This is a genomic window from Mesorhizobium sp. M0664 (assembly GCF_040320565.1).
Lineage (GTDB): Bacteria > Pseudomonadota > Alphaproteobacteria > Rhizobiales > Rhizobiaceae > Mesorhizobium.
Map to the genome: position 1 here is coordinate 1 of NZ_JAMYPW010000040.1, position 56,016 is coordinate 56,016.

Annotated in this window: 57 protein-coding genes (1 of these 57 only partly in view); 28 read left to right on the forward strand and 29 right to left on the reverse strand. The window is 63.0% G+C overall.

Features of this window, described 5'->3' with window-relative positions:
• The 5 genes from NKI39_RS26075 to NKI39_RS26095 form a co-directional block, all read right to left on the reverse strand.
• A partial coding sequence (locus NKI39_RS26075) for a phosphotransferase (RefSeq protein WP_352835424.1) occupies nt 1–609 on the reverse strand: 609 nt, incomplete at its 3' end.
• Between the two features lie 119 nt (nt 610–728).
• Nucleotides 729–1,178, reverse strand: a complete 450-nt coding sequence (locus NKI39_RS26080; RefSeq protein WP_023719810.1) for a DNA polymerase III subunit chi — start codon at nt 1,176–1,178, stop codon at nt 729–731.
• Nucleotides 1,179–1,216: 38 nt separating this feature from the next.
• On the reverse strand, nt 1,217–2,713 hold the full coding sequence (locus NKI39_RS26085; RefSeq protein ID WP_352471102.1) for a leucyl aminopeptidase: 1,497 nt from the start codon (nt 2,711–2,713) through the stop codon (nt 1,217–1,219).
• Nucleotides 2,714–2,754: 41 nt separating this feature from the next.
• Entirely contained in the window at nt 2,755–3,138 is a 384-nt protein-coding gene (locus NKI39_RS26090) for a VOC family protein (protein ID WP_352471101.1), read from the reverse strand.
• Nucleotides 3,139–3,211: 73 nt separating this feature from the next.
• Entirely contained in the window at nt 3,212–4,378 is a 1,167-nt protein-coding gene (locus NKI39_RS26095; protein ID WP_352471100.1) for a flavin-containing monooxygenase, read from the reverse strand.
• Between the two features lie 354 nt (nt 4,379–4,732).
• Between NKI39_RS26095 and lptF the strand changes: the two genes are divergently transcribed.
• The 7 genes from lptF to NKI39_RS26130 all read left to right on the forward strand — a co-directional run bounded on the left by lptF (nt 4,733) and on the right by NKI39_RS26130 (nt 12,759).
• Nucleotides 4,733–5,935, forward strand: a complete 1,203-nt coding sequence (gene lptF, locus NKI39_RS26100; RefSeq protein WP_352471099.1) for an LPS export ABC transporter permease LptF — start codon at nt 4,733–4,735, stop codon at nt 5,933–5,935.
• Nucleotides 5,932–7,017 (forward strand): LPS export ABC transporter permease LptG, encoded by a 1,086-nt coding sequence (gene lptG, locus NKI39_RS26105; protein WP_023677695.1) that lies wholly within the window; start codon nt 5,932–5,934, stop codon nt 7,015–7,017. Before lptF ends, lptG begins: the two co-directional genes overlap by 4 nt.
• Nucleotides 7,017–9,434, forward strand: a complete 2,418-nt coding sequence (locus tag NKI39_RS26110; RefSeq protein WP_352835427.1) for an LPS-assembly protein LptD — start codon at nt 7,017–7,019, stop codon at nt 9,432–9,434. Before lptG ends, NKI39_RS26110 begins: the two co-directional genes overlap by 1 nt.
• Nucleotides 9,435–9,551: 117 nt before the next feature.
• The gene (locus NKI39_RS26115) at nt 9,552–10,478 is read left to right on the forward strand and encodes a peptidylprolyl isomerase (protein WP_352835430.1); all 927 of its coding nucleotides are present in this window, start codon (nt 9,552–9,554) and stop codon (nt 10,476–10,478) included.
• Between the two features lie 12 nt (nt 10,479–10,490).
• A complete protein-coding gene (gene pdxA, locus NKI39_RS26120) occupies nt 10,491–11,510 on the forward strand; it encodes a 4-hydroxythreonine-4-phosphate dehydrogenase PdxA (protein WP_352835432.1) in 1,020 nt (339 codons plus the stop codon).
• 67 nt (nt 11,511–11,577) lie between these two features.
• Entirely contained in the window at nt 11,578–12,417 is an 840-nt protein-coding gene (gene rsmA, locus NKI39_RS26125) for a 16S rRNA (adenine(1518)-N(6)/adenine(1519)-N(6))-dimethyltransferase RsmA (RefSeq protein ID WP_352567435.1), read from the forward strand.
• A gap of 75 nt (nt 12,418–12,492) precedes the next feature.
• Nucleotides 12,493–12,759: a DUF1330 domain-containing protein gene (locus NKI39_RS26130; protein ID WP_502898611.1), complete on the forward strand. Its 267-nt coding sequence runs from the start codon at nt 12,493–12,495 to the stop codon at nt 12,757–12,759.
• 26 nt (nt 12,760–12,785) lie between these two features.
• On the opposite strand, the gene gmk is transcribed toward NKI39_RS26130, so the two are convergent.
• The 9 genes from gmk to fabD form a co-directional block, all read right to left on the reverse strand.
• Nucleotides 12,786–13,442 (reverse strand): guanylate kinase, encoded by a 657-nt coding sequence (gene gmk / locus NKI39_RS26135; protein WP_023677701.1) that lies wholly within the window; start codon nt 13,440–13,442, stop codon nt 12,786–12,788.
• A 33-nt stretch (nt 13,443–13,475) separates the two neighbouring features.
• On the reverse strand, nt 13,476–14,366 hold the full coding sequence (locus tag NKI39_RS26140) for a YicC/YloC family endoribonuclease (RefSeq protein WP_352835434.1): 891 nt from the start codon (nt 14,364–14,366) through the stop codon (nt 13,476–13,478).
• 138 nt (nt 14,367–14,504) lie between these two features.
• A complete protein-coding gene (gene mltG, locus NKI39_RS26145) occupies nt 14,505–15,731 on the reverse strand; it encodes an endolytic transglycosylase MltG (RefSeq protein WP_352471094.1) in 1,227 nt (408 codons plus the stop codon).
• A 93-nt stretch (nt 15,732–15,824) separates the two neighbouring features.
• Entirely contained in the window at nt 15,825–17,087 is a 1,263-nt protein-coding gene (gene fabF / locus NKI39_RS26150; protein ID WP_352454402.1) for a beta-ketoacyl-ACP synthase II, read from the reverse strand.
• A 34-nt stretch (nt 17,088–17,121) separates the two neighbouring features.
• A complete protein-coding gene (locus tag NKI39_RS26155) occupies nt 17,122–17,358 on the reverse strand; it encodes an acyl carrier protein (protein ID WP_006203723.1) in 237 nt (78 codons plus the stop codon).
• Between the two features lie 187 nt (nt 17,359–17,545).
• Nucleotides 17,546–18,283, reverse strand: coding sequence for a 3-oxoacyl-[acyl-carrier-protein] reductase (fabG, locus tag NKI39_RS26160; protein WP_352471093.1), 738 nt, complete (start codon nt 18,281–18,283; stop codon nt 17,546–17,548).
• A gap of 54 nt (nt 18,284–18,337) precedes the next feature.
• The gene (locus tag NKI39_RS26165; protein WP_352471092.1) at nt 18,338–18,604 is read right to left on the reverse strand and encodes a type II toxin-antitoxin system RelE family toxin; all 267 of its coding nucleotides are present in this window, start codon (nt 18,602–18,604) and stop codon (nt 18,338–18,340) included.
• Complete coding sequence (relB, locus tag NKI39_RS26170; protein WP_352467166.1) at nt 18,588–18,809, reverse strand: type II toxin-antitoxin system RelB family antitoxin; 222 nt, start codon at nt 18,807–18,809, stop codon at nt 18,588–18,590. The genes NKI39_RS26165 and relB overlap by 17 nt, the downstream gene beginning before the upstream one ends.
• A 52-nt stretch (nt 18,810–18,861) precedes the next feature.
• A complete protein-coding gene (fabD, locus tag NKI39_RS26175; protein WP_352471091.1) occupies nt 18,862–19,839 on the reverse strand; it encodes an ACP S-malonyltransferase in 978 nt (325 codons plus the stop codon).
• A 247-nt stretch (nt 19,840–20,086) separates the two neighbouring features.
• On the opposite strand from fabD, the gene NKI39_RS26180 reads away from it, so the two are divergent.
• Nucleotides 20,087–22,012, forward strand: a complete 1,926-nt coding sequence (locus tag NKI39_RS26180; RefSeq protein ID WP_352471090.1) for an LTA synthase family protein — start codon at nt 20,087–20,089, stop codon at nt 22,010–22,012.
• Nucleotides 22,013–22,043: 31 nt separating this feature from the next.
• Here the strand turns inward: NKI39_RS26180 and NKI39_RS26185 are convergent, their stop codons facing one another.
• Nucleotides 22,044–23,588 (reverse strand): pilus assembly protein TadG-related protein, encoded by a 1,545-nt coding sequence (locus NKI39_RS26185; protein ID WP_352835437.1) that lies wholly within the window; start codon nt 23,586–23,588, stop codon nt 22,044–22,046.
• Nucleotides 23,589–24,041: 453 nt separating this feature from the next.
• On the opposite strand from NKI39_RS26185, the gene rpsF reads away from it, so the two are divergent.
• From rpsF to NKI39_RS26255, 14 genes are all read left to right on the forward strand, one after another.
• The gene (rpsF, locus tag NKI39_RS26190) at nt 24,042–24,542 is read left to right on the forward strand and encodes a 30S ribosomal protein S6 (protein WP_292663863.1); all 501 of its coding nucleotides are present in this window, start codon (nt 24,042–24,044) and stop codon (nt 24,540–24,542) included.
• The gene (rpsR, locus tag NKI39_RS26195) at nt 24,542–24,790 is read left to right on the forward strand and encodes a 30S ribosomal protein S18 (protein WP_006203718.1); all 249 of its coding nucleotides are present in this window, start codon (nt 24,542–24,544) and stop codon (nt 24,788–24,790) included. The genes rpsF and rpsR overlap by 1 nt, the downstream gene beginning before the upstream one ends.
• A gap of 272 nt (nt 24,791–25,062) precedes the next feature.
• On the forward strand, nt 25,063–25,647 hold the full coding sequence (gene rplI, locus NKI39_RS26200) for a 50S ribosomal protein L9 (protein WP_254820243.1): 585 nt from the start codon (nt 25,063–25,065) through the stop codon (nt 25,645–25,647).
• A 153-nt stretch (nt 25,648–25,800) separates the two neighbouring features.
• Nucleotides 25,801–27,090, forward strand: coding sequence for a cyclopropane fatty acid synthase (locus NKI39_RS26205; RefSeq protein WP_352471088.1), 1,290 nt, complete (start codon nt 25,801–25,803; stop codon nt 27,088–27,090).
• An 82-nt stretch (nt 27,091–27,172) separates the two neighbouring features.
• Nucleotides 27,173–27,496, forward strand: coding sequence for a YnfA family protein (locus NKI39_RS26210; protein ID WP_352467171.1), 324 nt, complete (start codon nt 27,173–27,175; stop codon nt 27,494–27,496).
• Between the two features lie 3 nt (nt 27,497–27,499).
• On the forward strand, nt 27,500–28,468 hold the full coding sequence (locus NKI39_RS26215) for a small ribosomal subunit Rsm22 family protein (protein ID WP_352835440.1): 969 nt from the start codon (nt 27,500–27,502) through the stop codon (nt 28,466–28,468).
• A 206-nt stretch (nt 28,469–28,674) separates the two neighbouring features.
• Entirely contained in the window at nt 28,675–30,165 is a 1,491-nt protein-coding gene (locus tag NKI39_RS26220; RefSeq protein ID WP_023677714.1) for a replicative DNA helicase, read from the forward strand.
• Nucleotides 30,166–30,186: 21 nt separating this feature from the next.
• Nucleotides 30,187–30,792 carry a hypothetical protein gene (locus NKI39_RS26225; RefSeq protein ID WP_352835443.1) on the forward strand — a complete coding sequence of 202 codons (606 nt, stop codon included), beginning with the start codon at nt 30,187–30,189 and terminating at the stop codon, nt 30,790–30,792.
• Nucleotides 30,792–32,210 (forward strand): DNA repair protein RadA, encoded by a 1,419-nt coding sequence (radA, locus tag NKI39_RS26230; protein ID WP_352453216.1) that lies wholly within the window; start codon nt 30,792–30,794, stop codon nt 32,208–32,210. The genes NKI39_RS26225 and radA overlap by 1 nt, the downstream gene beginning before the upstream one ends.
• Before the next feature lie 47 nt (nt 32,211–32,257).
• Nucleotides 32,258–32,929 carry a CvpA family protein gene (locus NKI39_RS26235; RefSeq protein ID WP_023677716.1) on the forward strand — a complete coding sequence of 224 codons (672 nt, stop codon included), beginning with the start codon at nt 32,258–32,260 and terminating at the stop codon, nt 32,927–32,929.
• A gap of 125 nt (nt 32,930–33,054) precedes the next feature.
• Nucleotides 33,055–34,524, forward strand: coding sequence for an amidophosphoribosyltransferase (gene purF / locus NKI39_RS26240; protein ID WP_023677717.1), 1,470 nt, complete (start codon nt 33,055–33,057; stop codon nt 34,522–34,524).
• A 74-nt stretch (nt 34,525–34,598) separates the two neighbouring features.
• Complete coding sequence (locus tag NKI39_RS26245) at nt 34,599–35,339, forward strand: SDR family NAD(P)-dependent oxidoreductase (protein ID WP_254820236.1); 741 nt, start codon at nt 34,599–34,601, stop codon at nt 35,337–35,339.
• A gap of 89 nt (nt 35,340–35,428) precedes the next feature.
• Entirely contained in the window at nt 35,429–36,049 is a 621-nt protein-coding gene (locus tag NKI39_RS26250; protein WP_502898613.1) for a hypothetical protein, read from the forward strand.
• 130 nt (nt 36,050–36,179) lie between these two features.
• Complete coding sequence (locus tag NKI39_RS26255; RefSeq protein ID WP_254820234.1) at nt 36,180–36,401, forward strand: hypothetical protein; 222 nt, start codon at nt 36,180–36,182, stop codon at nt 36,399–36,401.
• Between the two features lie 34 nt (nt 36,402–36,435).
• On the opposite strand, the gene NKI39_RS26260 is transcribed toward NKI39_RS26255, so the two are convergent.
• Nucleotides 36,436–36,942, reverse strand: coding sequence for an OsmC family protein (locus NKI39_RS26260; RefSeq protein ID WP_352835447.1), 507 nt, complete (start codon nt 36,940–36,942; stop codon nt 36,436–36,438).
• Nucleotides 36,943–37,264: 322 nt separating this feature from the next.
• Here NKI39_RS26260 and NKI39_RS26265 point away from each other — a divergent pair, with 322 nt between their 5' ends.
• A complete protein-coding gene (locus NKI39_RS26265) occupies nt 37,265–38,173 on the forward strand; it encodes a DMT family transporter (RefSeq protein ID WP_502898612.1) in 909 nt (302 codons plus the stop codon).
• A 196-nt stretch (nt 38,174–38,369) separates the two neighbouring features.
• On the opposite strand, the gene NKI39_RS26270 is transcribed toward NKI39_RS26265, so the two are convergent.
• The gene (locus NKI39_RS26270) at nt 38,370–39,224 is read right to left on the reverse strand and encodes a LysR substrate-binding domain-containing protein (protein ID WP_352835450.1); all 855 of its coding nucleotides are present in this window, start codon (nt 39,222–39,224) and stop codon (nt 38,370–38,372) included.
• A gap of 112 nt (nt 39,225–39,336) precedes the next feature.
• Between NKI39_RS26270 and NKI39_RS26275 the strand changes: the two genes are divergently transcribed.
• Nucleotides 39,337–39,744 (forward strand): tautomerase family protein, encoded by a 408-nt coding sequence (locus NKI39_RS26275; RefSeq protein ID WP_023677725.1) that lies wholly within the window; start codon nt 39,337–39,339, stop codon nt 39,742–39,744.
• A 157-nt stretch (nt 39,745–39,901) separates the two neighbouring features.
• Nucleotides 39,902–42,124 carry an AMP-binding protein gene (locus NKI39_RS26280; RefSeq protein ID WP_352835452.1) on the forward strand — a complete coding sequence of 741 codons (2,223 nt, stop codon included), beginning with the start codon at nt 39,902–39,904 and terminating at the stop codon, nt 42,122–42,124.
• A 121-nt stretch (nt 42,125–42,245) separates the two neighbouring features.
• Here NKI39_RS26280 and NKI39_RS26285 read toward each other — a convergent pair whose 3' ends face one another.
• The 3 genes from NKI39_RS26285 to NKI39_RS26295 form a co-directional block, all read right to left on the reverse strand.
• Nucleotides 42,246–42,509, reverse strand: a complete 264-nt coding sequence (locus tag NKI39_RS26285) for a hypothetical protein (protein WP_352835454.1) — start codon at nt 42,507–42,509, stop codon at nt 42,246–42,248.
• Nucleotides 42,510–42,733: 224 nt separating this feature from the next.
• Entirely contained in the window at nt 42,734–43,549 is an 816-nt protein-coding gene (locus NKI39_RS26290; protein WP_023677728.1) for a CDP-alcohol phosphatidyltransferase family protein, read from the reverse strand.
• Nucleotides 43,550–43,552: 3 nt separating this feature from the next.
• Nucleotides 43,553–44,251 carry a phosphatidylserine decarboxylase gene (locus NKI39_RS26295; protein ID WP_023677729.1) on the reverse strand — a complete coding sequence of 233 codons (699 nt, stop codon included), beginning with the start codon at nt 44,249–44,251 and terminating at the stop codon, nt 43,553–43,555.
• Between the two features lie 265 nt (nt 44,252–44,516).
• Between NKI39_RS26295 and NKI39_RS26300 the strand changes: the two genes are divergently transcribed.
• Complete coding sequence (locus NKI39_RS26300) at nt 44,517–45,383, forward strand: SMP-30/gluconolactonase/LRE family protein (protein WP_352835457.1); 867 nt, start codon at nt 44,517–44,519, stop codon at nt 45,381–45,383.
• A 5-nt stretch (nt 45,384–45,388) separates the two neighbouring features.
• Here the strand turns inward: NKI39_RS26300 and NKI39_RS26305 are convergent, their stop codons facing one another.
• From NKI39_RS26305 to NKI39_RS26320, 4 genes are all read right to left on the reverse strand, one after another.
• Entirely contained in the window at nt 45,389–45,736 is a 348-nt protein-coding gene (locus tag NKI39_RS26305; RefSeq protein WP_352835460.1) for an antibiotic biosynthesis monooxygenase, read from the reverse strand.
• A gap of 89 nt (nt 45,737–45,825) precedes the next feature.
• Nucleotides 45,826–47,712, reverse strand: a complete 1,887-nt coding sequence (locus NKI39_RS26310) for an ABCB family ABC transporter ATP-binding protein/permease (protein WP_352501837.1) — start codon at nt 47,710–47,712, stop codon at nt 45,826–45,828.
• A 19-nt stretch (nt 47,713–47,731) separates the two neighbouring features.
• On the reverse strand, nt 47,732–48,106 hold the full coding sequence (locus NKI39_RS26315) for an ArsR/SmtB family transcription factor (RefSeq protein ID WP_352471075.1): 375 nt from the start codon (nt 48,104–48,106) through the stop codon (nt 47,732–47,734).
• A 59-nt stretch (nt 48,107–48,165) separates the two neighbouring features.
• Nucleotides 48,166–49,671 carry a LysM peptidoglycan-binding domain-containing protein gene (locus tag NKI39_RS26320; RefSeq protein WP_352835463.1) on the reverse strand — a complete coding sequence of 502 codons (1,506 nt, stop codon included), beginning with the start codon at nt 49,669–49,671 and terminating at the stop codon, nt 48,166–48,168.
• Between the two features lie 114 nt (nt 49,672–49,785).
• Between NKI39_RS26320 and NKI39_RS26325 the strand changes: the two genes are divergently transcribed.
• The gene (locus NKI39_RS26325; protein WP_352501912.1) at nt 49,786–50,397 is read left to right on the forward strand and encodes an LOG family protein; all 612 of its coding nucleotides are present in this window, start codon (nt 49,786–49,788) and stop codon (nt 50,395–50,397) included.
• Between the two features lie 94 nt (nt 50,398–50,491).
• On the opposite strand, the gene NKI39_RS26330 is transcribed toward NKI39_RS26325, so the two are convergent.
• On the reverse strand, nt 50,492–51,397 hold the full coding sequence (locus NKI39_RS26330) for a LysR substrate-binding domain-containing protein (RefSeq protein WP_352743309.1): 906 nt from the start codon (nt 51,395–51,397) through the stop codon (nt 50,492–50,494).
• 100 nt (nt 51,398–51,497) lie between these two features.
• Between NKI39_RS26330 and NKI39_RS26335 the strand changes: the two genes are divergently transcribed.
• Nucleotides 51,498–51,788 (forward strand): muconolactone Delta-isomerase family protein, encoded by a 291-nt coding sequence (locus NKI39_RS26335; RefSeq protein WP_352835466.1) that lies wholly within the window; start codon nt 51,498–51,500, stop codon nt 51,786–51,788.
• Between the two features lie 56 nt (nt 51,789–51,844).
• Here the strand turns inward: NKI39_RS26335 and rarD are convergent, their stop codons facing one another.
• The 4 genes from rarD to pip all read right to left on the reverse strand — a co-directional run.
• On the reverse strand, nt 51,845–52,777 hold the full coding sequence (rarD, locus tag NKI39_RS26340) for an EamA family transporter RarD (protein WP_352835469.1): 933 nt from the start codon (nt 52,775–52,777) through the stop codon (nt 51,845–51,847).
• 150 nt (nt 52,778–52,927) lie between these two features.
• Nucleotides 52,928–53,467 (reverse strand): hypothetical protein, encoded by a 540-nt coding sequence (locus NKI39_RS26345; protein ID WP_352501831.1) that lies wholly within the window; start codon nt 53,465–53,467, stop codon nt 52,928–52,930.
• A 3-nt stretch (nt 53,468–53,470) separates the two neighbouring features.
• On the reverse strand, nt 53,471–55,093 hold the full coding sequence (cimA, locus tag NKI39_RS26350) for a citramalate synthase (protein ID WP_352684574.1): 1,623 nt from the start codon (nt 55,091–55,093) through the stop codon (nt 53,471–53,473).
• On the reverse strand, nt 55,090–56,016 hold the 3' portion of the coding sequence (gene pip / locus NKI39_RS26355) for a prolyl aminopeptidase (RefSeq protein ID WP_352684572.1). Its footprint extends 30 nt past the window's final position; 927 of the gene's 957 nt are visible here — the last part of the coding sequence; the start codon falls outside the window, past its right edge; the stop codon is at nt 55,090–55,092. The genes cimA and pip overlap by 4 nt, the downstream gene beginning before the upstream one ends.

A 56,016-nucleotide genomic window follows, 5' to 3' on the forward strand; every position in this document is an offset into this window, starting at 1 on the left:
CCCACTGCCTCCTCCACGAGGCCCCGCGCCGCCGCCCCCCGGCCCCCCCCCCCCGGCCCCTCCCACGCGCTCCCCCGGGCCCCGCGCCCACACGGCCTCGGCGGCGGCCTTGTCGATGCGGCCGCCGAGCGCCGAGAGCGCGGCTCGGGTCTCGGCGTCGTAGACCGAAAGCCGGCCACCGCGGTGGAAATTATGCTGCCCTGCCGGTGGCCCGTCGGCAGCGTCGATCCGGTAGAGCGCAACCAGAAAGCCGGCCAGCGAACGGGCGAACTCAGTAAGATCGGCAATCAGTCCACCAGCCGCCGGTCTGCCGCCAAGCCAGCGATAGACGGACCAAGGCCATGGATAGCCTTCCCCGGGCGCGCCTTTGGCCAGCGGCACGGGTATCGGCAGAGGTAGGTGAGGCGCCAAGCGGGGCAGCCAGCGATGCTCCTTCTCGACCTGGGCGACATAGGCGGCAGCGCTCGGCAGCCGCACCGACATGCTGTCGCCCAGCCGGAACGTGCGGTTGTCCCAGCCGCCAGGCTCGACCGTCTCTACCGGCAGGTCCGCCCATTTGGGGAACTGCGCGGCAATCAGCCGGCGAACAAGTGCGGCATCTATCGGCATGCCTGGCGTTCGTTCATCGGGCGGCATCGGGCTTGCTCCGGTCTTCTGAATAGCCGGCGGTCCATCTTTTTGTCGTCGCACTCTTGCGGCGCCGGTGATTCCACTTGGCTGCAAATTCTCTAAGCCTTGCGCTCCCAGCGCCGGTCGGGCGTTTGCTGCCAGTAGGTCACGGTGTGGCCGGCCTCCTTCATTGTCTTCCAGTGCGTGCGTGCCGCCTCTAGCTGGGCTGCATCGTGGCCGTCGAACAGGAACACGGCGCGCTGGTAGCCGCCAAGCTCCGGCGGCACCGCCCCATCGACCAGGAAGCGTATCTGCGCCTGGTTCGGATTGTCAGGGCCGACGGTCAGAAGCACCGGCTGCTCGGCGGGATGGGCTTCGCGATCCGTTGCGTGGGCCAGGAACGAATCGTCCCGGAAAGTCCACAGATGCTGGTCCAGCGCGTCGCGCCGTTCCTCGGTGCCGGTCTGCACCACGGCACGCCAGCCGCGATCGATACTGCGCTCCAGGAGGCCGGGCAACGCATCCTCCAGCGTCGATTCGGTCAGGTGATAAAACAGAATCTCGGCCATGCGTTCAGTCTACATTGTCGGAGTCCCGCCCCAGCCGCTCATTGCTCGTAATGATCGCGCACCAGCCGGTCGAGCAGCCTGACGCCGAAGCCGGAAGCCCATGACTGGTTGATCTCGTTGGAAGGCGCGCCCATCGCCGTGCCGGCGATGTCGAGATGCGCCCAGGGCGTGTCCTTGACGAAGCGCTGCAGGAACTGCGCGGCGATAATGGCGCCGCCATGGCGGCCGCCGATGTTCTTCATGTCAGCATTCTTGGAATCGATCAGCTTGTCGTATTCGGCACCGAGCGGCATGCGCCACACCCGCTCCTGCGTCGCCTGTCCGGCCGCCGTCAGCCGGTCCGCCAACTCGTCATTGTTGGAGAACAGGCCGGCATAATGCTGGCCGAGCGCGACCATGATGGCGCCGGTCAGCGTCGCCAGATTGATCATGAATTTCGGCTGGAAGCGGTCGTTGCAGTACCAGAGCGCATCGGCCAGTACCAGGCGGCCCTCGGCGTCGGTATTGAGCACTTCGATAGTCTGACCCGACATCGAGGTGACAATGTCGCCGGGTCGCTGAGCGTGGCCGTCGACGGCATTTTCAACCAGCCCGACAATGCCGACGACATTGACCTTCGCCTTGCGCGCGGCCAGCGCGTGCATCAGGCCGGTGACGGCAGCAGCGCCGCCCATGTCGCCCTTCATGTCCTCCATGCCCGACGCCGGCTTGATCGAATTGCCGCCGGTGTCGAAGGTGACGCCCTTGCCGACGAAGGCGACCGGACTTTCCTTGGCCTTGCCGCCGTCCCACCGCATGACCGCGATGCGGGCGCCACGCGGCGAACCCTGCGCTACGCCCAGCAGCGAACCCATGCCGAGCTTCTTCATCTCCTTCTCGGCCAGGATCTCGACCGTGACGCCGAGCGCCTCCAGTTCGGCGATGCGGGCGGCGAATTCCACCGGTCCCAAAACATTGGCCGGTTCATTGACCAAATCGCGCGCCAGCAAGACGCCGTCGATCACCGCCGCTTCATCGGCGAAGGCCTTCTTTGCAGCTGCCGGATCGGCGGTGTGAATAGTCACCTTGACCGGCTTTTTTGGCTCGCGCCTGTCGTCACCATTGTTCTTTTTGGTCTTGTATTTGTCGAAGGAATAGCTGCGCAGCAGGATGCCCGCTGCAAGCTGAACGGCTTGCCTGCCGCTGACGGCCGCACCGGGAAGATCGAGCACGACGGCCACTTCGGTTGCCTTGCGAAAGGATGCGGCAATCGTGCCGCCGAGCTTCAGCCAGGCGTAATCATCGAGATTGGAGCCCTTGCCGGCACCGACCGCCACCAGCCGCTCGATCGATGTCCCTTCCGGTGCCAGCACTTCGACCAGGCTGGCGAATTTGCCGGTGAAGTCGGCGACCGGAAAAGCCCGCTCGAGGGTCTTTGCCGGATCGCAAGCCCTGGCGGCATCGCTGAGGCCGCCCTCGTCGGTCACCAGAACGAAAACGCTGCCTTTTTTGGGCGCGGCGAATTTGGCAAAGGCGATCGAGGGTCTCGAATTCATCATGTCCTGCTTTCGGGGAAGTGAGTTGGATTATTGCGAGATCAGTGAGCGGCGGGTTGAAACAGCTCGATAACATTGCCCGATGGATCTTCGAGCAGCGTCTGGGAACCGCCGACGCCCGTTATGATATCGTTGCGAAAGACAAGTCCAGCACTCTTGAGGCGCGCAACCTCTTCTTTCAGGTCCGGCACCACCAACAGGATGCGATTCCAACCTCCCGGCACCGGCTGCCGGCCATCCGGCATCGCCCGTGCACCCGAACTGCCGGGGCCGCTTAGAAGGAGCCGTAAAGCGCCGCGTGTCACGGAAGCAAAAGCCGGTCGCGCGTCCTGTTCAACAGCGAAGCCCAGATGTCCACAGTAGAAGTCGATCGAGGCGGCGACATCATCGACCATGTAGCGAATGCTGACTGGCGTCATGACCATTGACCTTTCGGTTCGAGCACCTTTCAACAAGGCGTGTCTATTGCGGGCGGAACAGTCGGCATAGTCCGGCTCATCATCGCTGCTTGACAATCCGCGCCGCTATCGCTCTGGCCTGAATGCGGGCGTTAGCGAAACAACCGCGAATGCTCGGCCGCATGCCGGTAAACCACAGACCGGGCAATTTCGGATCGGCATCGCCGCCGTTGAAAAGCGGAACGCCCTTGCCGTCGAGAACGCCGAGCTTGCCGAACATCTGCTCCAGACCGGTGCGATAGCCGGTCGCCGCAATGACGATATCGGGCGTGATCGACCTGCCGTCATTCAATACGATGCCGTCGTGGGTAAATTCCCGCAATGGTGGCACCACCACGATCGTGCCTGCCTTTATGGCGCGAACCGCGCCGTCATCGGCTGCGATCGCGGTGTAGTCGGCGCTCAGACGGCTCGCACCGCCTATGGGAGCCGGCGGAAGCCCAAATTTCGTCAGGTCGCCGAAAACCAGGCGCTGGGTTGTCGCCATCACCGCATCGGCCAGCCGCACCGGCAAGCTCGCCATCAACGGTGAAAGCCTGTGGACGGCGACCTTGCCGATGCGTTTCGGCAGCAGCGACGGGCCGTTGCGGGCCGACAGCCAGATGCTTTGGGCATCTGCATTCGCAAGATGGTTGAGTGCGTCGAACCCCGAATTGCCGGCTCCGACGACCAGCACCCTTTTGCCGACGTAGTCCTTCGCCTCGCCAAAATCGGCCGAATGGATAATCCGGCCTGCAAAATCCTTCATGCCTTTCCACGCAGGAATAAACGGCTGCCGGTCGCGCCCGGTGGCGACGACGACATGACGCGCCAGACGACGTCCGGCGTTCGTCCGCACGGTCCAGTGATCGCCATCGAACGTGATCTCTTCAACGGCAACGCCGAATGCGACCGGCAGACCATGCGCCTGGCTGAAATCGTTCAGATGGCGAATGACGGCCGATTTATGCGGAAAAGCCGGGGTGCCTGCGGGATAGCCGACGCCGGGCAGCGTCGAGAGATCGCGATGCGTATTGAGGTGCAGCCGCTGGTGCCGCCGATGCCAGGGTTCGGCAAGCCGGCTCTCCTTTTCCAGGACGAGCGTCGGTACGCCGGCCTTCATCAAGGCGTGGGCGGCGGCAAGGCCGGCCGCGCCGGCCCCGACCACGATCGCGCCGTCAAAGACCGCTTCCCGACCGGTTTGACCGCGCAATTTTTCCGCTTCCATGCTGGGGCTCAACAGATCCTGACCCGTCTTATCACGCCGCGGCGGTCGCGACCGGCGCGACATTTGGTCGTTTTGCCGCATTTGACAAGACTTTGGCCGAAATCGCTCCCATATGCGATATCGAACCATCCACGATTCGTCGCGGCACGGCCCCGCTTCCCGCCGCAACCTGTTGTTAACCAACAATGTTCGCCCTTTCTTATCCATTGCCGCCGACACTCCGGCCCAGCGGAATTTGCGATCCGGGACAGAACCCAGATCGAACCGCCAAACTGAGCCAGTTGTGCAGCCGGCGCCGGACGACTACCTTGTTCCAAGGCATGATGCCGTTCGAAATCGCCGAGAAAAGCCTTCATGAAGGTCGTTGAACGTTACATCATGCGCCGTGCTTTCGCGGTATTCGCGCTGGCGCTCGTCTGGACGCTGGCGATCGTCTGGACGACTCAGGTGCTCGCCCGCATCGACCTCGTCACCGATAGCGGTCAGTCGGCCCTCACCTTCTTCGAAGTCGCAGCGCTGATCATCCCGACGATCGTTCCGATCGTCGTGCCGTTCGCCCTGGTGGTCGCGGTCGCCCAGATCCTCAGCGTGATGAATTCTGATTCGGAGCTGGCCGTCATCAATGCCGCCGGCGCTTCACGCTGGACCATCGTCAGGCCGATCATGCTTCTGGCACTTGCAGCCAGCGTTTTTTCCTTCGCCGTCGACAATGGCGTCGACCCTTACGCACGCCAGAAGAACCGCGAGTTGATTGCGTCATCGCGTGCCGATCTGTTGTCGTTGATCATCCAGGAAGGCACCTTCCGCAAGATCGACGACGGCCTGTTCCTGCAGGTTGGCGAACGGCTTCCCGACAACCGCCTCGGCGGCATCTTCGTCGCCGATTCGCGCGAAGAAGGCGTCAATCTCATCTACTACGCCAAGACCGGCAGCATCATCGAACGCGGCGACGAGAAGGTGCTGATGATGAATGACGGCGTCATCCATCGCAAAACCATGACCGGCGACCTCTCGGTGATCCGGTTCACCTCCTACGCCTTCGACTTGTCCGCTTTCATGTCGGCATCATCTGACATCCTGCTTTTGCCGAAGGACCGGACGACCCAGTATCTGCTCAATCCCAGTCCGAACGACAAGATGTACCAGCAAAAGCCGAACAGGTACCTGGCCGAGCTCAACCAGCGTTTTTCCGAGTGGTCCTATTCGCTCGTCTTCGCGCTGATCGCGCTCGCCGTTGCCGGAGATGCGCGCTCGCATCGCGAGGCGCGTGTGCACCCGCTGATCACGGCAATCGCGATCGCGCTGTTCGTGCGCTGGCTCGGGTTCTTTGCCGCCGGCAAGGCCGACAAGGTGCCGCAATATGCCTATATGGTCTACGGCGTCCCGATCGTGGCATCGGCGATCGCCATCTGGTTCATTGTTTCCAACCGGACCATGGAACTGCCGGTTGCCTGGGCCGATTGGATAACCAATCTTGCCGGCCGCTTCAGTGACGGCTGGAGCGCCATCAAGCTCCGTTTTGCCGGGCGTGGCGCATCCGGACAGGGAGCCGGCTGATGGGCTGGACTCTGGGTCGGTACTTCTTCTTTCGCTATGTGACGATCACCATCTGGTTCTTCATCGGCCTCTTGGCGCTGGTGTTCCTGATCGATTTCACCGAGCTTTCCGGCCGCACGACTGGCGTGCCGGGCTTCACCTACGCAACTGCGTTCGCCATTTCGGGGCTCAGGATGCCGATGATCATGCTGCAGACGGTGCCGTTCGTCGGCCTGTTCTCGGCGATGGCGACGTTGGTGTCGCTCAACCGCAAATACGAATTGGTCATTGCCCGTTCCGCCGGGGTTTCCGCATGGCAATTCCTGCTGCCGTGCTGCATCGGGGCGCTGCTGTTTGGAGCCTTGTCGGTCGGCGTCATCAATCCGGTAGCCGCGCACGCCTATTCCTGGTCCGAGGAGATCGAGACCCAGCTCCGTTCGGGCAAGTCGAACAGCGTCTCGGCCGATGCTGCGCCCTGGATCAGGCAGAAAACCAACGCCGGCGATACCATCATCGGCGCGCGCGCCATTCTTAATCAAGGCCTGGAGATGGCCGACGCGGTCTTCTTCAGCTTCAGCCCGCAAGGCGACATCATCGAGCGCAAGGATGCGGCGCGCGCCTTTTTGCGGGACGGCTACTGGGAATTGCAGGACGTCAAGGTGTTCCGGGACGGTACCATCCAGTCGTTACCCAGCGATCGGCTGCCGACCAATCTCAAGCCGGAATTCGTGCAAGAGCGATTGGCGCGCCCTGAGACCATTCCCTTCTACGATCTGCCCGGCAAGATCGAAGTGGCCCGCTCCTTCGGCCTCAAGGCAAATGCCTTCGCCATGCAGTTCAATTCCCTGATTGCGCTGCCGTTCCTGCTTGTCGCGATGACGCTGATTGCGGCAACGGTATCAATGCGATTTGCGAGGATGGGGCAGTCGGCAACGATGATTCTGGGTGGCATCGTGGCCGGGTTTCTGCTTTATGTCGTTTCGGTGCTGGTCAAGGCATTCGGCGTAGCGGGATTCGTACCCACGGCCGTAGCGGCTTGGGTCCCGGTTGTCGTGGCTATGTTCTTCGGGGTGACATTCCTGCTATACAAGGAAGACGGCTAGTGAGGGAGGCGGTTTTGCGCAGCCATAGGCACGCCGGTTTGGCACGCCTCTCTGCGGCGAGCGCCTTGGCATGCCTGCTTGCCAGCGCCGCCCCGGTTGCTCCAGCTTTCGCCCAGGACGTCAGTGAGCTGGCAACGAAGGTTCCGAGCGGCACGCAGATGCTGTTGGCAGCCGATACGCTGGTCTACGACAACGACAAGCAGACCGTGACGGCCGTCGGTGGCGTCCAGATCGACTACGGCGGCAACCGTCTCGTCGCCCAGCGGGTCGAATACAACCGCAACACCAAACGCCTCGTCGCCAGCGGCAATGTCGAACTCGTCAATAGCGACGGCACCAAACTCTATTCGCAACATGCCGACATCACTGACGATTTCGCCGACGGCTTCGTCAACGCGCTGCGGGTCGAGACCATAGACAAGGCGTATTTCGCCGCCGAAAGCGCGGAGCGCATGGGCGGCGTGCTGACGACGTTCCACAATGGCGTCTACACCGCCTGCGAGCCGTGCGAGGACAAGCCCGACAAAGCGCCGACCTGGCGTATCAAGGCCAGGAAGATCATCTGGAACGGCGAGAAGAAGACGGTTCGCTTCGAGAACTCGAATTTCGAGTTCTTCGGCTTTCCGCTGGCCTATCTGCCGGCTTTCGAGATCGCCGACCCAACGGTCAAGCGCAAGAGCGGCTTCCTGATCCCCGGCGTCGCCTACAAGAGCGATCTCGGCGTCGGTGTTAAAGTCCCCTATTATTTCGCGCTCTCGCCGACCTACGATCTCACTGTCACTGGCAGCGGCTATACCAAGCAAGGTTTCCTCGGTGAGGCCGAGTGGAGGCAGCGCTTCAACAACGGTCAGTACAGCCTGAAGATTGCGGGCATCCGGCAGGAGAATCCCGACGCCTTCATCGACGACAATGGCCACAACGTGAATTCGGGTACCGAAGGCGACCCGAACAGGTTCCGCGGCATGATGGGCACCCAGGGCCAGTTCGCCATCAACCCGCGCTGGGACTTCGGCTGGGACATCCTGCTGCAGAGCGACAAGAATTTCGCGCGCACCTACGACATCGATGGCTTCAACGATAGCGTGCACCGCTCCGAGGTGTACCTGACGGGGCTCAACGATCGCAATTACTTCGACGTGCGCGCCATGCACTTCGAGGTTCAGGAAGACACGCTCGCCAGCGATCCGACTGCACGCGCCGCCAAGCAGCCCTGGGTGCTACCCTCGCTCGACTACGCCTATATCCCCGACATGCCGGTGGCCGGCGGGCAGCTGTCGTTCGACGTCAACGCGCGGGTCATTGACCGCGACAGGCTCGATACGGCTCTTGCAAATTCGGGCATCCCTTCGTCCGTCAACAACGTCCGCGGCATCGACGGTCAATCCGGGCGCCTTACCGCGGAAGCCGAATGGAAGCGCACCTTCACCACCGATGGCGGGCTGCTGCTGACACCGCTCCTGGCGCTGCGCGGCGACGCCGGCTACGTCAACGCCTCCTCGGCCTCGCTCGACGCCGTCAACCAGATGGCGACCAATCTCGGCGTCGAGGACGATATGCGTTCATCGCTTGCCCGCTACATGGCGACCGCCGGCCTTGAGATGCGCTGGCCGGTGCTGTTTTCGATGACCAGTTCCAGCCATGTCTTCGAACCGATGGCGCAGGTATTCATGCGTCCGAACGAGCAATATGTCGGCGGGCTGGCGGTCCCCAACGAGGACGCCCAGAGCTTCGTCTTCGACGCCACGACGCTGTTCGAGCGCGACAAATTCTCGGGCTATGACCGCATGGAAGGCGGCACACGCGCCAATGTCGGGCTGCGCTATTCCGGCGCATATGACAATGGCTGGGGCACCAATGCGGTGTTCGGCCAATCCTACCAGCTGGGCGGCCAGAACTCGTTCGGCACGCCGGACCTGGTCAATGTCGGCGCCTATTCAGGCCTTGAAACTGCAACCTCCGACTATGTCGGCCTTGTCGGCTTCAACAGCCCCAGCGGGTTTTCCGGCTCGGTCAGCGGCCGTTTCGACGAGCAAAGCTTCGAGATCCGCCGCGCTGAGGTAAAGGCCGCCTTTTCAGGCCTGCCGGTATCGCTGAGCGCCAAATACGCCTTCATCCAGGCGCAGCCACTCTATGGCTTCTCAACCGATCGCCATGAGGTTACGCTCGGCGCCTCGACACATCTTGCCGAGAATTGGCGCGTCTTTGGCACCGGCACATATGATCTGGAGCAGAGCGTTCTGGTCAAGGACGGGGTCGGCTTTGCCTATAGTGATTCGTGCTTTACCTATTTGATGACGTTTTCGGAAAGACGTGACCTGAACACCAAGGAAGTATCGCAGAACGTCGGCTTCAACCTGTCGTTCCGCACGCTCGGCGATTTCGGCTCGTCGCAACGCTCCATCGACACCATTCAATAACGGGCAGCGGTCGGCAACGGGGCGGCTGGCGGACGACATTGTTTCGCCGCATAGAGCAGGCACGAATTTTGACGGCCTGAACTGGGATAGGTTCGGCTGAATCGGGATGGAATTGGGATGCTTTGGATGAGGAAATACCTCTTTTCGGCAGGGTTCGCGCTGCTGGTGGCGTTCTCGACCGCCGCGGTGACGCGGCCAGTTTTCGCCACCGAGATCAAATACGTCGTCAACAATATACCGATCACCACCGGCGACATCCAGCATCGGGCCGCTTTCCTGCGCCTGCAGCACAGAAAGGGCGATGCCGGCCAGGAAATGATCGACCAGACGCTGCGCCTGGCCGAAGCCCGGCGGCTCGGCATTCGCATCAGCGACGAGCAGGTCGATGCCGCTTATCAGCGTTTCGCCACCAGCAACAAGATGCCGCTCAAGCAGCTTGACGGCGCGATGGCGCAATCCGGCGTCACCAAGGAGCATTTCAAGGACTTTATCAGGGCGCAGATGGCCTGGAACCAGGCGCTGACCGCGCGTCACCGTTCTAGCGACGGCGGCGGCGCCATGAGCGAGCAGGACCTCGTCAAGCGCATGCTCGAAAAAGGCGGCAGCAAACCGAGCGCCACAGAGTACATGCTGCAGCAGGTCATCTTCGTGGTGCCGGCGGCCGAGCGCAGCGCGACGCTGGCCAAGCGCAAACGCGAAGCCGACGCTATGCGCGCCCGCTTCAACGGCTGCAACACCACGCGCGAATTCGCCAAGGGCCTGATCGATGTCACCGTTCGCGATCTCGGCCGGGTGCTGGCGCCGCAATTGCCGGCGGACTGGGCCGAGCAGATAAAGGCTACAAAGGTCGGCGGCGCCACCACGACGCGCGAAACCGACCGCGGTGTCGAATTCATCGGCATCTGCTCGTCGCGCGAAGTGTCAGACGACAAAGCCGCGCAGATGGTGTTCCAGAGTGAAGGTTCGAGCGACAAGAACGCCGACGAACTCTCGAAGAAATATGTCGAGGAGTTGCGGAAGAAAGCCCGCATAATCGAGCGCTGAAGTCGACGCGCCGTGGCTGACGCAGAGCTTCCGCTGGCGTTGAGCGTCGGCGATCCGTCCGGCGTGGGGCCGGACATCGCCATCGCTGCTTGGCAGGCCCGCGAAAGCGCTGGCGTTCCGTCATTTTATCTCCTTGCCGATCCGGCACTGATTGCCGCGCGGGCGCACAGGCTCGGCACCGATATCGCGATTGCCGAGACGACGCCGGCGTTAGCGCCGGGGGTGTTTTCGCGCGCGCTGCCGTTGGTGGCGCTTGCTGCCCGTTTCGTCGACAGTCCCGGCCGCCCGGATCCAGCCAACGCCGCCGGCATCATCGAGGCGATCGACCGCGCAGTTGCCGACTGCCTGGCCGGCCGCGCCGCCGCAGTCGTCACCTGCCCCATTGCCAAGAAGCCGCTCTACGACGCCGGCTTTCGCTTTCCCGGCCACACCGAATATCTGGCGCATCTGGCATCGCTTCACACCGGCACCGAAGTGACACCGGTGATGCTGCTTGCCGGTCCGGACCTGCGCACCGTGCCGGTCACCATCCACATCGCGCTGGCCGAGGTGCCGAAAGCGCTGACCACGGACCTTATCGTCGCCACCGGCCGCATCACCGCCGCCGACCTTGCGAACCGCTTCGGAATTGCCAAGCCGCGGCTCGCCATTGCCGGCCTCAACCCGCATGCCGGCGAAGGCGGCACCATGGGCACCGAAGACGAGCGGATCGTGCGCCCGGCGGTCGACCGGCTGAGGCAGGAAGGGATCGACGCCTTCGGGCCGTTGCCGGCCGACACGCTGTTTCATGCTCGCGCCCGCGCCGGCTACGACGTGGCGCTCTGTATGTATCACGACCAGGCGCTGATCCCGGCCAAGGCGCTGGCGTTTGACGAGGCGGTCAACGTCACACTCGGCCTGCCCTTCGTCCGCACCTCGCCCGACCACGGCACCGCCTTCGACATCGCCGGCAAGGGCATCGCCCGTGCCGGCAGCCTGATTGCAGCGCTGAAACTCGCTCGCGTTCTTGCCGATACCGGGAAAAGGCCGTAGGCCCTGAGCCCAATCAGCCATATTCGATGGCCTTAACCCGATGAGCCCGCCTGATGAGCCCAGCCCGATGAGCATAGACGGCCTGCCGCCACTGCGCGAGGTGATCGAGCGCCATGGGCTGCAGGCGAAAAAGGCGCTGGGCCAGAATTTTCTGCTCGACCTTAACCTGACAAGCAAGATTGCGCGAACCGCCGGCGACCTGAGCGACGTTACGGTTATCGAGGTCGGTCCCGGTCCGGGCGGGCTGACCCGGGCCCTGCTCCTCAACGGCGCCCGGCGGGTCGTCGCCATCGAGCGCGATGAGCGCTGCCTGGCGGCCTTGGCCGAGATCGCGAACCACTATCCGGGCCGGCTAGAGATCGTAGCCGGCGATGCGCTGAAAGCTGATTTTGCAGCGCTTGCAAAAGGAGTGCCGGGAAGCGGCGGGCCGGCGAAAATCGTTGCCAACCTGCCCTACAATATCGGCACCGAATTGCTGATCCGCTGGCTGACCGTTACCGAGTGGCCGCCCTTCTACACATCGATGACACTGATGTTCCAGCGCGAGGTCGCCGAACGCATTGCAGCCAGCCCCGGCAGCGATGCCTATGGTCGGCTCGGCGTGCTGGCAGGCTGGCGGACGGAGGCGAGGATTGCCTTCGACGTGCCGCCGCAGGCGTTCACGCCGCCACCCAAGGTGACGTCCTCGGTCGTGCATCTGGTGCCGCGCGCCAGCCCCTTGCCGGCAGAGGTGAAACGGCTCAGCCGCGTCACCGAAGCGGCGTTTGGCCAGCGCCGGAAAATGCTGCGGCAGAGCGTGAAAAGCCTCGGCGGCGAGGCGCTGCTTGCCCGTGCCGGCATCGATCCGACCAGGCGCGCCGAGACGCTGAGCGTCGAGGAGTTCGTTCGCCTGACCAACGCGGTGTGATGCCGGGACGCGTCTGCGTGGAATTTCCGCTCTCACGGCCATAGATAGCCGGACAAACCTGCCCGGAGACAAGCAATGGCCGCCTATGTCATTTCCGACGTCACGATCCGCGACGCAGAGGCGATCGAAGCTTATCGCATCCGCGCGGCTGCCTCCATCGCCCAGCACGGCGGGCGCTATCTGGTACGCGGTGGCAAGGTGGAAATGTTGGAAGGCGACTGGTCTCCCGGGCCGCTGATCATCGTCGAATTCCCCGGCATGGACACGGCGCGGCGCTGGTATCGCTCGGCAGAATACGCCGCTGCATTGGAGCGCGCGACGCCGCGCTCAGCCGCAATCTGATCCTGGTCGAGGGGATAGCGCGTTGATCAATCCGTCTTCTCATCGAGCAGCCCCGAGACGAAATCGAACAGGCCGGGCCGGCGATCGCGTCTGAGCCGTTCGGCGGTGACGATGCCGCGCACCTCGGCGAAAGCGCGGTCGAGATCGTCGTTGACGATGACGAAATCATATTCCTTCCAGTGCTCGATCTCGTTGCGGGCGTTCTTGAGCCGCGTCTCGATCACCGCTTCCTGGTCCTCGGCGCGACGCTTCAGCCGCGCCTTCAATTCCTTCATCGATGGCGGCAGGATGAATATCGAGACGATGTCGGCGCGCATCTTCTCCTTGAGCTGCTGAGCGCCTTGCCAGTCGATGTCGAACAGCATGTCGCGGCCTTCGGCCAGCGCCTGTTCAGCCGGCTCGCGCGGCGTCGCGTAGCAATTGCCGTGCACCTCCGCCCATTCGAGCAGCGCATCGGAATCGCGCAGCCGCTCGAACTCGCGCATGGTACGGAAGTGGTAATGGACGCCCTCGATCTCGCTGCCGCGGCGTGGCCGCGTGGTGACCGAGACCGACAATTCCAGGCTGGAATCGCTCTCCAGCAGATTGCGCGCAATCGTCGACTTGCCGGCGCCTGACGGCGACGACAAGACCAGCATCAGCCCGCGGCGCCGAATGCGGGAACCCACATCCCTAGCGGTCATGGGGCTTGGCAGTCATGTGGCTTGGCATCGGGATCATTCCAGATTCTGGACCTGTTCGCGAAACTGGTCGACGACCGCCTTCAGTTCCAGCCCGATGGCGGTGACCGCGGCAGCATTCGACTTGGAACACAGCGTATTCGATTCGCGGTTGAATTCCTGTGCCAGGAAATCGAGCTTGCGGCCGATGGCCCCACCGCCGGAGAGCAGCGCCCGCCCTGACGCCACATGTGTCTTCAGCCGGTCGATCTCCTCGCGTATGTCGGCCTTGGTGGCCAGGAACGCCGCTTCCATATGCAGCCGGCTGGCGTCCAGATTGGCGGACGCGTCCATCAACAGGCGGATCTGCTCGGCGAGCCTTTCGCGGATCGTGGCCGGTTCGCGTGAAGGATCGGCCTCGGCCCGCAGCGTCAGCGCCTCGATGGCATCGATATGGCCGGACAGCAGGGAACGAAGTGCCGCACCTTCGCCCTGGCGCGCCTGGTGCAGCCCGTTCAGTGCTGCTTCCAGCGCCGACAGTATTGCGGTATCGAGCGCACTGCGCGCCTCTTCGGTTTCGATGGTTTCGGGAATGTCGAGGACGCCGCGCAGCGCAAGCAGGCCGTCGGCCGCCGCAGGGGCTACTCCGAACTGCTCCTGCAGCCGCTTGGCCAAGCCCGCCAGATCCTTCAGGAAAGCCTCGTTGACCACGGGTTGCGCTTGCGCGCCGGCGGCGCGGCCAATGGTCAGCGTCATCTGGAAATTGCCGCGCGCAAAACGCTTCTGCACCGTCTGCCGGACGGCCGGCTCCAACCGGTCGAAACCTTGCGGCAGCCGCAGCCTGACCTCGACGCTTTTGCCGTTGACGGACTTGGCTTCCCAGGCAATCGAAGTGCCGTCGTGTTCGGCGACACTGCGCGCAAAACCGGTCATGCTCTGCAAGTTCATGTAGCCGTGCGTCCCTTTGCCGAATGCCCCTCAAGCCGGAGCGATTTTCTCCGGACAGGACCATGTGAATTTCAATGCCATGGCAGCCCTTGCACATCCACCCGGATATGCACAGGGCCAAACTGATGGCGTCCGGCCCTACTGGGCGGCGGTGGGGCCTGCATCGTCAACGATGGCTCCCGCCGGCGTGTCGGCTCCGGTATTGGTTGCTCCGGCCTTGGCGGCGTCCTGCGCCTGCTTTTTCAGCAGTGCCCGGTAGCGAGCGACATTCTCGTTATGCTCATCGAGCGTCGAGGCAAAGACGTGCCCGCCGCTGCCGTCGGCGACGAAGTAGAGATCGCTGGTCTTCGACGGATTGGCGACAGCCTCCAGCGCCGCACGGCCGGGATTGGCGATCGGCGTCGGCGGTAACCCGTTGATCAGATAGGTGTTGTAGGGCGTCGGCTTCTGGATGTCCGACTGATAGATCGGGCGGTCGATGGGTTTGCCTTTGCCGCCGAACAGGCCGTAGATGATGGTCGGGTCCGACTGCAGCCGCATACCCTTGGCCAGCCGGTTGAGGAAGACGGCGGCTACGCGCGAGCGTTCATCGCCCTTGCCGGTCTCCTTCTCGACGATAGAGGCCAGGGTGACAAAATCCTCAACGTTGGCGATCGGCAGATCCGGCGCTCGGCGTTGCCAGACCTCGTCGACCAGCTTCTTCTGGTCGGCCAGAAGCTTGTCGACCATCTGCTGGCGTGTTGCGCCGCGGGTGAAACGCAGCGTGTCGGTGGCGAGGCTGCCCTCAGGTGGAGTGGTCGACGGCATATCGCCGGTCAGCGCGTCCTGCTCGGCGATCCGTTGCAGCGCCTGCTCGACCGTCAGCCCCTCGGGGATGGTCAGCGAATACATCACCGACTTGCCGCTCTTCAGCAGTTCCATGATATCGTGCATCGACGCCTGCGGCTTGATCTCGTATTCGCCGGCCTTCAGGGCGGAATCATTGCCGAAGGCGCGCACGCCAAGGCGGAAAATGCGGGCGTCGCTGATCAGCCCTCGCCGCTCAAGCTGGTCGGCGATCTCCTGGACGCCGCTATTCGGCTTGACCAGGAAAGTGTCGCCATTGGCCGACGGGCCGGGCTCGTTGAACTCCTGCTTGCCGAAATACAGCGCAACGCCTGCCGCCAGCACCATCAGCATCACCGAAGAGATGACGAAGTTCATGAACACGACGAACTGGCTGCGCGAGGCACGCGAGCGCTTCGGCGGCGGCGTGCCGGCCTCGGGCCGCAACGCCTCGCTGGCCGTCTTCGGCACGATCGGGCCGGGCGTGGGCGTTGCTGGCCGTTGCCCGAATTCCCCGTTATCGGCCGGATTTGTGTTCATAGCGCCCTACCATTTGATCTTGCGACGAATCCCCTCGGGCAGAGTAGGGGCGAATATGGCAAAATTGACGGCAGACGGAAACCGGCAGAGCGGTCAGCCATTGTAGCGCTGGAAGACGAGCGAGGCGTTGGTGCCACCGAAGCCGAAGGAGTTGGACAGCGCCACGTCTATCTGCCGGGCCCGCGGCTTGTGCGGCACCAGGTCGATCGCCGTTTCGCGCTCCGGATTGTCAAGATTGATGGTCGGCGGCGCGATGTTGTCGCGAATGGCGAGGATCGAAAAGATCGCCTCGGCAGCACCAGCCGCGCCCAGCAGGTGGCCAATCGACGATTTGGTCGACGACATCGATATCTTCGAGGCGGCGTTGCCGACCAGCCGCTCGACGGCGCCGAGTTCGATCGTATCGGCCATGGTCGAGGTGCCGTGCGCGTTGATGTAGTCGACATCGGCCGGCGTCAGCTTCGCCCGGTTCAGCGCCGCGGTCATGCAACGGAAAGCGCCGTCGCCGTCCTCGGCAGGCGCGGTGATGTGATAGGCGTCGCCGGTCAGACCGTAGCCGGTGACCTCGGCATAGATCTTGGCGCCGCGGGCCTTGGCGTGTTCGAGCTCCTCGAGCACGACAACACCGGCGCCCTCGCCCATGACGAAGCCGTCGCGATCGCGATCATAGGGGCGTGAGGCCGTTTGTGGCGCATCGTTGCGCTCGGTGGAGAGCGCGCGGCAAGCGGCGAACCCGGCGACCGACAGTCTCGTCACCGGCGCTTCGGCGCCGCCTGCGACCATAACGTCGGCATCGCCCCAGATGATCAGCCGGGCGGCATCGCCGATGGCGTGCGCACCGGTCGAGCAAGCGGTGACGACGGCATGGTTGGGGCCTTTCAGCCCATGCCGGATCGAGACCTGACCGGAGACGAGGTTGATGATCTGGCCAGGGATGAAGAATGGGCTGATGCGGCGCGGACCGCGTTCCTTGAGGATCATCGCATTCTCGGCGATGCCTTCGATGCCGCCGATGCCCGAACCGATCAGCACGCCGGTGGCGCACTGTTCCTCATGCGTCTTCGGCTGCCAGCCGGAATCCTTGAGTGCCTCGTCGGCGGCCGCGATCCCGTACAGAATGAAGTCGCCGATCTTGCGCAGTTCCTTCGGCTCGAGAACGGCTTCAGGATTGAAAGTGGCATTGGAGCCGTCACCGCGCGGAATGACGTGGGCGACCTTGCAGGCAAGATCTTCCACCTCGAATTCGGTGATGCGCTTGGCTGCGCTGCGGCCGGTCAGAAGCTCCTTCCAGCTGTGCTCGAAGCCCATGCCGAACGGCGAAAGCAGCCCAAGGCCCGTGACGACGACACGCCTCATCGCAGGTCCTCCCCGGTGATGACTGCAAATAGCGTCAGGCGGAGGCCTTGTCGATGTATTTCACCGCATCGCCAACAGTCAGGATGGTCTCGGCGGCGTCGTCCGGGATTTCGACACCGAACTCTTCTTCGAACGCCATGACAAGTTCGACCGTGTCGAGGCTGTCCGCGCCCAGATCATCGATGAAGCTCGCCTGCTCCGTCACCTTGTCGGCATCGACGCCAAGGTGCTCGATGACGATCTTCTTGACGCGCTCTGCGGTGTCACTCATTTGGGCATCCTCGTCTTTTGGTTGTCTGTCTTCGTTAGCGGGCAGAATGCCGCTAATCAAGCTGAAAGATGGTCCTGCCGGAAACGCAGCGGAACAGGACCGGTTTTTGCCCGAACCGCCGGGTTGCGGGCGGCATTACACGAAAAATCCCGTGCATCCAAGACGGAATGAAGCGTTTTCCCAAGTGTTAGATCATTGCCATGCCGCCATTCACATGAATGGTCTGGCCGGTGACGTAGGCTGCCTCGTTGGAAGCGAGGTAGGCGACGGCTGAGGCGACTTCGGCGCCCGTGCCCATGCGCCGGGTCGGGATCGCCGCCATGATCGCCTCTTTCTGCTTGTCGTTGAGCTTGGCGGTCATCGCCGATTCGATGAAGCCCGGGGCGACGCAGTTGACGGTGATATTGCGGGTGGCGATCTCCTGCGCCAGCGATTTGGAAAAGCCGATCATACCGGCTTTGGAGGCGCAATAGTTGGTCTGGCCGGGATTACCCATGACGCCAACCACTGAAGTGATGTTGATGATGCGGCCATGGCGGCGCCGCATCATCGGATGGGTAAGCTCGCGGGTCAGCCGGAACACGGCGGTCAGGTTGACCTCGAGCACGCTATCCCAGTCGGCGTCAGCCATGCGCACGAACAACCCGTCCTTGGTGATGCCGGCATTGTTGACGAGGATGTCGACGCCTTCGAGGTCAGCTTCCGCCTTCTGGCCGAGCGCCTTGACGTCGTCGCGGTTGGAAAGATTGGCCGGGAAAAGCTTGACCCGGTCGCCCAGTTCGGCGGCCAGCGCCTCCAATTTCTCGATACGTGTGCCATGCAGGCCGACGATGGCGCCCTGGCCGTGCAGCACGCGGGCGATCGCCTCGCCTATACCTCCCGATGCGCCGGTGACGAGCGCCTTGCGGCCGGTCAATTCGAACATGCTTTATCCTCTTCCCAAATCGTACTGGCCAATCATACGGGCCGGTGAGTTCGGCTATCTGTAAACGTTGCCGCGGTGGCCTATGGTTACCACCAGAATGACGAGCCGGTTATCCTGCACATCGCAAATGATGCGATAATCCCCGACGCGATATCTCCAAAAGGTTGCGAGCGGGCCCTTCAGCGGTTTGCCGAGTTCACGCGGGTTGTCGAGAACGGCAATGCGGTTTTCAATAAAATCACGGATACGGTGACGTGTCTGCGGATCCAGTTTTTCGACAAATTTTCGCGCCGAGTGGGCGTATTCAAGCGTCCAGGCCACGCCAGAAGTCCTCGGCTCTCATGACGTCTTCTTCACCACGCCTGATCCGCTCAACGACTTCGGCAGCCAGGTAGTAATCCTCCAAGTCCTCCAGACCACGTTCAATGAGCTCGCGCAGATAGTAGGCCTTGCTGCGACCAGTCTTGGCCGCGAGAAAATCCAGGCGCTGCTCGACTTCAGGAGAAAGGCGGATCGATGTGGGCATGCCGCACCTTGTTGCGATACATGTATTCATGTAGCGGCAAGCACTGATGAATTCAAGCTACGTGGTCACCCAAGGCGGCAAGTGCCGTCTCGACCTCCGCCGCCGATCCGATGCTGCTGGTGGCAATGTCGCGGTTGATGCGGCGGGCCAGCCCCGACAGCACCTTGCCGGCGCCCACTTCGTAAAGCGTCACAACGCCGTTGCTGCCGAACCACTCCACCGTTTCGCGCCAGCGCACGCGCCCGATCACCTGTTCGACGAGTCGGCGGGCGATCTCGTCGGGATCGCTCGTCGGGGTCACCGTAACATTGGAGACCAGCGGCACGACCGGCGCACTCTTCGTCACGGCGGCCAGCGCCTCCCGCATGATCTCGGCCGCAGGCTTCATCAATGCCGAATGGAAGGGCGCCGAGACCTGCAGCATCAGCGCCCGCTTGGCGCCCTTCTCCGTGCATAGCCTCGCCGCCAGTTCGACCGCTGGCCTGGCGCCGGAGATCACCAGCTGGCCGCCGCCATTGTCATTGGCGATCTGGCAAACCAAGGCTTGTGCGGGATCTTTGGCGGCGCCCTGGGCGGCCTCTGCGCAAGCGGCTTCGACGTCGGCCTGTTCCAGCCCGATGATCGCCGCCATGGCGCCCTCGCCGGCCGGCACAGCCGCCTGCATGGCATTGCCGCGGATGCGCAACAGCCGGGCGGCGTCGGCGACCGAAACGAAACCTGCGGCCGCAAGTGCCGAATATTCGCCGAGCGAGTGGCCGGCGACATAGGTGACCTTGCCGTTCAGGGAGAAGCCGCGCGCCTCCAGCGCCCGGATTGCGGCAAGCGACACCGCCATCAGCGCCGGCTGGGCGTTGGCGGTCAGCGTCAGCGTCTCTTCCGGGCCTTCCCAGATCAGCTTCGATAGGTTTTCGCCGAGCGCGTCGTCAACTTCCTCGAAGATCCGCCGCGATTCCACAAAGGTATCGGCGAGGTCCTTGCCCATGCCGACAGCCTGGCTGCCCTGCCCCGGAAAGGTGAATGCGATGGCCATCGGCGGCTCCCAGCTGCTGGTTCACGTTGCCTGTGACGCAAGGCGTGCGGCCAAGTCAAGTCCAACCTTGATCGCGTAATATCGGCCGAGTGCCTGTTTCGGCAGGCTTTTTGGCGATCACTCATGATGAAAACCGCTCACGATTTGTTTGCTGGCTCTTCTTATTTCCGCCACAGGCGCTAGGCTTTGCGTGACAGTTCGATGACAATCGAGTGACGCTTTTGTTGCGGGCCGGGGAACTATTGAAGTGGCAAAGACCAAGCAGAGCGCAGCCGAGGCGGCGCCCCAGTTTCTTGAAGGCGATCCGTCGACCGGCTATCTGCCGGCGCGCAAATGGCCTGTCATCCGCTATGGCCTTATCAGCTTGCTGGCTGCGGCCATCCTTGTGTTTGCCATCGAACTGATCGTGCGCGGCAACTTTGCCGGCACCATTGATTTCTTTCTGCAGCCTTTCAAACCCGGCTGGACCACGATCATCATTTTTGCGCTGATCCTCATCGGCCTCGACGCCGTGCTCGGCCGCAGTCATCAGAGCCTGATGATCGTCGCGCCGCTGACATTGTCGCTGGCGTTCGTCGGCCACCAGAAGTCGCTGTATCTCGGCGATCCGCTCTATCCGACCGATTTCCTTTATTCCCGGCAGATCGTGGCACTGATGCCGCTTCTGGTACGCGATCGCCCGGGAACCGCCATTGCCCTGGCGATCGGCATCGTCGGCGGGCTGTCGCTGCTCGTCTATGGCTGGCGGCTATGGCGCCGCCGCGTTCCGGCGCTCAGCCACAAGGGCCGCCTTGCCCGGCTGACGCTGACAGTACCGCTGATCGCCTTCTTCGTTTCCATCATGGACTATGCCACTTTCTCGTGGACGCGCGACCGGCTGCAGATCATCCCGATCATGTGGGACCAGAAGGAAAACTATGCCTCGAACGGTTTTGCGCTCGCCTTCGCGCTTAACGTTCCGATGGCGCATGTCTCGGCGCCGCCCGGCTATTCCGACAAGGCGATCGAAGCGATCGGCAAACCGCAGGTGACCGCCTCGGTACCTGCCGAGAAGCCCGACATCATCGTCGTCATGAGCGAATCCTTCTGGGATCCGACCAAGCTACCCGGCGTCACCATCACACCCGACCCTATCCCCAATGTGCGGGCACTGCGCACGGGTTACATGTTCTCGCCCGAGTTCGGCGGCATGACGGCCAACATCGAGTTCGAGGCCCTGACCGGCTTTTCCAACGCCTTCCTGCCGGCGGGCAGCATTCCCTACCAGCAATATGTGCGGACACCGACTCCCTCGCTGGCGACCTTCCTGAAAAGTCAGGGCTACCGGGCGCGCGCCATCCATCCCGGCACTAACTGGTTCTGGAACCGGGGGGCCGTCTATGCCGATTTCGGCTTCAACGACTTCAAGTCCGAGGAGACGTTGCCGCCCATGCAGAAGCGCGGACCGCTCGCGTCGGACGCTGCGATGACCGACGAGATCATCCACGAAGCCGATACCAGCGCCGAGCCGGTGTTCTTTTTCGCCGTCAGCCTGCAGAACCACGGGCCGTATGAGCCGTATCGCTATAACAATCCGACCCACAAGGTGCAGGCGCCGATCAGCCAATGGGCGCGTGAATCGCTGTTGAGCTATGCCGAAGGCTCTTCCGACGCGGACCGCGGCCTCGAGCGGCTGATCGAATGGGCGAAGAAACGCGAGCGGCCGACCGTCATCGCGTTCTTCGGCGACCATCTGCCGCCGCTTGGGCCGGTCTACGTCGAGACCGGCTTCCTGAAGGACAATGTTGCGCCGCGCAAGGAGGCGGCCGACCAGATGCTGCTGCACCACCAGACGCCGCTGATCGTCTGGTCGAATCGCAGCGGCCCGACCGAGGATCTGGGCGCCGTCAGCCCGTCCTTCCTGCCCTACCATATCCTGAAGACAGCCGGCATCAGCCATCCCTATTACACCGGCTTCCTCGGACAGTTGCGAGAGCGCTACCGCGTTATCGACCGCAATTTGCTTTTGGCACCGGGGGGCGACGCCACCCCCGATTGGTCGCGTCAGAAAGAGATCGATCCGGCAATCCGCGACTTCCGTCTGCTGCAATACGACATGATGTTCGGCAAGCGCCATGCGGCGCCCGATTTCTTCCCCGAAACCACAGGCAAAGTGGCTGCACACACGAGTTGAGCAGCGGCGGCGGGAGAGCGGCCGACGTCGTTCAGTTCGTCAAGTGCAGCTGCGAAATCGAGCTTCCGATTTTCAGGAAGACGCCTTCGAGCTGACTGACGTCGTTGGTCGGGTAATAATCCGACGGCGACGATGCGCAGGCCTCGTAGAGTTTGCGGTTGGCTGCGGTGTCGGCCTGCAGCAGCACTGTGAAGATCTGCACGTCCTGCTTCTTCAATGTGTTGCATACATTGGTTGTCCAATCGTCGACATTGCGCACAGCCGCGGTCTGGTCGCTGGATCCAAACCGACCCGAGGCCAGGAATCCGTAGGAGCCATAGTCCGACTTCTGTGGCGTATCCTTCGCGCCATAGACAACATTCTCGCCGTCGGTGAGCAGCAGCACCGTTTTGGTCGTGCCTGACGCCCTGAACGGCGCGCCGTCGCTGTAAGGCGGTTCCGGCGAGAGCACCCGCATCCCCCATGACAAGCCTTCCGAAACATTGGTCCCCGAGCCGTTCCATTCGATCATCTCACCGACGGCCTTCCGCAATTTGTCGAAATCATCGGTCAGCGGCACTATCGGCGTCGGACAGGCCCGGTTTGGGCCGATAGTCAGTGGGCCTCTCTTGTCGTTGATCAGCTTCATCGTCGAAACACTGTACTTCGCCATGTCGCTGGTGAGGCCGGGAAGCAGGGTGACGACGGTATCGTCGAGATAGGAATTGTTGTAGCCGGTCGCTGAATTGCCGTAGGAGCTGTTTGGATTGCTAGCGTTACCTGGATCGTCCGGCGCGAAATAAGGTACGAACAGGGTGTCCGGTTTGTTTTGGTCGGGCGAAATGTCGGAAACATTGTTGGTTCCTGGCCGCGCTTCGACGCAGCCTCTCCATTCGACGCCCAATTGCTTGAACAGATCCATATGGTTGACGCGCTTGCCGCCGACCGAGGGGAAATTGGCGCCGTTGTTCGGCGATTTGCCGGCCATGTCGATCCAGGCCGGATCGTAGTCCTCGCCCTTGACGTTGACGGCGGTGACGAACGGCACCACCGCGACACGTACGCTGCGCGTCGGCGACTTCGCCGCTTCGAGCATATCGATCAGGGCCGTCGCCGCCGTCCGCAATGCGCCGATGCGATCGTTGCTGGCCATCGACCCGGTATTGTCGAGCACCAGCACGACTTCGAGCTGATTGGTCGATTCGACGGCGCCGGCATCGACGGTGATGCGCTTGTCGTTGCCGAACAGGAAGGCGAAGTTCAAATTGACGTCCGCCGTGGCGACAGCCTTGGTCTGGATGTAATTGAGGCCCCTTTCCACGGTAAGCGTCGCTTCGGCGTTCCTCAACTCGCTGTGGCCGGCGACATTGGTCTGGAAGTAGCGGTCGAAGACGTCCTTGTGCGAAGCCTCGATGTCGCCGAGATGCGAAGATGCAAGGTTCGCGGCATCGAGCGCATTCTGCAAGCTGACCTTGGCCCTCATCAAGGTGGACACGTCCACGGCAAAGGCGACGGCGGTCAGAACCGCAGGCAGCCCGAACGCCAGCATCAGGGCAAAGTTGCCGCTCTTCGAACGGCAGAATTTGTCGAAAAGCATTTTTGTCCCCAAACCGCCTTGGTGCCGAACTCGCGCAGACTGTTTGCTTTTGCATCCGCATGATGAACGACGGGTTGCCGCCACGCCCGCCGGTGCTGGAACTTCGCATGGTGGTTAAGGTCCGGTTTCAGGAATCCGCAAGCCTTGCCGTCGAGACCCGTGGCGCTCTGGGACGGTAGGGCCGTTTGCTCCGTCGTTTGGCCTTGCTTTGCGGTCAAATTCCTGTATAGACGCCCGCAATCTGCCGGTCCTTGCTGGGGGCTGAACGGAGGGCCGGAGGTTTTTCGAAACCTTCGCGTGAAGCCAGAAGCGCTTCCGCCTCCCGTGTCTCCGCTCTCGACCGTCTCGTCATGCTCCTTTCTTCCCCGCCTTCGCAAGGATTGCGGGTCAGAGAAGTTGCAGAGGCTTTTGCCGCCGGGAACCGGGAGAGAAACGAAGAAAGGCACGAACACTATGGCTCTATACGAACATGTGTTTCTTGCCCGGCAGGACCTCTCGCAGCAGCAGGTCGATGCGCTTGTCGAACAGTACAAGGGCGTCATCACCGCGAATGGCGGGTCCGTCGGCCGGGTCGAGAACTGGGGACTGAAGTCCCTCACCTACCGGGTCAACAAGAACCGGAAGGCATATTATACACTCATGGACATCACCTGCCCGCCGGCCGCGCTCAACGAGATGGAGCGCCAGATGGGCCTGTCCGAGGACGTGCTGCGTTTCCTGACCATCAAGGTCGATGCGCATGAGGAAGGTCCGTCGGCAATGATGCAGAAGCGCGAAGAGCGCTCGGAACGCGGCGGCTTCGGCGACCGCGACCGTGGCGATCGTGGCCCGCGCTCATTCGGCGACCGCGATCGCGGTGACCGTGGTGACCGTCCGCCGCGCAGCTTCGGCGATGGCGGTGCCGATCGTGGCCCGCGCCGTCCGCGCGAAGGCTTTGAAGGAGCCGCAGAATAATGGTCGACATCAACCAGATCCCAACCCGGCGCCCCTTCCACCGTCGCCGCAAGACCTGCCCGTTCTCCGGCGCCAATGCGCCGAAGATCGACTACAAGGACGTGCGGCTTCTGCAGCGCTACATCTCCGAGCGCGGCAAGATCGTTCCATCGCGTATCACCGCCGTAAGCCAGAAGAAGCAGCGCGAGCTCGCCAAGGCGATCAAGCGCGCCCGCTTCCTCGGCCTGCTGCCCTACGTGGTCCGCTAACACTGATTAGTTGACCATGATCTTATCCGAAAACCGGTTTCCACTTTTCGGGATCATGGTCTAGCCAGCGGGCGGTTCGCCGCCCGCTTTTCACCGGCCACGACGGGCGTAGCCGGATCGAACACCAAATCCCGGGTTGGATTTCGACAAGAGATCCTAACTGCCGCGACAGGCAGGACAGCGACACAGGCGGCGACGCCCCAGCTTCCTGACCTGTTCCAGACAACTCGGCGCCGATCCTGAGGATAGCGCCCAAGCGAAGGAACAAAACCATGGAAGTCATTCTTCTCGAACGCGTTTCCCGCCTCGGCCAGATGGGCGATACCGTCAAGGTCAAGGACGGGTTCGCCCGCAATTTCCTGCTGCCGCAAGGCAAGGCGCTGCGCGCCAACGAAGCTAACAAGAAGAAGTTCGAGGGGCAGCGGGCCCAGCTCGAAGCCCGCAACCTGGAGCGCAAGTCCGAAGCCGCGCAGATTGCAGAAAAGCTCGACGGCAAGAGCTTCATCGCCGTGCGCTCGGCCGGCGAAACCGGTCAGCTTTATGGTTCGGTCTCGACGCGCGACATCGCCGAGCTGGTGACGGCGGAAGGTTTTTCGGTCAACCGCAACCAGATCCTGCTCAACCAGCCAATCAAGACCATCGGCGTCACCAATGTGGCGATCGCGCTGCACCCGGAAGTCGAGGTTACCATCACGCTCAACATTGCCCGCACGGCCGACGAAGCCGAGCGCCAGGCCAAGGGCGAAACACTGACCACCGCCGAAGCCATCTACGGCGAGGACATCAACGATAATGCGCGGCCGGAAAACTTCTTCGATCCGAATGCGGAGTTCGAAGGCGGCGAAGACAACGGCTGATCGTCATTCGTCGGCATTCGCCGGCTAATCGCTATTCTGGACCAATGCCCGGGCCTCGTACCCGGGCATTTTTATGCCAAATGGAACTTTTCGAACCCCTATATCTTGATGCAGAATAGGACAGCATGTCTGGCCGAGAGGGGACAATTGGTCATGAATATTCTGCTGAAACGCGTTCTCGACCGCCTGGTCCGCACAGGCAATCTCAAGGTGACAGGGCCGCAAGGCTCGATGGTGACTTTCGGTGACGGCAGCGGCGAGCCGGTGCACATGCACATCAAGACAAGGCATGCCGAGCGCGCAATAACCTTCGATCCGATGCTGGCGGTGCCGGAAGCCTACATGGACGGTGAACTCGACATTCTCGAGGGCGGCGTGCTGGGGGTGATGCGGATTGCCTTCCAGAACATGGGCAGCGGCGGTATCGATGCCACCTGGTCGAAGGCGATCGAAGGTCTGCGCCACGCCTTCCGGCGCCTGCAGCAGATCAACACGGCGTCGCGGGCGCGCCGCAACGTGCAGCGCCATTACGATCTGTCGGGCGACCTCTACCGCCTCTTCCTCGATGAGGACATGCAATATTCCTGCGCCTATTTCGAGCAGCCGGACATGACGCTCGACGAGGCCCAAGCAGCCAAGAAGCGCCATATCGCCGCCAAGCTCAGGCTGAAGGCGGGCCAGACGGTTCTTGATATCGGCTCCGGCTGGGGTGGGCTTGGGCTCTATCTAGCCAAGGCGTTCGACGTCGACGTACAGGGCGTGACGCTGTCGACCGAGCAGCACGGCGTCGCCACCGACCGCGCCCATGCGCAAGGCCTGCAAAACCGGGTGCATTTCGACATCAAGGACTATCGCGAACTCAATGAACGTTTCGACCGCATCGTCTCCGTCGGCATGTTCGAGCATGTCGGGGTCAATCATTTCCGCACCTTCTTCGACAAGTCGGCGACGCTGCTGAAGCCGGACGGCGTCATGCTGCTGCACACGATCGGCCGCTCCGGCGTGCCGTGGGCAACCAGCGCCTTCATCCGCAAGTACATCTTCCCGGGCGGCTACATCCCGTCGCTATCCGAAGTGATGCCGGCCATCGAAAAATCGGGGCTCGTCGTCACCGACATCGAGGTTCTGCGGCTGCATTATGCCGAGACGCTGAAGCATTGGGGCGAGCGCTTCGCGGCCAACCGCGACAAGGCCAGGGCGATTTATGACGAGCGCTTCTGCCGCATGTGGGAGTTCTATCTTGCCGCCTCGGAAGCTGCCTTCCGCTGGCAGGATCTGGTGATCTTCCAGATCCAGATTGCCAAGAAGAACGACACGCTGCCGATGACGCGCGACTACATGGCCAGTTGCGAGAAGGCGCTGGAGATGCGCGATCTTGGACGTCGCGAAAAGGCTCCGGTTGCCAAGCCCACTCGCCGCCGCAAGGTGGCGGATCCGGAGTAGACTGCCGGCATCACGCCATCGCCACTTGCCATTGCCGGCCGGCACGCTGAAAAGGGTCCCGTTAAACGCGGGACCTTTTTTCATGACCTACCTCCTCTACGTCGCCGCCGCACTTGCCGAGATCGCCGGCTGCTTTTCGTTCTGGGCGTGGTGGCGGCTGGACAAGTCGCCGCTGTGGTTGGCGCCCGGTCTCGTCTCGCTCGTGCTATTCGCGTGGCTGCTGGCGCTGGTCGACACCAGCGCGGCGGGCCGGGCCTACGCCGCCTATGGCGGCATCTACATTGCCGCCTCGCTGGCCTGGCTGTGGCTGGCGGAAGGCGTGCACCCCGACCGCTGGGATCTTGCCGGTGCCGCGATCTGCATCGTTGGCGCCTCGGTCATTCTGCTCGCACCTCGGACTGCCTAAGCGATGGAACTGCCCGTCCCGCTTAGACAAGGCGTCGACCGCCTTCTCGAACAGGTGCCTTTGCCGATGCTTAAGCACGCGGCAAAGACGCTGTCGGACCGCTACCGCGCAGAGTTGCGCGACGGTCGCCTGCACATGGCCGAAGACATGGCGGTGAAGGCCTATCTGGCAACGCGGCTACCGGCGACCTATGCGGCCGTTCGCGCCAGCCTCGATGCGGTGGGCGAGTCTCGGCCCGACTATGCTCCGAAGACCTTGCTCGATGTCGGCGCCGGCCCTGGCACGGTGCTTTGGGCCACAATCAATCTCTGGCCGGATCTCGAACAGGCGGTGCTACTCGAGGCCGGCGCCGCGGTACGAAGGGTCGGCGAAGCACTTGCCGCGGATGCGATCACGGCCAGGACCGCCTGGCGGACCGGCGACATCACCATCGACCTGGTCGATCTGGAGCCGGCCGAGCTGGTGACTTCAGCCTATGTGCTGGATGAGATCGCGCCGGCATCGCTGGCAAAACTCGTCGACCGGCTCTGGCAGCTGACCGCAGACACGCTGCTGGTGGTCGAGCCGGGCACGCCGGCCGGCTGGCAGCGTATTCTTGCCGTGCGGCGGCAGTTGATCGAGGCGGGCGCGCACGTGCTTGCGCCCTGCCCGCATGAGGCGCCCTGCCCGCTCGTTGCCCCCGACTGGTGCCATTTCGCCCGCCGCGTCGCCCGCTCGCGCCTACACCGTCTGGCCAAGGATGCCGAGGTGCCGTGGGAGGACGAGAAATTCATCTTTGTCGCGGCCTCCCGCCATCCGGCCGCTCCGCCTCGAGCGCGAGTGATCGCACCGCCGAAGTCGGGGTCCGGCAAGGTCTTGCTGAAGCTTTGCGAACAGGATGGGGGTGCTGCCGAGCGACTGTTCACCAAGCGCGACGGCGAGACGTTCAAGGCCGCGCGGCGACTGGATTGGGGTGATGCCTTGCCGGAATGACCGGCAGCTGTTTTCCTGTTTTGTTCTCGCCCGAGAACGGCTAGGCTCGCCATCTTGATTCGAGTCAATCGAGATTCTTTCCACCGAAAGATCCTGGCTGTGAATCGCGGGCATCAAAGTTGGTTGGTTGGGGACTGATGCAGATAAGTCATCACCGACTTGTCTCGTTCTGATATCGAGAGACGGGGATCAGGACCGGGGACATCATGGCAGAGGCAGCACGAAAATTCGGCGTGGCGGAAACACCGCTCTATCGCGAGGCGCCGAACAATATCGAGGCCGAGCAGGCGCTGCTCGGCGCCATACTGGTCAACAACGATGCCTTCTACCGCGTCTCCGACTTCCTGAAGCCCGGCCATTTCTACGAGCCGCTGCATAGAAAGATCTTCGAGGTCGCGGCCGAGCTCATCCGCATGGGCAAGATCGCGACGCCGATCACGCTGAAGACCTTCCTGCCGGCCGACGAGAAGGTCGGCGACATGACAGTGGCGCAATATGTCGTGCGGTTGGCGGTCGAGGCCGTCACCGTCGTCAACGCCACCGACTATGGCCGCGCCATCTACGATCTGGCGACGCGGCGCGCGCTAATCACTGTCGGCGAGGACATGGTCAACATCGCCTATGACGCGCCGGTCGACATGTCGCCCTCCGACCAGATCGAGGATGCCGAGCGGCGCCTGTTCGAATTGGCCGAAACCGGCCGCTACGATGGCGGCTTCGAGAGCTTCACCGATGCCGTCAAGACCGCCGTCGACATGGCCAATGCGGCTTATATGCGCGACGGGCATTTGTCGGGCGTTGCTACCGGCTTGCGCGATCTCGACCGCCGCATGGGCGGCCTGCAGTCGTCCGACCTGATCATCATTGCCGGCCGCCCCGGCATGGGCAAGACCTCGCTCGCCACCAATATCGCTTTCAACATCGCCGAGGCCTATGTCCCGGCGCAGCAGGCGGACGGCTCGTTCAAGGCGGCCAATGGCGGCGTCGTCGGTTTCTTTTCGCTCGAAATGTCATCCGAACAGCTGGCCACCCGCATTATTTCCGAACAGACGGAAATCCCGTCGTCGAAAATCCGGCGCGGCGAGATCAGCGAGATGGATTTCGAAAAGCTGGTCGCCTGCTCGCAGACAATGCAGAAAATCCCGCTGTTCATCGACCAGACCGGCGGCATTTCCATCGCTCAGCTGTCGGCCCGCGCGCGTCGCCTGAAGCGCCAGCGCGGCCTCGACGTCATCGTTATCGACTATATCCAGCTGATGCAGGGATCGAGCGCGAAATCCTCGCAAAACCGCGTCCAGGAAATCACCGAGATCACCACCGGCCTCAAGGCACTAGCCAAGGAGCTGGCGGTGCCGATCATCGCGCTGTCGCAGCTGTCGCGCCAGGTCGAGAGCCGCGACGACAAGCGCCCGCAGCTTTCGGATCTGCGCGAATCGGGCTCCATCGAGCAGGACGCCGACGTGGTGCTGTTCGTCTACCGCGAGGAATATTATCTGAAGAACCGCGAGCCGAAGCCGGGCACCGACGAATACATCAAATGGGAACACGAGATGAACGAGATGCGCGGCAAGGCCGAGGTCATCGTCGCCAAACAGCGCCACGGCCCAACGGGATCGGTCAGCCTCGCCTTCCAGGGCGAATTCACCCGCTTCTCGGACCTCGCCGAGGAGCATCATTTGCCGGACCGGTTCGAGTAGGCATTGTCGCGGAGCAGCCGATTGGACTTTAGCGATATCTACCAAAGGATAAAATTCGAAGAGTATGACATCTCCGAGGATGAACGCGCGCAACTCACTGAATATTTGAGATCTGCCGGGTCAATTTCTCGCACGGGATCGCACGCCGGTTTGCTGGTGTTCTGCTACTCAAGCGAACCGACGCCCGAGAACGTTGAATTGGTGAGGAAATTCCTTGCCAAGCATGTCGAAGACTATTCGCGAAGCGCGGCAGTGACCGGCCTCTATCGGATTTGGAAGCTGGGAACGACTCGCGACATCGATAATCTTCTGGGCCTTTTGGCACTTTGGTCAGGGGACTCTCGGCAGAGTACGTCTGTCGCTGCGATCGGGTGTGCATTCCTTCTCATGCATCGGCTTCAGGACCGCCGCCTCTCGTTAGCGCTCAGGCGATTGTTCGAAACGCTGCATGAAGCAGTCAGGCGAGACAATGATTTGGCGGTAAATTTGTTCATCTATGCATGTTGGTCGGCATACGACAATTGGGCTCAGAGCAACGGCCAGCGCCGCACTCATTTCGATACAGTCGAAAATGCTTTGCCGATTTACTGGGATCGTTCCAAATACCTCTTGGAACCAATAAACTGATGGCCAAATCCCGTATCCAGTTCATCTGCCAGAATTGCGGTTCGGTGCATCAGCGTTGGGCCGGCAAATGCGATGCCTGCGGCGAGTGGAACACGCTGGTCGAGGAAGGCACGTCAGGCGGCATAGGTTCCGGCCCGGCCAATACGCGCAATGCCCGCAAAGGCCGCGCGGTGGTGCTGACCAGCCTCTCCGGCGACATCGAGGACGCGCCGCGCATCGTCTCCGGCATCGGCGAACTCGACCGCGCCACCGGCGGCGGCTTCGTGCGCGGCTCGGCGCTGCTGGTCGGCGGCGATCCCGGCATCGGCAAGTCGACGCTGCTCACCCAGGCCGCGGCCGCGCTGGCGGCAAAGGGCCACCGCATCGTCTATGTCTCGGGCGAAGAGGCGGTCGCGCAGATCAGGCTGCGCGCCCAGCGGCTCGGCGTCGCCGACACCCCGGTCGAACTCGCCGCCGAAACCAATGTCGAGGACATCCTCGCCACCATCGCCGATGGCAAGCGGCCGGATCTGGTCATTCTCGATTCGATCCAGACGCTGTGGACGGATATGGCCGATTCGGCGCCCGGCACGGTGACCCAGGTGCGTGCCGCCGCCCAGGCGATGATCCGCTACGCAAAATCCACAGGGGCGGCGATCGTTCTGGTCGGCCACGTCACCAAGGAGGGCCAGATCGCCGGACCGCGCGTCGTCGAGCACATGGTCGACGCGGTGCTCTACTTCGAGGGCGAAGGCGGCCACCACTACCGCATCCTGCGCACGGTCAAGAATCGCTTCGGGCCAACCGATGAGATCGGCGTCTTCGAAATGTCGGACAAGGGCTTGCGGGAAGTCGCCAACCCGTCCGAGCTTTTCCTCGGTGAGCGCCATGCGAAGTCGCCGGGTGCCGCGGTTTTCGCCGGCATGGAAGGCACACGGCCGGTGCTGGTCGAGATCCAGGCGCTGGTGGCGCCATCGACGCTGGGCACACCGCGCCGCGCCGTCGTCGGCTGGGACGGTGCCCGGCTGTCGATGATCCTGGCGGTTCTGGAAGCCCATTGCGGCGTCCGCTTCGGCACGCACGACGTCTATCTCAACGTTGCCGGCGGCTACCGCATTTCGGAGCCGGCGGCAGACCTGGCAGTGGCGGCGGCACTGGTTTCCTCGCTCACCGGTCTTGCCCTTCCCGCCGATTGCGTCTATTTCGGCGAAATCAGCCTTTCGGGTGCGGTGAGGCCGGTTGCGCATGCGCAGCAGCGCCTCAAGGAAGCCGAAAAGCTGGGTTTCGGACGCGCGGTTCTGCCCTTGGGCAGCGAGGAACTTGTTGGTGGTAATGGGGTCGGGGGGATCGGAGCCGGCGCTTTCCAGCCCACCGAGCTTGCCGATCTCGTGGCGCGCATAGCCGGCTCTCGGCGCAGCCGCGCCGACGAGCAAGAGTGATGCGGCTCGTCGAGTCGTGAAAAAGAGATCGGAGTGGGGCGAAAAACATGCCGATTACGCTGCTTGACGGAATTCTCGTCGGCTTCACCCTGGTCTCGGCGATGCTCGCTATGGTTCGCGGCTTTTCGCGCGAGATCCTGTCGATCATCTCCTGGGCAGCCGCCGCGGCCGCCGCCTTCTTCTTCTACAAGCCGGTGCTGCCTTACATCCAGCCCTATGTCGACAACGAAAAGGCCGCCATGGCGGCGGCCGCCGGTATCGTCTTCATTGTCGCGCTGATCGTCGTTTCGGTCATCACCATGAAGCTCGCCGACTGGATCATCGATTCCAGGATCGGCGCGCTCGATCGTACACTTGGCTTCCTCTATGGCGCGGCGCGCGGCATTCTGGTCGTCGCTGTCGCGCTGCTTTTCTTCAATTGGCTGGCGGGCGCCAAGGCTCCAGGCTGGATTGCCAACGCCAAGTCAAAGCCGTTGCTCGAATCGATCGGCGCCAAGCTCGAAAGCTTGCTGCCCGAGGATCCGGAAAACGCCATCCTCAACAAGCTCAATCCGAATCAGCCGGCCACCGAGACGCCTCTGGCCCCCGACGCGCCTGCAGCGGAAGCCCCTGCCGCCGGCGACGACGCCACTGCGCCGGCACCCGACGACAGCGATGCGCCGCCGGCCGACAATGCGCCCGCGACGCCGGCACCTGCAAACCCGGCGCCGGCAAACTGATTTCGACAGACTTGCGAGGCTCAAGACTGTCGATCATGTGAACGCCGCACGACGTGCGTTGCTTTCGATGCGCTATGACCTTATATGGCGACTTTAGCGGAGCTTGAGCCCCAATGGCAGCCTCAGTGGCAGACGCAGACGACGTGCTTTCCGCCGAAGCCGACGACCATTTCCACGACGAATGCGGCGTGTTCGGCATTTTCGGCCGGCAGGACGCCGCAGCCATCGTAACGCTCGGTCTGCATGCGTTGCAGCATCGAGGCCAGGAAGCGGCCGGCATCGTTTCTTATGACGGCACCCAATTCCATGTCGAACGCCATGTCGGCCTGATCGGCGACACCTTTACTAAGCAGCGTGTCATCGACAGCCTGCAAGGCAACCGTGCTATCGGCCACACACGCTATGCCACCACCGGCGGCGCCGGTCTGCGCAATATCCAGCCTTTCTTCGCCGAACTTGCCGATGGCGGCTTTGCCGTCGCCCATAACGGCAATCTCACCAACGCCATGACCGTTCAGCGCGCCCTGCAGAAGCAAGGCGCCATCTTCTCTTCCACCTCCGACACCGAAACGCTCCTGCACCTGGTTGCCACCAGCAAGGAGCGCGACCTGAATTCGCGCTTCATCGATGCGGTGCGCCAAGTCGAAGGCGCCTTCTCGCTGGTGGCGATGACGTCCAAGAAGATGATCGGGTGCCGCGACCCGCTCGGCATCCGCCCGCTGGTGCTCGGCGATCTCGACGGCGCCTGGATTCTCGCCTCCGAGACCTGCGCGCTCGATATTATCGGTGCGCGTTTCGTGCGCGACCTGAAGCCCGGCGAAATGGTCGTCGTCACCAGCAAGGGCATCGAAAGCCTGTTCCCGTTCGAGCCGCAGAAGACCCGCTTCTGCATCTTCGAATATGTCTATTTCGCGCGGCCGGATTCGTCGGTCGAAGGCCGCAACGTCTATGAAGTGCGCAAGCGCATCGGCGCCGAGCTGGCGCAGGAAAGTCCGGTCGAGGCCGACATCGTCGTGCCGGTGCCGGATTCGGGCACGCCGGCGGCGATCGGCTTTTCGCAGGCCGCGGGCATTCCGTTCGAGCTCGGCATTATCCGCAATCACTATGTTGGCCGCACCTTCATCCAGCCCGGCGATTCGATCCGCCACATGGGTGTCAAGCTCAAGCACAACGCCAACCGCCGCATGATCGAAGGCAAGCGCGTGGTGTTGGTGGACGATTCGATCGTGCGCGGCACCACCAGCCAGAAGATCGTCCAGATGGTGCGCGATGCCGGCGCCAAGGAAGTGCATATGCGCATCGCTTCGCCGCCGACGCGCGCCTCCTGCTTTTACGGCGTCGACACACCGGAAAAGTCGAAGCTGCTGGCGTCGCGCATGTCGGTGGAGGAGATGGCCGAGTTCATCCGCGTCGATTCGCTCGGCTTCCTGTCGATCGACGGGCTCTACCGCGCCGTCGGCGAGGCCGGCCGCGACAACGAGCAGCCGCAATTCTGCGACGCCTGCTTCACCGGCCAGTATCCGACCCGGCTTGCCGACTTCGAAGGCTCCGACAATGTGCGCACGCTGTCGCTGTTAGCGGCCGGCGGGTCGTAGGCCTTGCCGGTCCGTTTGTCTCCCTCCCCTTAGCCCCTCACGGCGGTTTCACCTTGCCTGTCGGAATCCATCGTATGAGCCTTGACCTCTCCGGCCGCGTTGCGGTCGTCACCGGCGCCTCGCGCGGCATCGGCTATTTCATCGCCAGGGAGCTTGCCGCGGCCGGTGCGCATGTGATTGCGGTTGCCCGCACCGTCGGCGGGTTGGAAGAACTCGACGACCAGATCAAGGCAGGTGGCGGACAGGCGACGCTGGTACCGCTCGATCTTGCCGACATGGCGGGGATCGACCGGCTGGGCGGCGCCATCCACGAGCGCTGGGGCAAGCTCGACATACTGGTCGCCAACGCCGCCGTGCTCGGCGTCATCGCCCCGATCGGCCATGTCGAGGCCAAGACCTTCGAGAAGGTGATGACCATCAACGTCACAGCAACATGGCGGCTGATCCGCTCGGTCGACCCGCTGCTCAGGCTTTCCGATGCCGGCCGTGCTATCGTGCTGAGCTCCAGCCTTGCCCACTCCGCACGCGCCTTCTGGGCGCCTTATGCGGCGTCGAAGGCGGCGGTCGAGGCCATGACGCGTTCATGGGCGCATGAGACCGAAAACCTGCCGCTCAGGGTCAATGCCGCCGATCCCGGGGCAACGCGCACCGCGATGCGGGCGCAGGCCGTACCCGGCGAGGATCCTGAAACACTGCCGCACCCTTCGGAGATCGCCAAGCGAATCGTGCCGCTGGCCAGCCCTACGCTCAAGGAGACCGGGCTGATCTTCCAGGCCAAGCACAATCGCTTTGTCGCCTACCGGCAGCCGGAGTAACCACACATCGCATTTTGCCGGAAGAATTGCGCCGGCACCAACGTTGTCCGGGTGCCACAATTCGAGAAACGGAGGATCATTTGCGGAGACTGCTTCTCTTGACTGCCACCGCGCTGCTTGCAGTGATCGGCGCCGCGTCGTCGCAGGAGGCAACGATGAGCTTTTTCGTCACCAGCGTCGGCTCTGGCAAAGGCGCCGATCTCGGCGGTCTCGCCGGCGCCGACGCCCATTGTAGTTCACTGGCCGAAGCCGCGGGCGTTACCGGCAAGACATGGCGCGCCTATCTCTCGACCACCGATACCGATGCACGCGACCGTATCGGCAAAGGCCCGTGGTTCAACGCCGAGGGCGTCAAGATCGCCGATGATGTCGCTTCCCTGCATAGCGATGCCAACGCCATCACAAAACAGACGGCACTCGACGAAAAGGGCCAAATGGTCAACGGCCGCGGCGACACGCCCAACCGGCACGACGTGTTGACCGGCTCCAAGCCGGATGGCACGAAAATAGCCGACCAGACCTGCGGCGACTGGACGCTGAGCGGAGCAGAAGGTGTGGCCATGATGGGTCATCACGATCGTACCGGCATCGATGGCTCGGCAGCCGCCAAATCGTGGAATTCCTCGCATGCGTCACGCGGTGGCTGCAGCCAGGAAGCGCTGAAGGGCACCGGCGGCGACGGCCTGTTCTATTGTTTTGCGGTGAACTGAACCAAAACGACCCGACATCACGTGGCTGTGATACCGTGGCTTAACGCCGCGCTTTGGCCCAGCTTTCGCCGCTGGGCCGGAGTTGCTAGGATCGTGCGACTCCCAAAACAAGCAGAGCGAGGAAATACTCATGGCGGCACCGAGCGTAGCGTTAGTCTGGTATCTGGTGATCGCCGGCCCGCAAGGCGGCATGGTCGTGCTGCCCAGCACATTCGACACCCGCGAACAGTGCGCCTTCGCCATAACCGAATACCAGAAGCAACCGACGCCGGCCGGCTGGTCGGTGCAGTGCGTGCCGAGCGCCTCGCCCTTCGCCGACGAGGGCGACGCCGAGGAGCCGTCGGCGCAGTAGGACAGCGTGATCTCCCCCCTTGAGGGAGAGATCGTCAGCGTCGCGCGCTTACCGTCAGCTCCGGCTTCTGGCTGATGGTCTGGAACACGACGCAGTAGCGCTCGGTCAGCTTGAGCAGCGCATCGATGCGCTCCTGCGGCTCGTCGGGGTCGAGGCCAAATGTCAGCCGGATGGCGCGGAAGCCAACCGGCGCATCCTTTGCCACGCCAAGCGTGCCGCGAAAGTCCAGGTCGCCTTCGGCTTCCACCGTGGCGGCCCCAAGCTTGAATTCCAGCGCCGTCGCTACCGCCTTCAGCGTGACGCCGGCGCAAGCCACCAGTGCCTCCAGCAGCATGTCGCCGGAGCAGAGTTCGAGCCCGGTGCCGCCGGTAGCCGGATGCAGCCCCGCAATGGCGATCGCCCTGCCTGTCTCGACCTTGCAGGCGATCGATTGGTCGTCGATCGAGCCTTTGGCGCGGAGAGTAATCAGCGCGCGCGAGGCGTTGTCGCGATAGGCCTCCTTCAGCGGCGCCTGCACGGCCTTCAATGCGATCGCATCCATTTTGTCGTCTCCCATAATTGCCCTGGCTTCGCTGCTTTACGGCTATGCCGCCTGCCCCAAACGCAAGTCCGCGCTGGCGTAGCGCTTGGCAGGGTTTCGCCGGTATAGCCTGACGATACGGGGAGCATCCAACGCCATCACACCGTCTCTCGCAACACATTCGTAAGGCCGCCGGACATATGGCCGATATCGCCATCGTGAAAACCCGCGAACGGGTTCTTGCCGGAATCCTGTTCAGCGGGGCTGCCTACCTGCTGTTTTCGATGCAGGACGCCTCAAGCTGACACTATGGTGTCAGGAAGGGGCAGCGTAGGCTGGTGAGATGACGGGATCGCTGGACATGCCATGCACAGTGGAAAGCGCCCGCGAACGTACCCTCGGCATCATCCTGGTCTCGGCATCGGCGGCCGTCTTCGGCCTCACCGGCGTGCTGACCAAATCGATCCATGCCGACCCGCTGACCATTACCTGCTGGCGCGGCTTCGTCGGCTCGATCCTGATCAGCCTCTATGTGCTATGGCGCCACCAGCGCTCCGACGGTCGCGACAGCCTGCGGCTCGGCTGGCGCGGCTGGCTGCTGGCGATCGAGGGCGCGCTCGCCAGCATCGCCTTCATCTCGGCGTTCAAGTTCACCTTTGTCGCCAATGTCGCGATCATCTATGCCACCGCCCCCTTCGTCACCGCGCTGCTGGCCCTCCTGTTGGTCCGCGAGCCGTTCCGGCTGCAGACGCTTGCCGCCGCCGCTGTGTCATTATGCGGTGTGGCAATCATGGTCTGGTCCGGCTTCGGCACCGGCCATTTGTTCGGCGACGGGCTGGCGCTGCTGATGACGATCGGCAGCGCGCTCTACATGATCATGGTGCGCGCCTTCCGCGACACGCCGGTGGTGTGGGCGGGTGCGGTGTCGGCATTCCTTTTGTTCGCGCTCGGCTGGTTCGTCGCCGATCCGCTGGCTGTCTCGGCCAGGGACGCTGTGCTTCTAGCCACCTTCGGCGCCTCGTTCGCGCTGGCTTCGATCCTGTGGACGGAGGGCACCCGGCTTATTCCGGCGGCCGAGTCCGGATTGCTGGGTTCAGCTGAAGTGCCATTCGCGATCCTGTTTGCCTTCCTGTTCCTGGCGGAGATCCCGCCGGCAGCCAGCATGGTCGGTGGCGCCATCGTGCTTTGCGCGGTGTTCGCTCACGCCGGCCGCGACTGGCTGATGGCCAGGCAGCGCGCAGCGGATGCATGACCAATCCTCGCCGCGTCCGAGCGCGAGTTGGTGGTCCGATCACGAGAAATCCGGTCCTGAAAATTAATTTGAAAAGTCATGGAACCATCATAGGGCTCAGGCATTATGGCTGCGACGGGCCACCCCAAGTCCCCCCAAACCCCTCGGCCCGTCCTACTCAGAAGCCGACCGCAAGGTCGGCTTTTTCTTTGCTGGCTCAATTGGCCAAGGCCAGGTTGCCGCTGAACAACGCTGCCAGATCCTGCGCCGGCCGGTCGGCATCCTCACGCAAGCGGACGGCGAATTCGGCGACCGGCACCGGCGGCAGATCAAGATCGCTCGGCGCCTCCACGATGCCGGAATGAGCGAAGCGCGCCGTCCTCAACGTCAAGGCGATGCCGGCGTGCACCGCCGTACGCAGGCCGGCAAGGCTGGCACTGCCGGCAGCAATGCGGTAGCGACGGCCGGCCGCATCGAGTGCACTGGTCGCCGCTTCGCGAAACCCGCAATGGGGATCGAGCAGCGCCAGGGGCAGTTCGTCGTGGCGGGTGGCCAGCCCGTTCTGTGAGCAAAGCCAGATCATTGGTTCCTTGAGCACACCGACTTCGTCCCGTGTCGGCACCTGCCGCATGGCAATGGCCAGATCAAGGGTGCCGGCCTGCAAAGCCTGCGCCAGTTCGGCGGAACGGCCGACGCGCAGTTCGATCCTGACGCGCGGATGGCTGACAGCAAAAGCCCTGAGAAGCTGCGGCAAGCCGCTGTCGGCGAAATCCTGCGTGGTGCCGATGGCGACGCGCCCGTCGGCGTGCGCGCCTTTGAGGGCCAGCCACGCCTCGCGGTGCGCGGCAAGGATGCGACGCGCGTGAACGATCAGATCCTCGCCTGTCGGCGTCAGGCCGCGCCCTCGCCCCTGCGGCACCAGTAGCGGTTCGCCGACAACATCCTCCAGCCGCTGCATCTGCGCGGTCACTGCGGACGGCGAGCGACCGACGATCGACGCGGCCCGCGCAAGGGAACCGCCATCGACGAAAGCGAGGAAAGTCTTGAGGAGGTCGGGATCGAACAACTGCACAATTCGATATTATCAAAGTGTTTATCAAAAACAATTCGATTTTTTTGATCAAAGGACGATGGCATGATTTTCTCGACGGCGAAGAGGCCGCTTGAAACCGAGGAGAAGAAACATGCCGATCATCAATGTCAGCGTTACCGGCAAGCCCGATGCCGCTTTGTCCGCCGCCATTGCCAAGGAAGTGACCGAACTGACGGCCACGCATCTGCGCAAGGACGCCACGATCACAGCTGTTGCCATTTCCTATCACGACCCCGAGCACTGGTTCGCCGGCGGCAAGTCGCTGGCCGAGCATGGCACCAACACGGCCTGGCTCGACATCAAGGTTGTCGACGGTACCAACACCAAGCTCGAACTGGAGGCGTATCTACAGGCAATTTTCGCGGCATTCGGCCGGCTGCTGGGTAAGGTGCATGAGGAAAGCTACGCCCTCGTGCATGAAGTGCCTGCGGCCGCCTATGGCTTTGGCGGCAAGACGCAGGAATTCCGCTTCATCAGCGGAAGGATGAAAGCGGCGTAGCTGCGATAAGCAGCCGAGCCGAATCAAACATAGGCGAATCAAACCATAGGAGAGAAGGAAAAATGGAGCCGCATTGACGTTGATCCAACTTCGGCTAGGTTCTCACCCGAAGCGGCCGGTGAAGAGCCGCGACGTGAGATCGTTGGGAGATGCGGCGATGATCCTGACACTGGCGCTGCTTGCGGGTCTTGTCGCGGCCTGGCTGCTGATCGGCGTGGTGGAGAAGTTCCGCCTCGGCCTGCGTTTGAGCCAGGCGCTGCTCTACGTGCCGTTCAAGCTCGCCTACCGGATCAGCGACGAGCGCATCAAGATTGCGCGCAGGTCGGTGGCCCCGGTCATCTATGTCATCTGGCATCAGTCACGCATCGAGCCGGCGCTGATGCTGTCGCTGCTGCCGGAAGACACGCTGCACATCCTCGACCAGGCTTCGGCCAGATCGCCGTGGCTGGAGCCGTGGCGCGAGCTCGGCCGCACCATCGCCTTCAACGCCGAGCATGTCTTCGTCAGCCGCAGATTGGTGCGGGTGCTGAAGGGCAAGGGCCGGCTCGCCGTTTACCTGCCGGATGCGGTCGAGCCAGACGTCAAGTCGTTTCGGTTGTTTCGCGCCATCACCCGTATCGCCATGCAGGCCGACGCCCGTATCGTGCCGATCTTCGTTGCCGGCGCACGCAGCCTGCCGGCCTCGCTGACGCCGGCGGACAAGGCGCCGCGCCATTGGTTTCCGCAGCTGTCGATCAGCGCGCTGGAGCCGATGACCATCGCCGAGCTGGTGGCGCGGAACCCAGATCAGGCCTCCAACACCAATGCGCTGTTTGATCGCTTCGCCGAGGCCAGGCTTTTCGGCAGTGATCTCGACCGAGGGCTGTTCCTCGCCATGCGCGATGCGGCCGACCGCGTTGGCGCTTCGCACCCAATAATCGAGGACGTCATCGGCGGTGCCCTGAGCTACCGGAAAGTGTTCATCGGCGCCAGGGTTTTGGGCCGACGGTTCGAGGCAATAACAGCGCCGGGCGAAGCGGTTGGGCTGCTCCTCCCCAACGCCAATGGCGTCGTGCTGTCGTTCGTCGGACTTCTGTCGGCAGCGCGGGTGGCAGCAATGATCAACTATACCGCCGGCCCGGCCAGCGTCACCGCCGCCGTCCGCACGGCAATGATCCGCACCGTGGTCTCCTCACGCGCCTTTGTCGAAAAGGCCAACCTCGCCGACATCGTCGAGGCGGTGGAAAAGGGCGGGGCGAAACTGCTGTGGCTGGAGGATGTCCGCGCAAGCGTGACCGTGCTGGACAAGGCCACAGCCGGCTTGCTGTGGCGCCGGCCGTTGCAGCGCCAGGATGCGGCCAAGCCGGCGGTGATCCTGTTCACCTCCGGCTCGGAAGGCACGCCCAAGGCCGTGGTGCTGTCGCACCGGAACCTTCTTGCCAATGCGATGCAGGCGGAAGCCCGCATCACCATCTCGCCGGCCGATATCCTGCTCAACGTGCTGCCGGTGTTCCACTCGTTCGGGCTGACCGGCGGCACCATCCTGCCGCTGGTCACCGGAGTAAAGCTGTTCCTCTACCCGTCACCGCTGCACTACAAACTTATTCCGGAGGTGGCGCGCAAGGTCCGGCCGACGGTGATGTTCGGCACCGACACGTTCCTCGCCAACTATGCCCGCACCGCCAAGGACGGCGATTTTTCCAGCCTGCGCTTCGTCGTGGCCGGTGCCGAGGCGGTGAAGCCGGAGACGCGCCGGGTTTACCGCGAGCGCTTCCAGGCCGAGATCATCGAAGGTTTTGGCTTGACCGAGGCCGCACCAGTGGTTGCCGTCAACACCGCCATCCACGGCCGCGACGGAACGGTCGGGCGGCTGCTGCCGGCCATGCGCATGAAACTCGAACCGGTCGAAGGCATCAGCGACGCCGGCCGGCTGTGGCTCGACGGGCCGAACCTGATGATGGGCTACATGACCGGCGACCGGCCGGGCGAGTTGCAGCCGCTCGAAGGCTGGCACGACACCGGCGATATCGTTTCGGTCGATCGCGAAGGCTTCATCACCATTCGCGGCCGCGCCAAGCGCTTCGCCAAGATAGCCGGCGAGATGGTATCGCTTGGCGCGGTCGAGATGCTGGTGCAGTCGCTGTGGCCGGAAGAGCATCACGCCGTGGTGGCAGTGCCGGACAAGCGGCGCGGCGAGCGCCTCGTTCTGGTCACCACGGCCGACAATGCCGATCCCGACGAATTGCGGGAATTCGGCAAAAAAGCCGGGGCGGCCGAACTGATGGTGCCGAACGACATCGTCAAGGTCGAGGAGATCCCGGTACTGGGCTCCGGCAAGACCGACTATGTCTCGACTAGAAAGCTGGCGCTCGAGCGGCTGGGACTGAGCGCAGCCGCCTGAGGTTTGCTGTCGAAAACTCTAAAGCGCGTCGCGTTCGACCGGCCTTGTGCGACGCGCTTTAGATTCTTGTTTTTACGCATGTCGTTATCGCAAAACCGCTGCACACTTTTGCGCGAATGCATTACAGGACTACCACCGACAACAGCAGAATGACGCCGACGGCCATCATCAGCAGGCCCGGCCAGTTCTGCGACAGGCCGAGAAAACGGAGCCCGCGTCGTCGCGGCTCCAGAGTCGGACCTGGTGTTGCGAGATTGGGCGTCGGACTGTCCGGCTCGGTGGAGACAGCGGCCGGCTCACTAAGCCGCCCGCGCATGATGGCCGCAATCGCCATATACACGAGGCCGGCGACAGTCAGTAACGCGCCGATGAGGATGACAGCCATTTCTCCTCGTTTTCCGATGGTTCTGCGCCCGATGCGGCAGCTTGCGCTAGGTTGACGACGTATCACGAGCAGCCGCTCAGGCGGACCTACCAACACAAACGGTCTAGCCGCCCAGCAAGTTCCGAAAACGGGGTTTTTGAGGTGCGTTCCACAGCGCCGCGTGCTCTGCGAGCCTTTTTGGAATCATGCACTCCCAGGCGCAACGCGAACTGGCACCAAATCCGTCAGCCAATATCCGAGGACGGCACCTTCTCACCTTCGCGCTTGGCGCGTCTCGAATAGGCCCGCACGCTGAACGGCAAGAAGACCAGATAGCCGGCAACCGAGGCCGTCAGCGTATACCAGGGATAGGTCATCAAAAGCAGGACGTAGAGGACGACTGCGAGGATGATCGGCAGCACCCTGTCGCCCGGTATCCTGACGCTCTTGCCGGAATAGACGGGCAGTCTGCTGACCAGCAGGAACGCCACCAATATTGTAAAGCCGGTGGCAATGAAGGCTGCCAGGCGGCTGGGTTCAAGCCCAAGCCTTAGGAAGAACAGATAGAGCGGCAGCATCACCAGCACCGCACCCGCCGGCGCCGGCACGCCGACGAAATATTCGGTCTGCCACTGCGGACGGTCGAGCTCTTCGTCGAGCACGTTGAAACGGGCAAGCCTCATCCCACAGGCGATTGTGAACAGCAGCGCGGCGATCCAGCCCGGCGAACCTGCCCTGTCGAGCAGAAAGGCATAGAGCACCAGCGCCGGTGCCACGCCGAAATTGACGATATCGGCCAGCGAATCCATCTGGGCGCCGAATTTGGAAGTCGCCTTCAGCATTCGCGCCAGACGGCCGTCGATACCGTCGAGGAAGGCCGCGAGCAGCACCATCACCACCGCTGGCTCGAAGCGGCCCTCGAAGCCGAAGCGAATACCGGACAGGCCGGCGCAGATGGCGAGCACCGTGACCAGATTGGGCAGCACCATGCGCATCGGGATTTCGCGAATGCGCGGGCCACCGCCGCCATGCGCCTCGAATTTCTTGAACGGCGGGGCCACCGGTCAGGAGATCCGCACGAGCGGCGTTGCGGCAACGCCGCCGAATTCCGCCAGCACCGTCTCACCGCCAACCGCGGTCTGGCCGACGGCGACACGCGGCGTCGCGGTCGAGGGCAGGAATACATCGACGCGCGAGCCAAAGCGGATCAGCCCGAAGCGCTCGCCGGTGCCGATGGCGCCGCCGGGCTCGGCCCAGCAGACGATGCGCCGCGCCACCAGGCCGGCAATCTGTACCGCGGCGACCGTTCCATTGGGGCTTTCGATGACCAGCCCGTTGCGCTCGTTCTCGGTGCTTGCCTTGTCGAGTTCGGCGTTGAGGAATTTTCCTGGCCGATGCTCGATCCTGGAAATGCGGCCACGCACCGGCGAGCGGTTAACGTGGCAGGAAAAGACGTTCATGAATACCGAGATGCGGGTCATTTCGCCGCCGCCGAGGCCAAGCTCGCGCGGCGGCACGGCCGGGCCAACCGCCGAGACGATGCCGTCGGCCGGGCTGACAACCAGCCGGTCATCGATCGGCGTGACACGCTCGGGATCGCGGAAGAAATAGGCGCACCAGGCCGTCAGGATGAGACCGATCCAGAACAGGGTCGAGGAGAAGTAGCCAAGAAAGAGCGTCGCCGCGCCGAACGCAGCGATAAAGGGATAACCCTCGCGATGGATCGGAACGAACGCATTCTTGATCGTGTCAACGAGGCTCATGGGATGAGGGCAACCTTGGTTCCAAGTCCGGCCTCAATAGCGGAAACACCCCGCGGTCGCAACGCGACAATGAGAGCGCTCGGGGGGTGGCGGTCGCCGCCGTTTTCAGGATGCCGTTAGCAGCATCCGGACTGCCGAAGTGATCAACCGGAAATGTTCATTGCGATTGTCGGAACGCAGCACTCTCGCCCGTCCTTGGCAAGACAGCGCCTCTCATCGGCCTTTCGGCCATGACGATTTGCGCAAACCCGGAGGTTCTCGGCCCATGCAAAGATCAGCAGCTAGGCAAGTGCAAGTGGTGATGAACGGCTTGGCCTTCGGCGAGTCACCGCGCTGGCACGACGGCCGGCTGTGGTTCTGCAACTGGGGCACAGGCCAGATCATCGCCGTTGACGCCCTAGGCAACAGCGAGATCGCGCTCACCGTGCCGGCCACCCTGCCCTATTCCATTGACTGGCTGCCGGACGGGCGCCTGCTTGTCGTGTCCGGCCGCGAAGGGCTGATCCTCAGGCAGGAGGCAGACGGGACATTGGTCACCCATGCCGATCTGAGACAACTATCAAAGAGCCCGTGGAACGAGATCGTCGTCGATGGACGCGGCAACATCTATTTCAATGGTGGTGGGCCCGCTCCGGGTCCCGGCCAGCATTTCGGCCCCGGCGCCATCGTGCTGGTCGCGCCTGACGGCTCGGTTCAGCAGGTGGCTGAGAACCTCGCCTTCGCCAATGGCATGGCGGTGACGCCTGACAACAAGACGCTTATCGTTGCCGAGTCCCACGCCAACCGGCTGACCGCCTTCGACATCGCTGCCGATGGTGGCCTTTCCAACCGCAGGATCTGGGCCAATCTCGGCAACGGTTTTCCCGACGGCATCTGCCTCGATGCCGAAGGTGCGGCCTGGTATGCCGACGTTCCGAACCGGCATTGCGTGCGGGTGCGCGAGGGCGGCGCGATGCTCGAAAGTGTCGATGTCGACCGCGGCTGCTTTGCCTGCATGCTCGGCGGCAGCGAGGGAAAAAAGCTGTTCATCGTCGCCGCCGAATGGCGCGGCTTCGAACATATGATCAGCGATGCCCGTACCGGCCAAGTGCTCAGCGTCGACGCTACTGCGCCGGGCGCCGGCTGGCCGTAGAGAGCTTACATCCCGGGAATCCGCTGATAGTTGGCAATATCGGCCTTGACGCCAAGTCGCGCGATGGTCTCCTGAGGCTTGAAGCCGCTGCGCTCATGCGCGGCCTTGATGATCGGCACGACCTCGTCGACGGCGGCCTGCCCTTCCCATTCGACAATGGTCACGAGGTTGAACTCGCCCGGCCCCGAGAATTGCTCGAGCCGGAAATCCTGGACGAACCCTTGCTGCTGGCGCAGCAATTCATGCGTCATCCGGACCTTGGCAAGAATCTCCTCGCGGGCGTTGGCCGGAACGACAAACTTGTCCACCCGGAATACGCTGCCGCCAGTACCTGCCTGATTTATCCCATTCATATCGATTGTCTCCGTTTTTGAACGACGCATTTTGCTGCGATCCAAAACGGCCTACGATCTCAACTTAAGTTGAGGTCAAGCACGAATTTTCAGCTCACCTCCGAGGTGCGGCGGCGGACGACGACGCCGAACTCGTCGCTTTCGCGGGCGATACGCAGCCGCTCCTCGGCCTCGCTTGCCTCGCGCTGGCGGTCCCACATCGATGCATAAAGGCCGCGCTTGGCTATCAAGGCGACATGGGTGCCGCGCTCGGCGATCTGGCCATCCTGCAGGACGATGATCTCGTCGGCCGAAATCACTGTGGACAGCCGATGGGCGATGACGAGGGTGGTGCGGCCCTGGCTGACTAGGTCGAGTGCCGCCTGGATCTCCTGCTCGGTGTGGCTGTCCAGCGCCGAGGTCGCCTCGTCGAGCATCAGGATCGGCGGCGCCTTCAAAATGGTGCGGGCAATCGCCACCCGCTGCTTCTCGCCGCCGGACAGTTTTAATCCGCGCTCGCCGACCATTGAGCGATAGCCGTCGGGCAGCCGCTCGATGAACGGTCCGATCTGGGCCAGTTCTGCCGCCTTGCGCACATCCTCCTCGCTGGCGCCGACGCGGCCGTAGCGGATGTTGTAGGCGATGGTGTCGTTAAACAGCACCGTGTCCTGCGGCACCATGCCGATGGCAGCGCGCAAGCTCTCCTGCGTCACGTCGCGAATGTCCTGGCCGTCGATCAGAATCTTGCCGCGCTGGATGTCGTAGAAGCGAAACAAAAGCCGCGAAATGGTCGACTTGCCGGCTCCGGAGGGTCCGACGATGGCCACCGTCTTGCCGGCTGGCACCTCGAAGCTGATGCCCTTCAGGATCTTGCGGTTGGGGTCGTAGGAAAAATGTACGTCGCGGAACTCGACCCTGCCGGCATCGACGACCAGCGGCTTGGCGCCCGGCCGATCGACGATCTCACGCTTGACGTCGAGCAGATCGAACATGTTTTCGATGTCGGTCAGGCCCTGGCGAATTTCGCGGTAGATCATGCCGATGAAATTCAGCGGCACCGAAAGCTGCATGAGCATGGCGTTGACGAAGACGAAATCGCCGACGCTCTGTGTGCCCGCCTTCACCTCGAGCGCCGACATCACCATGACGACGGTCATGCCGATACCGAAGATCACACCTTGGCCGAAGTTCAGCCAGCCAAGCGAGGTCCAGGTCCTGGTCGCCGCCAACTCGTAGCGCGCCGTGGACCGGTCGAACCGCTCGGCCTCCATGGTTTCGTTATTGAAATATTTGACTGTTTCGTAGTTGAGCAGCGAGTCGATCGCCTTCGTGCTGGCTTCATTGTCGCTTTCGTTCATCTCACGGCGGATCGAAATACGCCAATCGCTCGCCCTGACGGTGAACCAGACATAGAGCCACACCGTGACCGCGATCACCAAGACGTATAGCCAGCCATAGGTGACGGCGAAGATGCCGGCGGTGAGCGCGAATTCGACGATTGTCGGCGCCGTCGCCAGCATGGTGAAGCGGACTATCGTCTCGATGCCCTTGGTGCCGCGCTCAATGACGCGCGACAGTCCGCCGGTGCGCCGTTCGAGGTGGAAGCGCAGCGACAGTTCGTGCATGTGCACGAAGGTGCGGAAGGCGAGCCGGCGGACCGCATGCTGGCCGACCCGTGCAAACAGGGCATCGCGTAACTGGTTGAAGCCGAGCTGCACCAGCCGCACCGCATTGTAGGCGACGACCAGCATGACCGGCGCCAGCAGCAGGGCCGGCAGCGGCGGCGGCGATTTGCTATCGCCGGCCAGTGCGTCGGTCGCCCATTTGAAGAAATAGGGTCCGGCCACCAGGGTCAGCTTGGCGACCACCAGCAGTACGGTGGCCCATACCACTCGGGCCCTCAGGTCGGCGCGGTCGGCCGGCCACATATAGGGCCAGAGATTGCGCAACGTTCTGAAGGTCGAGCCGGAATCTGCGGAAACGGTTTTCTCGGCCATTCTTGTTTACCTTATGATTTTAGCGGCCGGAGCAGCAGGAATCGACCAGCGCGGCCAGCGATGCCGAAACATCGGCGAGCGCGGCGCGGTCGAGCTCATAGCGGGAGCGCTGGCGGTCAGGCTCGAAGCGGATCAGCCCGGCCTCGACCAGGATCTTCAAATGCTGGGAAACGGTGGACTGCGCCAGGTCGAGATGCTCGACGACCTCGCGACAGCAGCAGGAACGGCTTGCGGAAAGGTGTTTGAGAATTTCGATCCGCGCTGGATGCGAAAGGGCCGCGAGCCGGACAGCGACAGCGCGGCTATCCGGCATGCAGTTGGCCGGCGTGCAGTTGGCCGGCGGGCGTTCATCTGCCGCGCGGCTTCGGTCCGTTACGAGGGGGGATTCGGTCATCGTCCATCGGCGATAAACGATGACTGGCCCTGCCGCAAGCTATCCTGATGGGCAGAAGGCTATTCGGCCTTGACTGGCGCCGTCGTCATCTGGTCGCCCATTGCCTTGAGATCGGCGGGCTCGCCTTCCTTCGATTTCTCCGGCACCTTGAACACCTGCCCCGGCCAGATGCGGTTCGGATTGCTGATCTGGTCCTGGTTGGCGAGATAGATGGTCGAGTAGCGCATGCCCTGGCCATAGACCCGCCGCGAAATCCGCCACAGCGTGTCATGGCGGCGGATGATGACTGCACCATCGGCATGTTCGAGCTTTGGCGCCACGGTCTCGGGCGTTTCGCCCGGAGGCGTTGCGACAGCCATTTCGGCCGGGGCCTCGGTTGTAGGAGCGGGGGCAGTTGCGGGCGTTTCGGCGGCCGTTGCCGGTGCGCCTTCGGTCGCCGGAGCATTCGGCTCGGCTGGTTTTATCCCGGCAGGCTTCTGCTCGGCCGGCGCCACGGCCGCAACCGCCTCACCAGGCTCGCGCTCGAACGGCACAGCCGCACGGGCAACCACCGTCACGCCGTCGGCATCGAGCGCATCGACGTGGATGGTGTAGGTGCCGACCGGGATGTCGCGTGTCGCTTCGACCAGGAAGTGGCGGTCGGGCGAGGTCTTCGCGTCACCGAGCAGGATATCGTTGGCATACGCACGCACCTTGCGGCCGGGATCGGCGACGCCGGCAACGAAAATCTTGTTGCCGTCGATTTCGACAGCTTCGACGACGATCTTCCGCTCCGCCGCGGAAGTAGCGGGCGCTGCCGGTGTGGCGGGCGCTGCCGGAGCCGGCGCGGCTTCAACAGCGGCCGGCGCGGCAGGAGCAGACGCTGCTGGAACGTCAGCCGCCGGGGCGGCTGGCGCCGGCGCTGCGGCAGCCGGCAATTCGGTGCCCGTGGCGGGTGGCTGAACGGCCGCCTGTTCGCCGACAGGCGGCGAGGCGTCAGATTTCGCCTGAGGGGCCGGAACAGTGAGCAGTTCGGACGGCTTGCCCGGCTCCTCGACCATTGCCAGCACCTGGCCGGTGGAATTCTGGGGGATCGAAACGACGGCGGTCTGCGCCGAGGCGGTCACGACATTGCCAGCCGTCGAGCGCAGTGTGATCGTGTAGTCGCCGGGCTTCAGCGGATCGTCGAGAATAATGGCAAAGGCGCCGTCGGGACCGGCGACCGTCGAGCCGAGCACAGCCGAACCGTTGAGAATCTCGACCTTGGCGTTGGGCGCCGCATTGCCGGCGACGACGATCGAGCCGTTGCTTTCGACGCGCACGATGTCGAAGGTCGGCACGATTGCACCTGCTGTGGCCGGCGTGGCGGGCGCTGCCGCATCGGTGGACGCGGCAGACGCAGGCGGCAGCCGGTCCTCGGTCGCCGGAGCGGCCGGTTTAGAAGCCCGCGGCGTCAGCGCCGCGACCTCCGCAGGCCGGGTAGAATTGAGATACGGGTCGAGTGCGCCCGATACATAGGCGGTTCCCGCCGCTGCGACAGAGCCGCCAGCCGCGAACAAAAACGCCTTCAATGGATTAATTGCCATGTTTCCCTGCCCCTTAGCCACCTAATTTCGGTCTAGCCTGTTTTGCCAAAGCCGACAAGAAAAAGCCCGCCCCGGGGCTTGACCATGCCTATAGTCCCTATCACCAATCATAACATGAACACGATTCGATCTGTCTGCGTCTATTGCGGCTCGTCCTCGGGCCGAGATGAGACCTATATCAAGGCCGGACACCTGCTTGGCCGCTCGATCGCCAAGTCCGGCCTGCGTCTGATTTATGGCGGCGGCACTAAAGGGATCATGGGTGCCGTCGCTGAAGGGGCATTGAAGGCCGGTGGCAAGGTAACCGGCATAATTCCACGCTTTCTGATCAACCGGGAGGCGACCGAAACCGCGCTTAACCGGCTCGACGAGCTCGTCATCACCGACAACATGCACGAGCGCAAGCACAGGATGTTTGAGAAATCCGACGCCTTTGTGGCGTTGCCCGGCGGCATCGGCACGGTCGAGGAGATCGTCGAGATCATGACTTGGGCGCAGCTCGGCCATCACCGCAAGCCGATCGTCTTCGGCAACGTCGGAGGGTTCTGGGATCCGATGCTGGCGTTGCTCGACCACATGGCAACGGAGGGCTTCATCCACACGGCGCAACGGGTCAAGCCGCTGGTGGTCGAGGATCCGGAAGCAATCGTCGCCGCTATCATGGTGGCGGGATCCTCCGTCGATGCACCGACGGAGGGTGTGCAGTCGGTGATTGATAAGATGTAGAGTGAATGGTGAATGGTGAATGGTGAATGGTGAATGGTGAATGGTGAAGTAGAAGACTTTCCAAACCGGCGCCTGTCCATTCACTATTCACTATTCACTCCTTGCCTACTGCCTTCCTCAAGTCTCCGATGACCGCACGCTTGTCCTGACGCCGCCAGGCGAGATGGATCGAGACGGTGCGTTCAAACCACGGCAGATCGCGAAACACGGTCTGAGGCGGCGCGGCACTCCGCAGGCTGGCCTGCACCGTCGCCAGCCCAAGCCCGGCGCTGACCAGGCCCAACGATGTCAACGGATCGGTCGTCTCATAGGCAATGTCGGGCAGGAAGCCCGCCTTCGCGCAGGCGGCGAGAAATTGGCTGCGGTTGGTGTCGTCAGGCTGGCGCACCACCGTGATCCAGGTGCGTCCGTCCAGTTGCTGCGGCAGTATCTCCGCGATTTCTGCCAATGGATCGCCTTCCGGCATCGCCAGAACCAGCGGCTCGCGCATAATGAGCATGGCGGCGATGTCGGGATCGTCGGCAGGAGGAGGCGTGTAGACGAGGCCCAGATCGAGCGATCGTTCGCGCAGCGCTTCGATCTGGGCGGCGGAACGCTGACCCTTCAGTTGAAGATGAAATTCGGGCCGGTCGCGGCGAAACTGGCGCAGCATCCGAGCGACAAGCCCGGCATGGACCGCACCTTCCACATAACCGATGGCGAGACGGCCGACCGTACCGCTGGCGAGATTGCGGCCGAGCTCCTCCAGCCGTCTTGCATGGGCCAGCAACGCACGCGCCTCGGCAAGAAAAGCGCGGCCCTCGGCATTGAGATGAACACGCTGCCTCGCCCTCTCGAACAGTGCGACGCCCAGCTGCTCCTCCAGCTGAATGATCTGACGGCTGAGCGGCGACTGCGAGATGTGCAGCAATTCGGCGGCACGCCCGACGTTGCCGGTTTCGGCCACCGTGATGAAATAGCGAAGCTGGCGCAGGTCGAACATTGTTGCTTCGATGCTCAAGTCCCGTGAGGTCTCAAATTTAGCCTAATCAGTCTTGGACTGTCTGGCCAGCAGAAGCGAATATTTCCGCCATTCCAACCGCCAACATCAGGAGATTCCGATGCAGTTCTTTGCCCTTCTTGCACGCAACACCGAAAAGTTCACCGACGCCGATTTCGCGCCGCTGCTGCCTGGCGAGGCCGAGCAGCGCCGCACGCTCTATGCCGAAGGCGCCGTGCGTCAGGTGTGGAATCGGGGCGACATACCCGGCAGCGGCATGATGTTCGAAGCCGGCAGCGATGCCGACGTGCGCCACCATCTTGCAACTTTGCCGCTGGTCAAGGCCAGCATGATGGATATTGCCGCCGTCGTGCCGCTGCAGCCATATCCCGGCTTCGGGCCGAAGCGCTGAGCGCTCGTGAAAGACGCGGCTGCCGGCATTAAGACCGGGCCAGCCGCCTTTCTTCGTTACGCGGCTCGAACTGATGCGGAAACGGTCTTGCGCGCCGAAGAAAACATCGACCAGGAGTACATCGCCAGTGCCGCCCAGATCAGCCCGAAGGCTATGCCCTGAACACTGCCGAAAGGTTCGCCGAAAATCAGCACCGCGATCAAAAAGACGATCGTCGGCGCGATATATTGCATGATGCCGATGGTGGAGAGGCGCAGCAGCCTGGCGCCGAACGCAAACAACAGCAGCGGCACGGCGGTGACCGGACCGCAGCCGATCAGCAAGGCGGTGTCGTTCAGCGAGCTCGAGACGAAATGATCCTGTCCTGTGGCGATCAGGAAGATGATGTAGCCGAGTGCCGGCACCGACAGCAGCAGCACTTCAAGCAGGAAGCCCTGGCTCGGGCCGATTGGCAGCGTCTTGCGGAAGAAGCCATAGGCGGCAAAGGAAAAGGCTAGCACCAGCGACACCCAGGGCAGTTTGCCGGCGTCGATGGTCAGCACCGCGACCGCGATTGCCGCCAGCACCACCGCCGCGATCTGCAGGCGGTCGAGCCGCTCGCCGAGGAGCAGCGCGCCGACAACGACGCTGACCAGCGGGTTGATGTAGTAGCCGAGCGCGGTCTCGATGGTGCGGTCGACCGCGATCGCCCAGACATAGATGCCCCAGTTGACCGAGATCAGCGCCGCCGTCAGCACCGCCATCGAAATGATGCGCGGCGAACGAACTGCCGCTTTGAAATCGGCAGTGCGACCGGCCCAGACCAGGACAGCGGCCGCGATCGGCACCGACCAGACGATGCGGTGGGCGATAACTTCGGCCAGCGGCAGATGCGCGACAGCCTTCATGTAGAAGGGCAGCAGCCCCCAAAGCAGGTAGGCGCCGAGCGCCAGCAGGAAGCCGCGACGAGCTTTGGTATCGGCATCGATTTGAAGTGCTTGGGTAGCCATGGCCCAAGGCTATGCGCCAGCGGCTTGCCCAAAACCATCGCAAATTGCTGATGGATCAATGGAGTCTTGCTGATGGTTCAACACGACCGCTAAACGTCGAACAATTGCCGCTGTCTGCGAGAGTGATTGCAGGCCCGGCACGACACGGTCTCAAGGCGGAGCAGGCTTCTCCTTGAGTTCGAAAAAGACGTTGTCGGGCGAACCTTCATCGTGCCTAAAGCCCGTCAGTTCCGCCGCAAGATCGAGGGGAAGGTCAAAAACAAGATCGACCTCTGTACCTTTGCTATCTTCTTCATCCTGCTTTGAAAAACACTGTTGCTTCAGCGCTTCGAAAGACGCGGGGAGATCACCCGTGACATGCAAGTCCCGCACGGTCTTGTCGCCGCTGTGCCAGACTTTCCAGATGTTCCTTCCGTCGCGCCAGAGCTCGGCGCGCGCGAACATTACATGCTCTTCTATGTGCGCGATCACGATTTCCCGCTCTTGCGAAATCGCGGCCAGATATTGCTGAGGCGGGTTCGGAAAGCTGCAGGGATCGAGGATGATGATCGCCCAGTTCTTTTCGCTGGCATAGGCGTTCACAGGCGCTTCGAAAATCTCCGATGGATCGCCAATCTCGCGCCCGAACAACGCCGCAGCTTCCTTTATCCCGTAACCGCGAAAGCCCAGCCAGCTTATCGAAAAGCCCATTTCTTACTCCGCCGCCGCCAAGCCCGCCATGTCGCGGTTCTTCATCAGCTTATAGACGATCGAATCCATCAGCGCCTGGAAGGAAGCATCGATGATGTTTTCGGAGACGCCGACCGTCCACCAGCGCGCACCGGTGCCGTCATGCGATTCAATCAGCACGCGGGTGATCGCCTCGGTGCCGCCGTTGAGGATACGCACCTTGAAGTCGGCCAGTTCGAGATCGGCGATCTCGCTCTGGAATTTGCCGAGATCCTTGCGCAGCGCAATGTCGAGCGCGTTGACCGGGCCGTGGCCTTCGGCCACCGACATCTTCTCCTCGCCCTCGACCAGCACTTTCACGATCGCCTCCGAGACCGTCTTCAGCTGGCCGTTGGCGTCGAAGCGGCGCTCGACCATGCAGCGGAACGAAGTGACGCGGAAGAATTCCGGCAGGCCGTGCAGCATCTTGCGCGCCAAAAGCTCAAAGCTGGCGTCGGCACCTTCGTAGGCATAGCCCTCGGCCTCGCGCTCCTTGACCACGGCGATCAGCGCGTCGAGGCGATGGTCGTCCCGGGGCATGTCGATGCCACGCCGTTTCAGCTCAGCCAGGAAATTGGCCTTGCCGCCCTGGTCCGAAACCATGACGCGGCGGCGGTTGCCGACGGTCTCTGGCGGCACATGCTCGTAGGTCGCCGGCTCCTTTGCCAGCGCCGAGGCATGGATGCCGGCCTTGGTAGCAAAAGCGGAGGCACCGACATAGGGCGCCTGCGCTTCGGGCGCACGGTTCAGCAACTCGTCGAAGGCGCGGGACAGGCGCGATATACCGGTCAGCGCCTCTGCCGAAATGCCTGTAGCAAAGCGGCGGGAAAAGGCCGGCTTCAACGCCAATGTCGGCACGATCGAGATCAGGTTGGCGTTGCCGCAGCGCTCGCCGATGCCATTCAGCGTGCCCTGGATCTGGCGGACGCCGGCCTCCACGGCGGCAAGCGAATTCGCCACCGCCTGGCCGGTGTCGTCATGGGCGTGGATGCCGAGATGGTCGCCCGGTATGCCAGTGGCGATCACCTTTTCGACGATGGCGCGCACCTCGGAGGGCTGCGTGCCGCCATTGGTGTCGCACAGCACCACCCAGCGCGCGCCGGCATCGTAGGCCGTCCTGGCGCAGGCCAGCGCATAATCGGGGTTGGCCTTGAAGCCGTCGAAGAAATGCTCGCAGTCGACCATCGCCTCCTTGCCGGCAGTGAGCGCCGCCTCGACCGAGGCCTTGATCGCCTCGAGGTTCTCCTCATTGGTGCAGCCGAGCGCGACGCGGACATGGTAGTCCCAACTCTTGGCGACGAAGCAGATGGCGTCCGACTTCGACTGGACCAGCGCGCCAAGCCCAGGATCGTTCGAGATCGACACTCCTGCCCGTTTGGTCATGCCAAAGGCAACGAACTTGGCATCGGCCGTGCGACGCTCGGCAAAGAAGGCGGTGTCGGTTGGATTGGCGCCGGGGTAGCCACCCTCGACGTAGTCGATGCCGAACTCGTCGAGCAGCTTGGCGATGGCGATCTTGTCCTCAACGGAGAAGTCGATACCCGGCGTCTGCTGACCATCGCGCAGCGTGGTGTCGAACAGATAAAGGCGCTCGCGAGCCATGGTCATTTCCCGGCAAACATGTCCGTTGCGCGGATCAGCCTGTCGAGGATGCCCGGCTCCGAATAGGCGTGGCCGGCGCCTTCGATCAGATGGAAATCCGCTTTCGGCCACGCCTTGTGCAGCGCCCAGGCGTAGCGCGCCGGGCACGGCATGTCGTAGCGGCCGTGAACGATGGTACCCGGGATATCCTTAAGCTTCCATGCATCGCGCAGCAGCTGTCCCTCTTCCAGCCAGCCGGCATGGACGAAATAGTGGTTCTCGATGCGGGCGAAAGCCAAGGCATAATCATCCTGGCCGAAGGGACCGCTGGTTTCCGGTTCCGGCAGCAGCGTGATCGTCTCGCCCTCCCACAGGCTCCAGGCGCGGGCGGCCTCGACCTGCGCCACAGGATCGCTGCCGACCAGCCGTTTGCGGTAGGCGGCCATCATGTCGCCGCGCTCGGCCTCCGGGATCGGCGCCAGAAACCGCTCCCACTTGTCGGGGAACATCTCCGACACGCCGAACTGGTAGTACCATTCGAGTTCGGCGCGGGTCAGCGTGTAGATGCCGCGCACGACCAGTTCGCTGACCCGCTCGGGGTGGGTCTCGGCAAAGGCCAGCGCCAGCGTCGAACCCCACGAACCGCCGAACACCAGCCATTTGTCGAAGCCGCACATTTTTCGCAGGCGCTCGATGTCGGCGACCAGGTGCCAGGTGGTGTTGGCTTCAAGCGAGGCATTAGGCGTCGATTTTCCGCAGCCGCGCTGGTCGAACAGGATGACATCGTACAGCTTCGGATCGAACAGCCGCCGGTGCTTTGGCGAAATGGTGCCGCCCGGCCCGCCATGCAGGAAGACAGCCGGCTTGGCCCCTCTGGTGCCGGAGCGCTCCCAATAGACCTGATGGCCATCGCCAACGTCGAGCATGCCGGACTCGAAAGCCTCGATCTC

Excerpts from the sequence above, each read along its gene's own strand:
- NKI39_RS26130 (WP_502898611.1), top strand. The coding sequence starts at position 12,493 with ATGGCCGCCTATGTCATTTCCGACGTCACGATCCGCGACGCAGAGGCG.
- NKI39_RS26255 (WP_254820234.1), top strand. The coding sequence starts at position 36,180 with ATGGCGGCACCGAGCGTAGCGTTAGTCTGGTATCTGGTGATCGCCGGC.
- radA (WP_352453216.1), top strand. The coding sequence starts at position 30,792 with ATGGCCAAATCCCGTATCCAGTTCATCTGCCAGAATTGCGGTTCGGTG.
- NKI39_RS26260 (WP_352835447.1), bottom strand. The coding sequence starts at position 36,942 with ATGGATGCGATCGCATTGAAGGCCGTGCAGGCGCCGCTGAAGGAGGCC.
- NKI39_RS26335 (WP_352835466.1), top strand. The coding sequence starts at position 51,498 with ATGCAGTTCTTTGCCCTTCTTGCACGCAACACCGAAAAGTTCACCGAC.
- NKI39_RS26320 (WP_352835463.1), bottom strand. The coding sequence starts at position 49,671 with ATGGCAATTAATCCATTGAAGGCGTTTTTGTTCGCGGCTGGCGGCTCT.
- NKI39_RS26095 (WP_352471100.1), bottom strand. The coding sequence starts at position 4,378 with ATGGAAGCGGAAAAATTGCGCGGTCAAACCGGTCGGGAAGCGGTCTTT.
- NKI39_RS26085 (WP_352471102.1), bottom strand. The coding sequence starts at position 2,713 with ATGAATTCGAGACCCTCGATCGCCTTTGCCAAATTCGCCGCGCCCAAA.
- NKI39_RS26295 (WP_023677729.1), bottom strand. The coding sequence starts at position 44,251 with ATGAGCCTCGTTGACACGATCAAGAATGCGTTCGTTCCGATCCATCGC.
- NKI39_RS26305 (WP_352835460.1), bottom strand. The coding sequence starts at position 45,736 with ATGAATGGGATAAATCAGGCAGGTACTGGCGGCAGCGTATTCCGGGTG.
- NKI39_RS26115 (WP_352835430.1), top strand. The coding sequence starts at position 9,552 with ATGCTTTGGATGAGGAAATACCTCTTTTCGGCAGGGTTCGCGCTGCTG.
- rarD (WP_352835469.1), bottom strand. The coding sequence starts at position 52,777 with ATGGCTACCCAAGCACTTCAAATCGATGCCGATACCAAAGCTCGTCGC.
- fabG (WP_352471093.1), bottom strand. The coding sequence starts at position 18,283 with ATGTTCGAATTGACCGGCCGCAAGGCGCTCGTCACCGGCGCATCGGGA.
- fabD (WP_352471091.1), bottom strand. The coding sequence starts at position 19,839 with ATGGCCATCGCATTCACCTTTCCGGGGCAGGGCAGCCAGGCTGTCGGC.
- NKI39_RS26205 (WP_352471088.1), top strand. The coding sequence starts at position 25,801 with ATGAATATTCTGCTGAAACGCGTTCTCGACCGCCTGGTCCGCACAGGC.
- NKI39_RS26220 (WP_023677714.1), top strand. The coding sequence starts at position 28,675 with ATGGCAGAGGCAGCACGAAAATTCGGCGTGGCGGAAACACCGCTCTAT.
- NKI39_RS26140 (WP_352835434.1), bottom strand. The coding sequence starts at position 14,366 with ATGAACTTGCAGAGCATGACCGGTTTTGCGCGCAGTGTCGCCGAACAC.
- NKI39_RS26280 (WP_352835452.1), top strand. The coding sequence starts at position 39,902 with ATGATCCTGACACTGGCGCTGCTTGCGGGTCTTGTCGCGGCCTGGCTG.
- NKI39_RS26235 (WP_023677716.1), top strand. The coding sequence starts at position 32,258 with ATGCCGATTACGCTGCTTGACGGAATTCTCGTCGGCTTCACCCTGGTC.
- NKI39_RS26285 (WP_352835454.1), bottom strand. The coding sequence starts at position 42,509 with ATGGCTGTCATCCTCATCGGCGCGTTACTGACTGTCGCCGGCCTCGTG.
- gmk (WP_023677701.1), bottom strand. The coding sequence starts at position 13,442 with ATGACCGCTAGGGATGTGGGTTCCCGCATTCGGCGCCGCGGGCTGATG.
- cimA (WP_352684574.1), bottom strand. The coding sequence starts at position 55,093 with ATGACCATGGCTCGCGAGCGCCTTTATCTGTTCGACACCACGCTGCGC.
- NKI39_RS26185 (WP_352835437.1), bottom strand. The coding sequence starts at position 23,588 with ATGCTTTTCGACAAATTCTGCCGTTCGAAGAGCGGCAACTTTGCCCTG.
- fabF (WP_352454402.1), bottom strand. The coding sequence starts at position 17,087 with ATGAGGCGTGTCGTCGTCACGGGCCTTGGGCTGCTTTCGCCGTTCGGC.
- NKI39_RS26090 (WP_352471101.1), bottom strand. The coding sequence starts at position 3,138 with ATGGTCATGACGCCAGTCAGCATTCGCTACATGGTCGATGATGTCGCC.
- rsmA (WP_352567435.1), top strand. The coding sequence starts at position 11,578 with ATGAGCATAGACGGCCTGCCGCCACTGCGCGAGGTGATCGAGCGCCAT.
- lptF (WP_352471099.1), top strand. The coding sequence starts at position 4,733 with ATGAAGGTCGTTGAACGTTACATCATGCGCCGTGCTTTCGCGGTATTC.
- NKI39_RS26245 (WP_254820236.1), top strand. The coding sequence starts at position 34,599 with ATGAGCCTTGACCTCTCCGGCCGCGTTGCGGTCGTCACCGGCGCCTCG.
- NKI39_RS26215 (WP_352835440.1), top strand. The coding sequence starts at position 27,500 with ATGGAACTGCCCGTCCCGCTTAGACAAGGCGTCGACCGCCTTCTCGAA.
- NKI39_RS26345 (WP_352501831.1), bottom strand. The coding sequence starts at position 53,467 with ATGGGCTTTTCGATAAGCTGGCTGGGCTTTCGCGGTTACGGGATAAAG.
- rpsF (WP_292663863.1), top strand. The coding sequence starts at position 24,042 with ATGGCTCTATACGAACATGTGTTTCTTGCCCGGCAGGACCTCTCGCAG.
- rplI (WP_254820243.1), top strand. The coding sequence starts at position 25,063 with ATGGAAGTCATTCTTCTCGAACGCGTTTCCCGCCTCGGCCAGATGGGC.
- NKI39_RS26265 (WP_502898612.1), top strand. The coding sequence starts at position 37,265 with ATGACGGGATCGCTGGACATGCCATGCACAGTGGAAAGCGCCCGCGAA.
- NKI39_RS26275 (WP_023677725.1), top strand. The coding sequence starts at position 39,337 with ATGCCGATCATCAATGTCAGCGTTACCGGCAAGCCCGATGCCGCTTTG.
- NKI39_RS26315 (WP_352471075.1), bottom strand. The coding sequence starts at position 48,106 with ATGACCGAATCCCCCCTCGTAACGGACCGAAGCCGCGCGGCAGATGAA.
- relB (WP_352467166.1), bottom strand. The coding sequence starts at position 18,809 with ATGCCCACATCGATCCGCCTTTCTCCTGAAGTCGAGCAGCGCCTGGAT.
- rpsR (WP_006203718.1), top strand. The coding sequence starts at position 24,542 with ATGGTCGACATCAACCAGATCCCAACCCGGCGCCCCTTCCACCGTCGC.
- NKI39_RS26310 (WP_352501837.1), bottom strand. The coding sequence starts at position 47,712 with ATGGCCGAGAAAACCGTTTCCGCAGATTCCGGCTCGACCTTCAGAACG.
- NKI39_RS26210 (WP_352467171.1), top strand. The coding sequence starts at position 27,173 with ATGACCTACCTCCTCTACGTCGCCGCCGCACTTGCCGAGATCGCCGGC.
- NKI39_RS26325 (WP_352501912.1), top strand. The coding sequence starts at position 49,786 with ATGAACACGATTCGATCTGTCTGCGTCTATTGCGGCTCGTCCTCGGGC.
- NKI39_RS26080 (WP_023719810.1), bottom strand. The coding sequence starts at position 1,178 with ATGGCCGAGATTCTGTTTTATCACCTGACCGAATCGACGCTGGAGGAT.
- NKI39_RS26155 (WP_006203723.1), bottom strand. The coding sequence starts at position 17,358 with ATGAGTGACACCGCAGAGCGCGTCAAGAAGATCGTCATCGAGCACCTT.
- mltG (WP_352471094.1), bottom strand. The coding sequence starts at position 15,731 with ATGAACACAAATCCGGCCGATAACGGGGAATTCGGGCAACGGCCAGCA.
- NKI39_RS26300 (WP_352835457.1), top strand. The coding sequence starts at position 44,517 with ATGCAAAGATCAGCAGCTAGGCAAGTGCAAGTGGTGATGAACGGCTTG.